This window comes from Mycobacterium avium subsp. avium (genome assembly GCF_009741445.1).
GTDB lineage: Bacteria > Actinomycetota > Actinomycetes > Mycobacteriales > Mycobacteriaceae > Mycobacterium > Mycobacterium avium.
This window is the reverse complement of sequence record NZ_CP046507.1, coordinates 4,678,503-4,736,173: the sequence shown is the minus strand read 5'-3', so window position 1 is coordinate 4,736,173 and position 57,671 is coordinate 4,678,503. Positions and strand designations below refer to the sequence as shown.

Here is a 57,671-nt window from a genome sequence, read left to right as displayed (position 1 = left end):
CGAGCGCGTCGTTGATGCGATCCAGCTCGTCGATCTCGGTGTCGGTGATGTGGTCGGTGGCCGCGGCGGCCAGCTCCTTGGCGATGGTCGCCTGCAGCCAGAAGATGTCCTCGATGTCTTGGCGGGTGAGCGGCAGCACCACGTGACCGCGGTGCGGTTCCAGCTGCACCATGCCCTCGCCGCGCAGCTTCAGCAGGGCCTCGCGCACCGGGGTGACGCTGACGCCGAGCTCGGCCGCGGTCTCGTCGAGCCGGATGAAGGTGCCCGGCCGCAGCGCGCCGGACATGATCGCGGCCCGCAGGTGCCCCGCGACCTCGTCGGACAACTGGGCCCGGCGCAGCGGCCGCCGGCTCCTCGGCTGCATGGACATCGGTGCGTTCACGGGGCTTGCCAGGGCTTTCAGTGGCTTGGCGGGACGGGGTTTACGTTTTGACCGGTGTCGACGGGGGCTTGTCAGTAGACCGTCAACGCCATAATGTGACCCACACAACACTAAGTTTTATCAAATATCAACCTGGCGCAAGCGGTGCGCGAGTGAAGGGAAGTGTTGAGTTTGACCGCCCAATTGGCACACCATCCGACTCAGGCGAACGAGCAGCCGTACCTGTCCCGCCGGCAGAACTGGGTGAACCAGCTGGAACGGCACGCGCTGATGCAGCCGAACGCGACGGCGCTGCGGTTCCTCGGCAAGGGCCTGACGTGGGGGGAGCTGCACGGCCGGGTGCGGGCGCTGGCCGACGCGCTGAGCCGGCGGGGGGTCGGCTTCGGCGACCGGGTGATGGTCCTGATGCTCAACCGCCCCGAGTTCATGGAGTCGGTGCTGGCGATCAACATGCTCGGGGCCATCGCGGTGCCGCTGAACTTCCGGCTCACCGCGGCCGAAATCGCCTTCCTGGTGCAGGATTGCCAGGCGCGGGTGGTCATCACCGAGGCCGTACTCGCCCCGGTGGCCACCGGGGTGCGCGACATCGAGTCGCTGCTCGACACCGTCGTGGTGGCCGGCGGCTCCTCCGACGACGCCGTGCTGGGCTATGACGACCTGATCGACGAGACCGGGGCGGCGCACCAACCCGTCGACATCCCGAACGACGCGGCGGCGCTGATCATGTACACCTCGGGCACCACCGGCCGGCCGAAGGGCGCCGTGCTCACCCACACCAATCTGACCGGCCAGACGATGACGGGGCTGTACACCAACGGCGCCGACATCAACAACGACGTGGGGTTCATCGGGGTGCCGTTCTTTCACATCGCAGGCATCGGCAACATGCTGACCGGGCTGCTGCTCGGCATCCCCACCGTGATCTATCCGCTCGGCGCGTTCGAGCCCGGGCAACTGCTCGACGTGCTGGCCGCGGAGAAGGTCACCGGGATCTTCCTGGTACCCGCGCAATGGCAGGCGGTGTGCGCCGAACAGAGGGCACGGCCGCGCGACCTGAAGCTGCGGGTGATCTCCTGGGGGGCCGCACCGGCGCCGGACGCCCTGCTGCGCGAGATGTCGGCCATGTTCCCCGGCACCCAGATTCTGGCCGCGTTCGGCCAGACCGAGATGTCGCCGGTCACCTGCATGCTGCTCGGCGAGGACGCCATCCGTAAGCGCGGCTCGGTCGGCAAGGTCATCCCCACCGTGGCGGCCCGGGTGGTCGACGAAAACATGAACGACGTGCCCGTCGGCGAGGTCGGCGAAATCGTCTATCGCGCACCGACTTTGATGAGCGGCTACTGGAACAACCCGGAGGCCACCGCGGAAGCGTTCGCGGGCGGCTGGTTTCACTCCGGCGACCTGGTGCGCATGGACGAGGACGGCTACGTCTGGGTGGTCGACCGCAAGAAGGACATGATCATCTCCGGCGGCGAGAACATCTACTGCGCCGAGGTGGAGAACGTGCTGGCCAGCCACCCCGACATCGTCGAGGTCGCCGTCATCGGCCGGGCGCACGAGAAGTGGGGCGAGGTGCCCATCGCGGTCGCCGCTGTCGCGAACGACAATTTGGCGCTCGAAGATCTCGACGAGTTCCTGACCGAACGGTTGGCGCGCTACAAGCACCCGAAGGCGCTCGAGATCGTCGACGCGCTGCCGCGCAACCCTGCCGGCAAGGTGCTCAAGACTGAGCTGCGGATCCGCTACGGAGGCGGATGAATCGGCTAAATCCATTCCGGGGCAAGAGGTTCTGGGACCAGAAAGGAAAGTTGACGGACGCTGTAACGTTTGCCCGTTGTTGACGAAGGGTTAATTGTGCGGATGCGGTTCACACGTGATTGGCCATCGGGTACATTCCTGTGGTCTCCGTTACTACTTGCCAGTAGGGAGCCGATGGTCACACACGTTGAGTCGGGGCGAGGTGGGGGCACCCCCAGCCGCGTAGCGGTGAGGGAGACAGGCGTGCTAGACGATGTGCCGCGCCACCAGGCGCGCGGAGACGGCCGGAGGGGGCAGCGGTGACTTCAACGTCGACAAGTCGACGGGGTCCCTACTTGGTGGGCTATCTGCGCGACCAGTTGGAGACCCCGCTGACCCTTGTCGGTGGCTTCTTCCGGATGTGCGTGCTCACCGGGAAAGCGTTGTTCCGCTGGCCGTTCCAGTGGCGCGAGTTCGTCCTGCAGTGCTGGTTCATCATGCGGGTGGCGTTCCTGCCCACCATCATGGTGTCGATCCCGTTGACCGTGCTGCTGATCTTCACCCTCAATGTGCTGCTCGCCCAGTTCGGGGCGGCCGACCTGTCGGGCGCCGGCGCGGCCATCGGCGCCGTCACCCAGCTCGGCCCGCTGACCACCGTGCTGGTGGTCGCCGGCGCCGGGTCGACGGCGATCTGCGCGGACCTGGGGGCGCGCACCATCCGCGAAGAGATCGACGCGATGGAGGTGCTCGGCATCGACCCGATCCACCGGCTGGTGGTGCCCCGGGTGATCGCCGCGACCCTGGTCGCCACCCTGCTCAACGGCCTGGTGATCACCGTCGGCCTGGTCGGGGGCTACTTGTTCGGGGTCTACCTGCAGAACGTGTCGGGTGGTGCGTACCTGGCCACCCTGACCACCATCACCGGCCTGCCCGAGGTGGTCATCGCGACGGTCAAGGCCGCCGTCTTCGGCCTGATCGCGGGGCTGGTCGGGTGCTTCCGCGGGCTGACCGTGCGCGGCGGCTCCAAGGGGCTCGGCACCGCCGTCAACGAGACCGTGGTGCTGTGCGTGGTCGCGCTGTACGCGGTCAACGTGGTGCTGACCACGATCGGTGTGCGATTCGGGACGGGGCACTGACATGTCAACCGCCGCCGTCTTTCGCTCGCGCTTCCCGCGGGCGGCCGAGAACCTCAACCGCTACGGCCTGGCCGCCGCCCGCGGCCTCGACGACGTCGGCCAGATGGCCTGGTTCGGTGGGGTGGCCCTCGCGCACATCCCGCACGCGCTGAGCCACTACCGCAAGGAGACCCTGCGGCTGATCGCCCAGATCGGCATGGGCACCGGTGCCATGGCCGTCATCGGCGGCACCGTCGCCATCGTCGGCTTCGTCACCCTCTCGGGTAGCTCGCTGGTCGCCATCCAGGGTTTCGCCTCGCTGGGCAACATCGGTGTCGAGGCGTTCACCGGCTTCTTCGCCGCGCTGATCAACGTGCGCATCGCCGCCCCCGTCGTCACCGGCATCGCGATGGCCGCCACGGTCGGCGCCGGCGCCACCGCGGAGCTGGGCGCCATGCGCATCAGCGAGGAGATCGACGCCCTGGAAGTGATGGGCATCAAGTCGATTTCGTTCCTGGCGACCACCCGGATCATGGCCGGGCTGGTGGTGATCATCCCGCTCTACGCGCTGGCGATGATCATGTCGTTCCTGTCCCCGCAGATCACCACGACCGTGCTCTACGGCCAATCCAACGGCACCTACGAGCACTACTTCCGCACGTTCCTGCGGCCCGACGACGTGTTCTGGTCGTTCCTGGAAGCCATCATCATCACCGCGGTGGTGATGATCACCCACTGCTTCTACGGCTACAACGCCGGCGGCGGGCCGGTCGGCGTCGGTGAGGCCGTCGGTCGATCGATGCGGTTCTCCCTGGTCTCGGTGCAGGTCGTCGTGCTGGCCGCCGCGTTGGCGCTCTACGGCGTCAACCCCAACTTCGCGCTCACGGTGTAACCGCCATGGCCCGACCCGTCCAGACCAACGCCCCGCGGACCCCGCCGTACAAGCTGGCCGGGCTGGCGATCCTGGTCGTCGGCGCCCTGGCCCTGGCGCTGATCTACGGCCAGTTCCGCGGCAACTTCACCCCCAAGACCAGCCTGACGATGCTGGCGTCGCGGGCCGGGCTGGTGATGGACCCGGGGTCGAAGGTGACCTACAACGGCGTCGAGATCGGGCGGGTGGGCACGATCTCGGAGACGGTGCGCGACGGCAAGCCGGCGGCGAAATTCACCCTCGAGGTGTATCCGCGGTATCTCAAGCTGATCCCGTCGAACGTGAACGCCGACATCAAGGCGACGACGGTGTTCGGCGGCAAGTACGTGTCGCTGACGACGCCGGCGCACCCGTCGCCGCAGAAGATCACCCCGCACACCATCATCGACGCCCGCTCGGTCACCACCGAGATCAACACCCTGTTCCAGACGATCACCTCGATCGCGGAGAAGGTGGATCCGGTCAAGCTGAATCTGACCTTGAGCGCGGCCGCGCAGTCGTTGTCGGGTCTGGGCGAGAAGTTCGGCCAGTCGGTGGTCAACGCGAATGCGTTGCTCGATGACGTGAACCCACGAATGCCGCAGGCGCGCAAGGACATTCAGGGGTTGGCGGCGCTTGGCGACACCTATGCGGACGCGTCGCCGGACCTGTTCGACTTCCTCAACAATGCGGTGATCACCTCGCGCACGATCAACGCCCAGCAGAAGGATCTGGACCAGGCGCTGTTGTCGGCGGCCGGATTCGGCAACACCGGGGCCGAGCTGTTCACCAAGGGCGGGCCGTATCTGGCGCGCGGCGCCCAAGACCTGATCCCCACCGCTCAACTGCTGGACACCTACAGCCCCGAGATCTACTGCCTGATGCGCAACGAACACGACGCGCTGCCCGCCACCGGCGCGGCCGAGGGTGGTTTCAACGGCTACTCACTCAACATGAACACCGAGGCGCTCTCCGGGCTGGGCCTCATCGCGAACCCGGTGTCCGCGGTGCCCGTCATCGCCTCAATGGTGGGCGGGATCGTCGGCGTGGTCGGCGGCGCGCCCAACCCCTACATCTATCCCGAGAACCTGCCCCGGGTGAACGCCCGCGGCGGGCCGGGCGGCGCGCCCGGATGCTGGCAGAAGATCACCCACGACCTGTGGCCGGCGCCCGAGCTGATCATGGACACCGGCAACAGCATCGCGCCCTACAACCACCTGGACACCGGATCGCCGTACGCGCTCGAGTACGTCTGGGGCCGCCAGGTAGGGGATAACACGATCAACCCATGAAAATCACCGGAACCCTTGTCAGACTCAGCATCTTCTCGGTGGTGCTGCTGATCTTCACCGTGATGATCATCGTGGTGTTCGGTCAGATGCGCTTCGACCGCACCAACGGGTACTCGGCGGAGTTCAGCAACATCAGCGGGCTGCGCGCCGGCCAGTTCGTCCGCGCCTCGGGGGTCGAGGTCGGCAAGGTCAGTTCGGTGCAGCTGGTCGACGGCGGCAAGCGGGCACGGGTGGAATTCAACGTCGACCGCTCGGTGCCGCTGTACCAGTCGACGACGGCGCAGATCCGCTACCTCGACCTGATCGGCAACCGCTACCTGGAGCTCAAGCGCGGTCAGGGCGAAGGCGCGGACAAGGTGCTGCCGCCCGGCGGGTTCATCCCGCTGTCGCGGACCCAGCCCGCGCTCGACCTCGACGCGTTGATCGGTGGTTTCAAGCCGCTGTTCCGGGCGCTGGACCCGCAGAAGGTCAACACCATCGCCACCGCGCTGGTCACCGTGTTCCAGGGCCAGGGCGGCACCATCAACGACATCCTCGACCAGACCGCGCAGCTGACCAGCCAGCTCGGCGAGCGCGACCAGGCGATCGGCGAGGTGATCAAGAACCTGAACACCGTGCTGGACACCACCGTCCGGCACCGCCAGCAGTTCGACCAGACGATCAACAACCTGGAGGTGTTGATCACCGGGCTCAAGGACCACGGCGACCAGCTGGCCGGCGGGACCGCGCACATCAGCAACGCCGCCGGCACCGTCGCCGACCTGCTCGCCGAGGACCGCTCACTGCTGCACAAGACGCTGAACTACCTCGACGCCGTGCAGCAGCCGCTGATCGACCAGCAGGACCAGCTGCAGGACTACCTCAAGAAGGTGCCGACCGCGCTGAACATGATCGGGCGCGCCATCGGGTCCTACGGGGACTTCGTGAACTTCTACGCCTGCGACATCACGCTCAAGATCAACGGCCTGCAGGCCGGTGGCCCGGTCCGCACGGTCCGGCTGTTCCAGCAGCCGACGGGTAGGTGCACACCGCAATGAGAACACTCGAACCCCCCAACCGGGTCCGCATCGGCCTGATGGGCATCGTGGTGACGGTGCTGGTGATCGGCGTCGGCCAGAGCTTCACCAGCGTCCCGATGCTGTTCGCCAAGCCCAGCTACTACGGCCAGTTCACCGACTCCGGCGGCATCAACACCGGCGACAAGGTGCGCATCGCCGGCATGGACGTCGGCAAGGTGGAGGGCCTCAAGATCGACGGCGACCACATCGTGGTGAAGTTCTCCATCGGCACCAACACCATCGGCACCGAGAGCCGGCTGGCGATCAAGACCGACACCATCCTCGGCAAGAAGATCCTCGACGTCGAGGCCCGCGGCAGCCAGCAGTTGCGACCCGGGTCGACGCTGCCGCTGGGCCAGAGCACCACGCCGTACCAGATTTACGACGCGTTCTTCGACGTCACCAAGGCCGCCCAGGGCTGGGACATCGAGACCGTCAAGCAGTCGCTGCACGTGCTGTCGCAGACCATCGACCAGACCTACCCGCACCTGAGCCCGGCGCTCGACGGGGTGGCCAAGTTCTCCGACACCATCGGCAAGCGCGACGAACAGGTCAAGCATCTGCTGGCCCAGGCCAACCAGGTGGCCAGCGTGCTGGGTGATCGCAGCGACCAGATCGACCGGTTGCTGGTCAACACCAAGACGCTGCTGGCCGCCTTCAACGAACGCGGGCAGGCCATCAACGCCCTGCTGGACAACATCGCCGCGTTCTCCGAACAGGTCAAGGGCCTGATCAACGACAACCCCAACCTCAACCACGTGCTGGAGCAGCTGCGCACGGTCAGCGACATCCTGGTGCAGCGCAAGGACGACCTGGCCAACGGGTTGACCGAGGTCGGCAAGTTCCTGCCGTCGCTGAACGAGGCCATCGCGTCGGGCCCGTTCTTCAAGGTGGTCCTGCACAACCTTGCCCTGTACCAGATCTCGCAGCCGTGGGTGGACGCCGCGTTCAAGAAGCGCGGCATCGACCCGGAGGACTTCTGGCGCAGCGCCGGGTTGCCGGCCTACCGGTTCCCCGACCCCAACGGCACCCGGTTCCCCAACGGCGCGCCGCCGCCGGCGCCGCCGGTGCTCGAGGGCACCCCGGACCACCCGGGCCCGGCCGTGCCGCCGGGGTCGCCCTGCTCGTACACGCCGGCGGCCGACGGGCTGCCCCGCCCCGACAACCCGCTGCCCTGCGCGGGTGCGGTGACGGGCCCGTTCGGCGGGCCGGGCTTCCCGGCGCCGGTCGACGTGATGACGTCGCCGCCCAACCCCGCCGGCCTGCCGCCCACGCCCGGCATCCCGATCGCGGGCCGGCCCGGCGACGCGCCGCCGGACGTTCCGGGCACGCGGGTGCCGCTGCCGACGCAGGCGCCGCCGGGCGCCCGGACCGAGAACCTCGCACCGGCCGGACCGGTGCCGCCGCCGTCGACGTTCGCGCCGGGGCTGCCGCCGGGTCCGCCGGCACCCCCCGGGCCGGGCAACCAGTTGCCGGCGCCGTTCATCAACCCCGGCGGGACCGGAGGCAGCGGCGCAGCGGGGGGAGGTAGCCAGAATTGAGCACCATCTTTGACATCCGCAACATCCGGCTGCCGAAGCTGTCCCGGACGTCGGTGATTCTCGGGGCGTTGGTGATCGTGCTGGCGCTGGTCGTCGGCTACGTCGGTTGGCGGCTGTACGAGAAGCTGACCAACAACACCGTGGTGGCCTACTTCCCGGCCGCCAACGCCCTCTACCCGGGTGACAAGGTCCAGATCATGGGCCTGCGGGTGGGCGCGATCGACAAGATCGAGCCGTCCGGCGACAAGATGAAGGTCACCTTCCACTACCAGAACAAGTACCGGGTGCCGGCCAACGCGTCGGCAGTGATCCTCAACCCGACCCTGGTGGCGTCGCGGGCCATTCAGCTGGAGCCGCCGTACAAGGGCGGACCCGTGCTGGCCGACAACGCGGTGATCCCCGAGGAGCGCACCCAGGTGCCGGTGGAGTGGGACCAGCTGCGCAACAGCATCACCAACATCATCTCGAAGCTGGGTCCCACGGCCGAGCAGCCCAAGGGCCCGTTCGGTGAGGTCATCGAGTCGTTCGCGGACGGGCTGGCCGGCAAGGGCAAGCAGTTCAACACGACGCTGACCAACCTGTCGCGGGCGTTGACTGCGCTGAACGAGGGGCGCGGCGACTTCTTCGCGGTGGTGCGCAGCCTGGCGCTGTTCGTCAACGCGCTGCACCAGGACGACCAGCAGTTCGTCGCGCTCAACCAGAACCTGGCGGACTTCACCACCCGGCTGGCGCATTCCGACGGCGACCTGGCCAACGCGATCGAGCAGTTCGACAGCCTGCTGACCACGGTGCGCCCGTGGCTGGACAAGAACCGCGGGGTGCTGACCTACGACGTCAAGAACCTGGAGACGGCGACCAACGCGCTGCTGCAACCGGACCCGCTGAACGGGCTGGAGACCGCGCTGCACGTGCTGCCGACGGCCGCGGCCAACATCAACCAGATCTATCACCCGTCGCACGGGTCGGTGGTCGCCATTCCGTCGATCACCAACTTCGCCAACCCGATGCAGTTCATCTGCAGCGCGATCCAGGCCGGCAGCCGGTTGGGCTACCAGGAGTCGGCGGAACTGTGCGCGCAGTACCTGGCGCCGATCCTCGACGCGATCAAGTTCAACTACCCGCCGTTCGGGTTGAACCTGTTCTCCACCGCCGAGACGCTGCCTAAGGAAGTCGCCTACTCCGAGCCGCGGCTGCAGCCGCCCAACGGTTACAAGGACACCACTGTGCCGGGTATCTGGGTGCCGGACACCCCGACGTCGCACCGCAACACCCAGCCGGGCTGGATCGTCGCCCCGGGCATGCAGGGCCAGCAGGTCGGGCCGATCACCGCGGGCCTGATGACGCCCGACTCGCTGGAAGAGCTCATGGGAGGACCCAACATCGCCCCCGTCCAGTCGAATCTGCAGACCCCGCCGGGTCCGCCGAACGCCTACGACGAGAACCCGATCCTGCCGCCCATGGGTCTGAACGCCCCGGTGCCGATCCCGCCGCCACCGCCCGGGCCGGGCGTGGCCCCGGGCCCGGTGGCGCCGACGCCGGCGCCGGTGTCGGCCCCCGCACCCAACGCGGGCGGTCCGGCGGCCCCGGCTGACTTCGGAGGTGGCCAGTGAGGCACGCGACGAGCGCCATGGGCGCGAGGAGCAAGCCGAACCGTCGGCCCCTGAGGGGCGCGACGAGCGCCATGGGCGCGCTTCGGGTGATCCGGCGCCGGTCCTGGCAGGGGCTGACGCTGCTGGTGGCCGCGATGGTGCTGACGTCCTGTGGCTGGAAAGGCATTTCGAACGTCTCCATCCCGGGCGGTCCCGGCAGCGGGCCCAACTCCTACAACATCTACGTGCAGGTGCCCGACACCCTGGCCATCAACGGCAACAGCAAGGTGATGGTCGCCGACGTGTTCGTCGGCTCGATCAAGGCCATCCAGCTGAAGAACTGGATCGCCACGCTGACGCTGGGCATCAACAAGAACGTCAAGCTGCCCAAGAACGCCACCGCCAAGATCGGCCAGACCTCGCTGCTGGGTTCGCAGCACGTCGAGCTCGCCGCGCCGCCCAACCCGTCGCCCGAGCTGCTCAAGGACGGCGACACCATTCCGCTGAAGAACTCGTCGTCCTACCCGACCACCGAGCAGACGCTGGCCAGCCTGTCGCTGATCCTGCGCGGCGGCGGCATCCCCAACCTGGAGGTGCTGCAGAACGAGGTCTACAACATCTTCAACGGGCGCGGCGAGGCGATCCGGGCGCTGCTGGGCAAGCTGGACACCTTCACCAACCAGCTCAACCAGCAGCGCGACGACATCACCCACGCCATCGACTCCACCAACCGGCTGCTCACCTACGTGGGTGGCCGCGCGGACGTGGTGGACCGGCTGCTCACCGACGTGCCGCCGCTGATCAAGCATTTCGCCGACACCAAGCAGCTGCTGATCAACGCCGTCGACTCGGTGGGACGGCTGAGCCAGGCCGCCGACCAGTACCTGTCGGAAGCGCGCGGGCCGCTGCACACCGACCTGCAGGCGCTGCAGTGCCCGCTCAAGGAGCTCGGCAAGGCCTCGCCGTACCTGATCGGCGCGCTGAAGCTGATCCTGACCCAGCCGTTCGACATCGACACCGTGCCGAAGATCTTCCGCGGCGACTACATCAACATCTCGCTGACGCTGGACCTGACCTACAGCGCCGTCGACAACGCGTTCCTCACCGGGACCGGGTTGTCGGGAGCCCTGCGGGCGCTGGAGCAGTCCTACGGCCGTGACCCCGAGACGATGATCCCGGACGTGCGCTACACGCCGAACCCGAACGACGCGCCGGGTGGCCCGCTGGTGGAAAGGGGGGACCGGAATTGCTGACTCCCTTCGTCCGACGCCAACTGGTCGCCTTCGGGATCCTGACCGTCATCTCGCTGCTCGTGCTCGGCATCTACTACCTGCAGATCCCTAGCCTGGTGGGGATCGGCCGGTACACGCTCAAGGCCGAGCTGCCGGCGTCGGGCGGCCTGTACCCGACGGCCAACGTCACCTATCGCGGCATCACCATCGGCAAGGTCACCGACGTCGAGCCCACCGAGCACGGCGCCGAGGCGACCATGAGCATCGACAGCCACTACAAGATCCCGATCGACGCGGTGGCCAACGTGCACTCGGTGTCGGCGGTCGGCGAGCAGTACCTGGATCTGGTGTCGAGCGGAAACCCGGGCAAGTACCTGTCGTCCGGGCAGACCATCACCAAGGGCACGGTGCCGGCCGAGATCGGGCCGGCCCTGGACACTGCGAACCGCGGGCTGGCGGTGCTGCCCAAGGAGAAGATCGGCCAGTTGCTCGACGAGACGGCGCAGTCCGTCGGCGGGTTGGGCCCCAACCTGCAGCGGCTGGTCGACGCCACCCAGGCCATCGTCGGCGACTTCAAGAACCAGATCACCGACGTCAACGACATCATCGAGCACTCCGGGCCGGTGATCGACAGCCAGGTCAAATCCGGTGACGCCATCGAGCGCTGGGCGCGCAACCTGAACCGGCTGGGCGCCCAGTCCGCGCAGGAGGACTCGCACCTGAAAAGCCTGCTGCGCCAGGCGGGGCCGACGGCCGACCAGGTCAACGACGTCTTCAACGACGTGCGGGAATCGCTGCCGCAGACGCTGGCCAACCTCGAGGTGGTCATCGACCTGCTCAAGCGCTACCACACCGGTGTCGAGCAGGTGCTGGTGTTCCTGCCGCAGGGCGCATCGATCGCCCAGACGGTGGCAGCACCGTTCCCCAACATGGCCGCGCTGGACCTGGCGTTGTCGATCAACCAGCCGCCGCCGTGCCTGACCGGGTTCATCCCGGCCTCGGAGTGGCGCTCCCCGGCGGACACCAGCCTCCAGCCGCTGCCCACGGGCACCTACTGCAAGATCCCGATGGACACCCCGGCCAACAGCGTGCGCGGGTCGCGCAACATCCCCTGCACCGACATCCCGGGCAAACGCGCTGCCACCCCGCGGGAATGCCGCGACCCCAAGCCCTACGTGCCAGCCGGCACCAACCCCTGGTACGGCGACCCCAACCAGATCCTGACCTGCCCCGCACCGGCCGCGCGCTGCGACCAGCCGGTCAAGCCCGGCATGGTGATCCCGGCGCCGTCGGTGGACAACGGGTTGAACCCGGCGCCCTCGGACCGGGTGGCCGGCACACCCCCGCCGGTCAGCGACCCGTTGTCGCGGCCGGGGTCGGGTACGGTGCAGTGCAACGGCCAGCAGCCCAACCCGTGTGTCTACAAGCCCAGCGGGCCGCCCACCGCGGTCTACAGTCCCCAAAGCGGTGAACTGGTGGGGCCGGACGGGGTGAAATACTCCGTCGAGAACTCGACCAGAACAGGAGACGACGGATGGAAGGAGATGCTGGCGCCAGCCGGCTGAACCCCATCGACACGGACGACGATTCGTTGAGCCCCCAGGACAAGGACGAGGATTCGACGGCACCCGCAAGCACCGACGAGCAGACCGGTTCGCAGGGTGCTCCCGGGGTGGCGGGGGAATCCGCACCCGATGACGCCGACGACGCCGTGCCCGTTGCGGCCGTTCCGCGCGGCCCCTCCCGGCTGGGGCGCGGGTGGCTGGCCGCCATCGCCGCGGTGCTGGTGCTGTGCGCCGCCGGCATCGGCGCGGGCGGCTACCTGGCGCTGCGCTACCACCACGAAAGCCAGGTGATCGCCCGCAACAACGCCGCCGCGCTGAAGGCGGCGGTGGACTGCGTCGAGGCCACCCAGGCGCCGGACACCAACGCCATGACCGCCAGCGAGCAGAAGATCATCGACTGCGGCACAGACGCTTACCGCTCGCAGGCGCTGCTGTACACCAGCATGCTGGTGCAGGCGTACCAGTCCGCGAACATTCACGTCCAGGTGTCCGACGTGCGGGCCGCGGTCGAGCGCAACAACCCCGACGGTTCGATCGACATCCTGGTCGCGCTGCGGGTCAAGGTGGCCAGCGACCAGTCGCAGAACGAATCCGGCTACCGGCTGCGGGTGAAAATGGCCCTCGCCGAAGGGCAGTACAAGATCTCCAAGCTCGACCAGGTGACGAAGTGACGGTGCTGGTCGAACAGGCCGCGACCATGGGCACGCCGGAACCAGTGCGAGAAGCCTTGGCGCCCTGGCACTCTCGCGTCGGCGCCTTCGCCATCGACGTGGCACCGGGCGCCGCCGTCATCGCCACCATGGCGCTGGTGTCCTTCACGGTGCCGGCCCGCGGCGTGTGGTGGTGGGTGGGCGTCTGCGTGCTGGGCGTCGTCACGCTGCTGGCACTGGTCAACCGGCTGCTGCTGCCGGTGATCACCGGGTGGAGCCTGGGCCGCGCACTGGCCGGCATCGCGGTGACCCGCCGCACGGGCGCGGCCCCGGGGCCGTGGCGGCTGCTGCTGCGCGACCTGGCGCACCTGCTCGACACCGCGTCGATCGTGGGATGGCTTTGGCCGCTGTGGGATTCACGCCGCCGCACGTTCGCCGACATGCTGGCTGGCACCGAAGTGCGGCGCTTGGCGCCGGAGCAGGTGCCGCCGCACATCACCCGCTGGGCCGCGGCCGCGGTGCTGGGCGCGGCGGCGGTGTGCCTGGGCGGTGCCGCGATGAGTTACGGCGTGGTGTACTCCGCGGATCGGGCCTCCGATCAGACCCGCGCGCAGATCGCCACCCAGGGGCCGAAAATCGTGGCCCAGATGCTGACGTACGACCCGAAGTCGCTGCACGACGACTTCGCCCGGGCCCAGTCGCTGGCCACCGACAAGTATCGGCGCCAGCTCCAGACCCAGCAGGACGTGGTGCAGAAGGGCAACCCGGTGATCAACGAATATTGGGTGACCAATAGCTCGATCGAGTCCGCGAGCCGCGACCGTGCGACCATGTTGCTGTTCATGCAAGGCCGCCGCGGCGCCGCACCCGAGGTGCGCTACATCAGCGCCACCGTGCGGGTGAGCTTCGCCAAGGTTGGCGAAAACACCTGGCGGGTCGACGATCTCACCGTCCTGACCAAGCCGAAACCGCCGGGCGGGGCGAAATGAGTCCGCGCCGCAAGTTCGCGCCCGGCGAGCGGCCACTGCTCGTCGCGCGCCCGGTCCGGCCGCCGCGAGGATGGCTGCTGCCGCTCGCCGGCACGGCCGCCGCGCTGCTCATGGTCACGGCGGTCACGCTCTGCGCGCTGATGCTGGTCTCGCACGAATCCCGGGAGCGGGCGGCCTCGAAGGATCGCGAGGTGCTCAGCTACGTCAGCGGCTTCATGACCCAATTCACCTCCATCGATCCCTTTCACGCCAACGATTACGTGAATCGGATCCTGGCCCAGGCGACCGGCGACTTCGCCAAGCAATACGAGAAGAACGCCAACGAGATCCTGCTCCAGGTCGCCCGGGCCGAGCCGGCCACCGGCACCGTCCTGGACGCCGGACTGGAACGGTGGAACGACGACGGCAGCGCCAATGTCATGGTGGCCACGGCAATCACCACCAAGTCGCCGGATGAGAAACAGGTGTTGGAGAACACCAACCGTTGGGCGGCAACCGCCACGCAGGAAGGGAACCAGTGGAAGATCAGCAGCCTGCAGCAGGTGATCTGACCGCCGAGGAGAACCCGGCCGCCGACCAGAATGAGGCGACGGTTGCGGCAGCGGGCGACGATCGGGAAAACGGTGACGCGGCAACGGAATCCGAGGCGGCCAAGACCTCGGACGCCGCACCGGCCGACGGCGCCGAGGACAGCCACTCCGCCGAGACCGTCGAGACCGCCGGTGCCGCGCCGGCCGCCGGTCGCCGCACCAAGCGGCTGGCGGGGAAGGCCTGGGCCGTCGCCGCCATGGTCGCCGCGCTGCTCTTCGTCGGCTCGGCCGGGTTCGCCGGCGCGATGGTGCAGCCCTACCTGGCCGACCGCGCCGTCGCCGCGACGAAACTGAAGGTGGCGCGGACCGCGGCCAACGCGATCACCACGCTGTGGACTTACACGCCGGAAAACATGGACACCCTGGCCGATCGCGCATCCGCCTACCTCAGCGGCGATTTCGAAGCGCAGTACCGCAAATTCGTCGACGCCATCGTGGCACCGAACAAACAGGCCAAGATCACCAACCACACCGACGTCACCGGCGCGGCCGTCGAATCGCTCGACGACACCAACGCGGTGGTCATCGTCTACACCAACACCACATCCACCAGTCCGCTGACCAAGAACGTGCCGTCGCTGAAATACCTGTCCTACCGGTTGTTCATGAAGCGCGCCAAGAGCCGCTGGCTGGTCACCAGGATGACGACCATCACCTCGCTGGACCTGACCCCGAAGGTCTGACCCGGCGCACCGAAACAGGCTGCAGCCCATGGCCGTTACCTCCCCGGTATCGAAACGGTGGACGGTGGCGGCGCTGCTGTTGCTGACCTTCGCGACCGGACTGGCCGACGCGATCAGCATCCTGGTGCTCGGTCACGTCTTCGTCGCCAACATGACCGGAAACGTGATCTTCCTGGGGTTCTGGCTGGCGCCGCGGACCAGCATTGACCTGACCGCGGTCGTGGTGGCGCTGCCCACGTTCGCCTGCACCACCATCCTCAGCGGCAGGCTGGCACGGCATTTCGGCGAGCGGGTCCGGGCGTGGATCAGCACGGTGCTGGCGACCGAGATCGTGTTACTGGTGGGACTGTCGGTGCTGGCGGGGTCGGGAATCCTGAGCTACCAACAGGATTCGAAGCTCCTGATGATCGGCATCCTCGCCGTGACGTTCGGTCTGCAGCACTCCAGTGCGCGGCAGTTCGGGATCCAGGAGTTCTCCACCACGGTGTTGACGTCGACGATCGTCAGCCTCGGCCTGGACAGTCGCCTGGCCGGCGGTTCCGGCGAACGGCAGCGGCTGCGGATCGGCGTCGTCGCCACGATGTGCGCCGGCGCGTTCCTGGGCGCGACGATGTCCCGGTATGTGGTCGCGCCGGTGTTCGTGGTCGCGGCGGCGGTGATCGCCGCCAGCCTGCTGATCTTCCGGTTCGGCCCGCCCGCGGCCAAACCCGCTGCGGCGGAAGCTAATTGAAGGCCAGCCAGCTGGGCAGCGCCCGCTCATGCGAGTCGCAGAGCACCTGGCGGGTGTCGCACGATCCCCGCGGCGAGCCGGCGCCGGCCCACATCCCGCCGGTGTCGCGGCGCAGCACGATCGCCGACGAGCCACCGCCGTCGAGCAGCACGGCGTTGTCGCTGCCCAGGCCGCGGAACAGGTCCTGCATGTTGTCCGGGGTGTAGCTGCCGCCCTCGAAGATGTACATCTCGTCCTTCTGCCGGGCGTAGCCGATCGCGGTGCGCGCCGCGCTCGGCCCGCCGTCGTGCAGCTGCCCGGTGTTGCCGGGTGCCAGCAGGCCGATGCCCGACACCGCGACGAACTTCTCGTTCTTGTTCAGCAGGTCGGCGACGACGGGAGTGGCGGCGTCGTAGTCGCTTTTGGTCTTGGGCCACACCACATATGGTGCCCCGCCGGACGGAAGGATCATCGTGGTCAGCGCGCTCCAGCTCTCCCCGCCGCCGGACAGGCCCTGCTTGCCGGGGTAGGCGACGGTGCCGGTGACCGCCTGGTTGGCCCGGCCGCGGCCGTTGGTGTTGTCCACGAAGGCGCCCAGCGGCGAGCTGCAGCCGGTCTGGCGCCAGGAGCCGCCCTTCTGCGGGCGCACGTCGAAGAAGTTGGCGTTGATCGCGATCGTCGGCTGGCCCATCCGCTGCCACGCCTGCAGCGGGGCGTAGAGCTCGGAGGCCTGCCACAGGCCCTCGGCGGTGCGGGCGCCGGGGTTGTTCTCGCAGCGGGCCTGGTCGCCCTGGTGGGTGTCGACCAGCAGGTGCGGCGAAAGCCGTCCCGCCGCGTTCTTGATGATCATCAGGTGCCCGCCGTTGTTCATCTCATACCAGCTGCCGCCGGCGTTGAGCATCGGCGCCGGATGGCCGGGGCCGAAGTTGTAGACCAGGTAGGAGCCGCGGGTGCTGCTGATCGCGTTGGCCAGCAGGTCACGGCCGTCAGCGGCCCGGGCCAGCGGCTGCCCGGAGGTGACGGCCAGGGTGAGGCAGGCGGACAGGGCGGTGCAGCACGCCGCCAGCCGGCGGAAGCTGGCGCGTCGGGTCAGCACGATAGCCCTTTCGGCCATGAAGTGAATGCAACGTACACATCATCCGCCCCACAAGTCTCACTGTCAATATAAGTAACGGGTCGGTGACGTTCCGGGCACGTCCGAATTACGTTTGCGCGCTTGGGCTTTCAGGTTCGTCGGGCTCTCCGGCTCGGCCGGGGTCTCCGGCTCGACGGGGCTGTCCGGCGGCTGAGTGGACTTGCCGCGCCGGGCCTGGTGTTGGGCCTGGTGGTCCTGGGCGATCGCGAATTCGACCGCGCCCGGAATCCGGTGAAAGCCCTTGCGGTCGTAGAGATGTGTGACGATGCCGCCCAGCAGTAGCCCGATGACCAGGCCGGCCGACGTCATGGTGAGCGCCTGGCTCAGGCCGGCGTCGCCGCGGCCGCCGAAGTACAGCAGCGAGCGGGTGCCCAGGAAAACCTGGTGCATGGGCTCGAATTCGGCCAGCCAGCGGAACAACGGCGGCGTCGCCTCCAGCGGCACCGTGGCGCCGGCGGACGGCAACCCGAAGATCACGAACACCAGCATGCTGACCAACATGCCGGCCGTCCCCAGCACCGACAGCAGCGAACTGGACGTGATACCCACTGCGGCGATGGCGAATACGCCGTAGGCCCACAGTTCCCAGCTCAGGTCGATGGGCATGCCGAGCCCGTTGGCGATCGCCAGATACACCGCCGACGTGAGCAGCCCGAGCAGCACCATCATCGCCCACTTCAACAGCAACGTCTGGAATCTGGAGATGCGGACCTGCTCGGCGAAGCGGTACACGGGGCCGAATTCGGCCGGCACGTAACCCAATAGGGCGTCGACCAGGGTGCTCACCACGATGCTGCCGGTGAAGCCGGCCAGCAACAGCAGCAGCGCGTAATAGAAGGCCGACAACCCGTTGCCGGTGCCGTTGGGCAGCGGGTTGTAAACGACCGACTGGATCTCGATCGGCGAGCTGAGGCCGGCCTGGGTCGCCCCGGGCAGCGGCGCGCCACCGGTCTGCGCCGTCACCTCGGCCATAACCCGTTGCGCGGCTATCCCGTTCGCCGTCCCCATCGCCGAGTTGAGGGTCTGGCCGGCGATGCTGGCGCCCAGCGTGCCGGCCCGCGGATTGGTGGAGACGGTGATCGACGGTTTGTCGGGGCGGGCGGGCGACACCGCGCTGGTGGCGAAGTCGCGCAGCTTCGAGGAGAAGCTGGGCGGTATCAGCAGCGAGCCGTACACCCGTCCGGTGTCCAGTTGATGTTTGGCCTCGTCGCGCGAGAGCACCCGGATGTCGAACTTGTTCCGGTCCAATCCGGTGGCCAGCCGGTCGACGATTTGCGCGCCGCCGGGGCCCGCGTCCTCGTTGACCACCGCGATGGGGAAATGACGCAGATTGGTCGTCGGGTTCAAGATGCCGCCCAGATACAGCGCGCACAACGCGGACATCAGCGCCAACGTGATAACCAGGGGAGCCGCCCAGAACCGAACGGTGCGGACCGCCTTGATGTTCCGGTTGGGGTTGGGCGCCGCGTGCTGCGGGTGCGATCTGGCCATGCCGACTCCTGTCTGTCGTGCCCACTCTATGGGCTCGCGTCGCCGGCCCTCTATGACCTCAGCCGCCCAGTCGGGCGTGCATCTCCCAGATCAGCAGTTCCGACGGCTCGAGTCCGGTGACGCGGCGGCCGTCGGTGTCGGTGAACCGCACCGCGTCGCCCGGGTGCAGTTCCCCGACATCCTCGATGTCGGCCCGGCCCCGGGCGAGGAAAACGTGCAGGCAGGGCGCCGCCGGAAGGTCAACGGCGGCGGCCGCCGGCAGCCGGGCGCCGTGCAGTGCGGCGTTGCGGTTGTGCAGGCTGATCGCCGCGTCGTGGCCCCGTATGCCCGAGGCGATCGTCACCAGGCCGCCGCCCAGCGCGGTGTCGTCGATCTCGTGCTGCTGGTAGCTCGGGTCGATCCCGGCTTCGTCGGGGATCACCCACATCTGCACGAAATGGACCGGGAGGCTGGGGGAGTCGTTGCGCTCCGAGTGCAGAATGCCGCGGCCCGCCGACATGCGTTGCGCCAGACCGGGATAGACCACCCCACGATTGCCGGTCGAGTCCTGATGCGCCAGCGCACCGGCCAGCACCCACGTCACGATCTCCATGTCCCGATGCGGGTGGGTGTCGAATCCCGTTCCCGGGGAGACGATGTCGTCGTTGTTGACCAGCAGCAGCCCGAAGTGGGTGTTGTCCGGGTCGTAGTGGTCGCCGAACGAGAACGAGTGCCGCGATGTCAGCCACGGTGTGGTGGTGACGGCCCGGGTCGCCGCCCGCCGAATCTCGAAGCCGGCTGACATGTCCCCAGACTAGTCGCCGCCCGGCTCAGCGAACCGGGGCGGTGAGCAGCCGCCGGGCCTGTTCCAGCGCGTCGTCGAGTTCGGGCAGGGTCAAACCGGCCGAGTGACCGAGGTGGATCTCGATCTGGTATTCCGGCTGGCCGTCGTGGCCGAAGATCGGAAGCACCACGAATTCCGTTGTGGGCAACTCTGTTTCGAGGACATCGGTGACGGAGCGCAGGGTCACCATGGTCATCAGCGTGGTGAGCCGCCGGGCGACCTGGGCCGTCGGCTCCAGCGATGCCAGCGCCTCGGCCAGCCGATTGTGCAGGGAGCGGTGCGTGTCGTCGAACCGCCACGCGCCGTAGCCGCGGGCCCGGATGTCGGCGAGCACCCGTTGGTGCTGGGCGATCTCGGTGCGCGTGAGCCGGGGCGTCACGCGACGCAGCCAGGCCTGGACGGCATCGTCGTCGCGCCAGGCCATCGCCACCAGACCGAAGGGCGGGTCGATGGGGAAGCGCTGTCCGACGGCGTGTTCGCCGTCGGTGCCGTGGCCGACGCTGTCGACGGTGGTCAGGTGCCGGGCGCCGATCTTCGACATGGAGCAGCCCGCGCCGAGCCGCTCGTGCAGCAAGCGCAGCGCGTCGCGCCCGCGATCCAGCAGCGGGAACTGCTCGCGCAGCCCGTGCACCAGCCCGAACAGGCCGCTGCCCAGCACGTAGCGGCGATCGTCGCGCCGCGTCACCCAGGCCCGCCGTTCCAGCTCGGCCAGCACCAGCGCGCAGGTCGAACTGCTGATCGCGCAGCCCTTGGCCAGCTCGGCCGACGTCAGGCCGCCGGGTGAATCGGCCACGGCCGCAAGCACATCCATTACCCGCGCGGTCGGCGGCGATTTCACGCCCGACCTGCGCGGGGTCTCACCGATTGACTTGGCCACCGTCGCCTTCCTACTATCCGTCCAAAATATCGCAGCAGACGTCCTAATAGTAGGAGAAGAGCGTGTACAAGGTGGGAGTGTGGGGCCCGGGTTCGATGGGCGTGATCGCCCTGCGCGGGGTGATCGACCACCCGCAGCTGGAGCTGGTCGACCTGGTGGTGCACAGCGACGCCAAGGCCGGCCGGGATGCCGGAGAGCTGTGCGGCGTCGCGCCGGTCGGCGTGGTGGCCACCCAGGACCCGGCGGCGATGCTCGCCGGCGACGCCGACGCCGTGGTATACGCCGCCGGCGCCAACCTGCGGCCGCTGGAGGCCGTCGAGGACATGGTGTCGATCCTGCGGGCCGGAAAGAACGTGGTGTCGTGCTCGGTGGTGCCGCTCGTCTTTCCCGACGCCGTCGACAGCGCCTTCACTGAGCCGCTGCGGGCGGCCGCGCTCGAGGGGCAGGTGTCCTTCTTCACCACCGGCATCGACTCCGGATTCGCCAATGACGTTCTGCCACTGGTACTTACCGGCGTGTCGAGGGTGATCGAATCGGTGCGGGTCACCGAGATGTTCAACTACGCGACCTATCCGGACGCCTCCGCCGTCTACGAGATCCTCGGGTTCGGGCAGCCGCCGGACCACCCGGCATTCGCGGCCCAGCCGGGCATCTTCACCTTCGGCTGGGGTCCCGTGCTGCACCAGCTGGCCGCCGGACTGGGCGTCGAGATCGACCACATCGAGGAGAGCAACGAGCGCATTCCGGCGCCCGAATCCTTCGACACGCCAACCGGTCACATCGCGGCGGGGACCATCGCCGCGATGCGCTCGACGCTGACCGGCTACGTCGGCGCGAAGCCGACGTTCGTGCTCGATCACGTGACCCGCATGCGCGACGACCTGGCGCCGGATTGGCCCCAGCCGCGGATTGCTATCGCGCCCAAGGACCTGGGCTACGGGCTGGCGTCGGGCCGCGGTCTGTACCGGGTGGAGATCGAGGGTTCGCCCAGCATGCGCTGCGAATTCGAGATGGCCGAGGATCACGACCACGATCTGGGAGCCCGGATTGCCGGGTCGTCGCGGATGGTCAACGCCATCCCGGCGGTGTGCGCGGCGCCGCCCGGCCTGCTGTCGGCGCTGGACCTGCCGCTGATCACCGGGGCCGGGCTGGTGCGCCCGGTGCCGGGGCCACCGCCGGACAGCCGGCTGTTCTAACCCGGAAACGTCGCGGCGGCGAGCCGCAGTATCTCGGCGCGGTCGGCGGGCAGGATGAACCCGGCGCCGATCGCCGCGTCCAGCGCGACGGTGAAGCGCTCCAGATATTCGGTCCGCCCACCGGGATACATCCGCTCGAGGGTGGCGGCGTCGAACGGTTCGCCGGAGCCGAAGATCGCCGACATGACGCTCTCCTGACCGCCCAGCCCCGAGGTTCGGGCGATCGGGACGTCCACCCACGGGGTGCGGAGGCCTCCGCGGGCCAGCCCGTTGCCGTCCAGAACTGGTTGCGGCGCAGGGCCTTCCCGCACCTGCAACGGCTCGGCTCCCGGCGCCGGCTGGCCGGCGGTGACCCAGGTGTTCAGGGCCGCCAGCGCTGCCTGCACCACGTAGTGGTGCTGCGGGCCGAAGTTGATGTAGTGCGGCAACTGCTGGCCCATCAGCATGTTGGTCGGCGCGTAGCCGGAAACGATGTCCTCGAGTGGCGCCGAGCCGCTGTCGATGAAAGCCACCTGAATCGTGTAGTTGTCGGCGTGCGCGGCCCCGGCGATCTCCCAGACCCGCAGCCTGGGGTTGTCGGGCTGGCGGGCGAAGTAGTAGCCCTCGCGCGGACCGCCGAACACATCGGTCTCGGTGATCAACGTCAGCACCGGGACGCGCAGCTCCGGCCGGAATGTCACCGCTTGCGGCTCAGTCGATTCGGTGAAGATCGAGGTCCCGTCGAGCGGGGCGGCAGGCCCGAACCGGGAATGAACCAGGAAGCCGTCGAAGACGCCGGCCAGCGGGTCGACGGCGTTGATGTAGGTGGTGAGGAACATCGCCGACTGGGACTCGCCCAGCGCGATCACGTGTCGGGCCGGCAGGCCGCGCAGCATCGCCGTGTGCCCGCCGGTTTTCAGCAGCCCGCCGATCTGGGAGAAGATGTCGTAGCTGAACGCGTCGCCCGGGTGGTGCAGCGCCGCATATCGTTGCGGGTCCTGGCTTTTCAGCGACATGTCCGCGCCGAGCAGGCTCTCGCCGCCCTCGACGCCCACCCGCTGGGCCGACACCGCGACGTACGCGTAACCGGCGCGGAGGATCTCGCGGTGTGCCATCATCCAGACCGCGGCGGCATCGATGCCGCCGCTCACGTTGAGCCACTCCACCAGCACGGTCCCGTTGAACCGGGCCGGCTCGGCGGGCGTCAGCACCACGACCCGGGTGGTGAAATCGGCGGCGCCGCAACGGGTTACCTCCCAGCACCCGTCGGCGCCCAGCTCGCCCGTCGGGCCGTAACGGGACGCCGTCGCGGACACGAAGAACTCCTCGGCGACGTATCCGACCGTCGCAAGGTCATAGGCGCTCAGCAACAGCCGCGGGTTGCCGGGTACCGGCGTGACCCCGACGGTGGAACTCGTCATGCGCGCACACCTTCCTGCCGGGGACCCAGCGCGGCGGGCAGCCCGAACTTGGCGAACAGGCTGTCGTCGAGGAAGGCCACCACATGCGAAACCCTGTCCCCGCGCACATCCAGCACGTGCAGCTGGAAGGGCAGATGGACGTCGCCGGCCCGCATGTACATGGCCGCCGCCGGTTGGCCGTTGGCGATCAGCGGCAGCAGGCGCATGTCGCCGGCGCCCTCGGCCGGGCATTGCTGATGGATCAGGGTGACGATGGTCCGCGCGCCCTGATACCACCCGGTGTACGGCGGCATTTCCCAGATCGCCTCCGCGGTGAACAACTCGACCAGGCGGTCGATGTCGTAGCTTTCGAACGCGGCGATGTAGCGCGCCAACAAGTCTTGGGTCTCGGCCGAATCGGGCTGCGCCGGTTGGTCATCGGCGCTGGGCCCGACGGCGTCCAGCTGGGCGCGGGCGCGTTGCAGCAGGCTGTTGACGGCGGCCGTGGTGGTGCCGATCGCCTCGGCGACCTCGGCGGCGCGCCAGCCCAGCACGTCGCGCAGCAGCAACACCGCCCGTTGCCGCGGCGAAAGGTATTGCAGCGCGGCAACGAACGCCAACCGCACCGATTCGCGCGAGCCGACGATCACCGACGGGTCGGCCGGGTCGTCGGACAGCGCCGGCAGCGGTTCCAGCCAGGGCACCTCGCGACGCTCGACCAGCTCGGCGGTGGGGTCCGCGCTGGGGGCGCCCAGTCCCACCGGCAGTGGCCGGCGCTGCCGGCCTTCCAACGCGCTCAGGCAGGTGTTGGTGGCGATGCGATGCAGCCAGGTCCGCACCGAGGACTTGCCCTCGAAGCGGTCGTAGGCCTTCCAGGCCCGCAGCAGCGTCTCCTGCACCAGATCCTCGGCGTCGTGCAGGGATCCCGTCATCCGATAGCAGTGGGCCAGCAGTTCACGCCGGTACGGTTCGGCGTGCGCGGTGAAATCGGCGCCCACCACCGAGTCACCTTCAGGGGTTTGCGCGAGCAGGCTCACCCGCATGAGCGTACGCAGTGTCTGCAAGCGCGGCGCGGACCCGCAGCCATTACGCTGCCGGTAATGATGAGGGACCCGCAGTGAACCGGACCGAACGTAGTTTCGACGGCGTCGGCGGTGTGCGCATCGTCTATGACGTCTGGACGCCGGAGGTCGCGCCGCGTGCGGTGCTGGTGCTGGCCCACGGCTTCGGCGAGCATGCCCGCCGCTACGACCACGTCGCCCGGCGCTTCGGTGCGGCCGGCCTGGTCACCTACGCGCTGGACCATCGCGGGCACGGCCGTTCCGGCGGCAAGCGGGTGTTGGTGCGCGACATCCACGAATACACCACCGACTTCGACACCCTGGTCGGCATCGCTACCCGGGAGCATCACGGCCTCAAGTGCATCGTGGTCGGGCACAGCATGGGCGGCGGGATCGTGTTCGCCTACGGTGTCGAGCGCCCCGACAACTACGACCTGATGGTGCTGTCCGGTCCCGCGGTGGCGGCCCAGGACCAGGTGTCGCCGCTGCTGGCGCTGGCCGCCAAGGTGCTCGGCGTGATCGTGCCCGGGCTGCCCGCGCAGGAACTCGACGCCGACGCCGTCTCCCGGGACCCCGAGGTGGTGGCCGCCTACCGCAACGATCCCCTGGTGTACCACGGCAAGGTCCCGGCCGGCGTGGGCCGCGCGTTGTTGCAGGTGGGTGAGACGATGCCGCAGCGGGCCCCGGCGCTGACGGCGCCGCTGCTGGTCGTGCACGGCTCGGACGACCGGTTGATCCCGGTCGCCGGCAGCCGGCGCCTGGTCGAATGCGTGGGCTCGGCCGACGTCGAGTTGAAGGTCTACCCGGGGCTCTACCACGAGGTGTTCAACGAGCCCGAGCGCGAGCAGGTGCTCGACGATGTGGTCGGCTGGATCACCGCTCGGCTGTGAGGCCGCCCGTGTCGGACCCCTCCCGTAAGTTGGCGCGTATGACTTCCGCTGGCGATGAGGAGGAGCGGCGCGGGTGATTTCCGCCGGCGACGATGCAGAGCGCAGCGATGAGGAGGAGCGGCGCAAGTGAGTGACGACAAGATGCTGGCGCGCATCGCCGCGCTGCTGCGGCAGGCCGAAGGCACCGACAACAGCCACGAGGCCGACGCATTCATGTCGGCCGCGCAGCGGCTCGCGACGGCCGCATCCATCGACCTCGCGGTGGCCCGCTCGCATTCGGCCCAACGTTCGGCGGCCCAGGCCCCGACCCAGCGCACCATCACCATCGGCGCGGCGGGCAGCAAGGGGTTGCGCACCTACGTGCAGCTGTTCGTGCTGATCGCGGCGGCCAACGACGTGCGCTGCGATGTGGCCTCCAATTCGACGTTCGTCTACGCCTACGGGTTCGCCGAGGACATCGACGCCAGTCACGCCCTGTATGCCAGCCTGGTCGTGCAGATGGTCCGCGCCTCCGACGCCTACCTCGCCTCGGGAGCGCACCGCCCGACCCCGACCATCACCGCCCGGCTCAACTTCCAGCTGGCCTTCGGGGCGCGTGTCGGCCAGCGGCTGGCCGAGGCCCGCGATCAGGCGCGCCAGGAAGCCACCAAGGACCGTCGTCGCGCGCCGGGCACCGCTATTGCCTTGCGGGACAAGGAAATCGAGCTGGTGGACTTCTACCGCAGCGCGTCGAAGGCGCGCGGAACCTGGCAGGCCAGTCGCGCGTCGGCCGGATATTCCTCGGCGGCGCGGCGGGCGGGCGATCGGGCCGGAAGGCGGGCGCGGCTGGGCAGCAGCCCCGAGCTGCCCGGGGCGCGGAGCGCGCTGAGCGGGTGAGCCCCGGGGACTCCCCGCCGCGGGATTCTCAGCGCTCCAGGGTCTATGCGGCCGAGGAGTTCGTCCGGACGCTGTTCGACCGCGCCGCCGAGCACGGGTCACCCGCGGTGGAGTTCTTCGGCACCCGGCTGACGCTGCCGCCGGAGGGCCGATTCGGCTCGGTGCCCTCCGTGCAACGCTATGTGGACCAGGTGCTGGCCCTGCCCGCGGTGCGGCAACGGTGGCCTGATGTGCCGCCGCTGCGGGTGCGGCCGCGGCGGGCCGCCACCGCCGCGCACTACGAAAACCGCTACGGCGCAGGCGTTATCGCGGTGCCCGACCGCGACACCGCCGAGTGGGCCCTGCGCGAGCTGGTGGTGCTGCACGAAGTGGCGCATCATTTGTGCCGGGCCGGGCCGCCGCACGGCCCGGAGTTCGTCGCGACGATCTGCGAGTTGACGGAGCTGGTGATGGGACCCGAAGTCGGGCATGTGCTGCGCGTCGTCTACGCCAAAGAGGGTGTGCGATGAAAGATCCGGACGAGCGGGCGCGCACGGTCGAGGCCCAGATGACCGACGACGAGCGGTTCTCGCTGCTGGTCGCGGTGATGGGCGCCGGCGACATGTGGCCGGTGCGCGACGAGCGCATCCCGGCGGACGTGCCGATGAGCGCGGGTTACGTGCCGGGGGTGCCGCGCCTCGGCGTGCCGCCGCTGCTGATGAGCGACGCCGGACTGGGTGTCACCAACCCCGGCTACCGTCCGGGTGACACCGCCACCGCGCTTCCGGCCGGCCTGGCGCTGGCCGCCACCTTCGATCCGGCGCTGGCCCGCGCCGCGGGCGAACTGATCGGCCGGGAGGCCCGCAGCCGCGGATTCAACGTCCAGCTGGCCGGGGCGATGAACCTGGCCCGCGACCCGCGCAACGGCCGCAACTTCGAATACCTTTCCGAGGACCCGCTTTTGACCGCCTCCATGGTCGCGGAGTCGGTCGCGGGCATCCAGCAACAGGGCGTCATCTCGACCGTCAAGCACTACTCGCTGAACTGCAACGAAACGAATCGCCACTTTCTGGACGCGGTCATCGACCCCGACGCGCACCGCGAATCCGACCTGCTGGCCTTCGAGTTGGCCATCGAACGGGCCCAGCCCGGGGCCGTGATGACCGCATACAACAAGGTCAACGGCGTCTACGCCGCGGCGAACAGTGTGTTGCTCAACGATGTCCTCAAGGACGCCTGGGCGTATCGCGGCTGGGTGATGTCGGACTGGGGCGCCACTCCGGGCTGGGAATGCGCCCTGGGCGGTCTGGATCAGGAATGCGGCGCCCAGATCGACGCGCTGCTGTGGCAGGCCGAATCCTTCGGTGCGCCGCTGCGCGACGCCTACGCCGACGGCCGGTTGCCCAAGGATCGGCTCTCGGACATGGTCCGGCGCATCCTGCGCTCCATCTTCGCCGTCGGCGTCGACCGGTCGGACCGGGCGCCGGCACCAGATCTAAACGCCCACAACGACATTGCCTTGCGCATCGCGCGGCAGGGCATCGTGCTGCTGACCAACCGCGGGTTGTTGCCGTTGCGCCCCGACTCGCCGGCGCGCATCGCCGTCATCGGCGGGTACGCGCAACTGGGCGTGCCGGCCGGTTTCGGTTCCAGCACCGTCGTTCCGGCGGGCGGGTATGCCGCCGTGGTGCCGATCGGCGGCACAGCGCTGGAGGCCGGGCTGCGCAACTTGTACCTGCTGCCGTCGAGTCCGCTGCAGGAACTGCGAAAGCTTCTGCCCGAGAACACGATTGACTTCGATCCCGGAATCAGCCCGGCCGAGGCGGTGGCGGCGGCACAACGCGCCGACATCGCGATCGTGTTCGCGGTACGCGCCGAAGGGGAGGGCTTCGACCTCGCCGATCTGTCGCTGCCGTCGGGCCAGGACGAGCTGATCGGCGCGGTGGCGGCCGCCAACCCCAACACGGTGGTGGTGCTGCAGACCGGCAACCCGGTCACCATGCCGTGGCTGGGAGCGGTGAATGCCGTTGTGCAGGCGTGGTATCCGGGTCAGGCCGGCGCCACGGCCATCGCCGAGGTGCTCACCGGCCGGGTGAATCCCGGCGGCCGGCTGCCGATCACCTTCCCTGTCGGCCTGCACCAGACGCCGCGTCCGCAGCTGCCCGGCGCCGGGCTACCGTGGGGAACGCCGAGCGCCATCGACTACGTCGAGGGCGCCGACGTCGGCTACCGCTGGTTCGCGGCCAAGGGCCACGTCCCGATGTTCGCCTTCGGACATGGATTGTCCTACACCAGATTTGAACACCGCGACCTGGTCGTGCGGGGCGGCGACACCATCACCGCCGGCTTCACCGTGGTCAACACCGGCGATCGCGCCGGGGCGGATGTACCGCAGCTGTACCTGACGGCGATGCCCGGGAAGCCGTGCCTACGGCTGCTGGGATTCGAGCGGGTCGAGCTGGGCCCGGGCGAGAGCCGGCACGTGACCATCGACGCCGATCCGCGACTGCTGGCCCACTACGACGGCAGCATCCGAAGCTGGCGGATCGCCGCGGGCAGTCATACGGTGGCGCTGGGGATTTCGGCCACTACCTTGCGCTCGACGGCCACGGTCGAGCTGACCGCTCGTACGTTCGGGCGGTGAGGCGCCCGAACGTACGAGCGGGTCAACGGACTACTTGACCGGGGTCAGCGCGTCGCCACAGGTGCAGCGGTACTCCTCACCGGCACCCGAGCAGTGGCAGGGAACCTCGATGCGGACGCGACAGCCGCAGCCCTCGTGGCCGCAGGTCAGCAGGGTTCCGGACTCGTAAGTTGCCATGTGACTCACCCATTTCTTCCTGTTGTGACTCGTGCGGCGCGGGTCGACCGCACCCCTACTATATACCCCCCACGGGTATGTAGTAAATGGGCGGATCGACCGGTCCGGCGAACCGTCGCGGGTGCGGCTAGTGTTGGACGCATGACCGAGAAACCAACGCCCAAAGACGTCGACGCCTTCTTGGACAGCACGGTGGTCGGCGGCGACCCGTCGGTGATCGACGCGCTCGAGGCCAGCAGCGCCGCCGGACTACCGCCGATCGCGGTGTCGGTGCAGCAGGGGAAGTTCCTCAGCCTGCTGGCCACCGCCATGGGTGCGCGACGCATCCTCGAGCTCGGCACGCTGGGCGGGTTCAGCACCATCTGGCTGGCCCGCGGTGCCGGCCCGCAGGGGCGGGTGGTGACGCTGGAATACGAGCTCAAGCACGCCGAGGTCGCCCGCGCCAACCTGCAGCGGGCCGGCCTGGCCGATCGGGTGGAGGTGATCGTCGGCGCCGCGCTGGACACCCTGCCGTCGGTGACCGGTCCGTTCGATCTGGTGTTCATCGACGCCGACAAGGAGAACTATCCCGCGTACCTGGACTGGGCGGTGCGGCTGGCCCGCCCGGGCGCGGTCATCGTGGCGGACAACGTGATTCGTCAGGGCCAGATCCTCGAGCCGGAGGCCGACGCCCAAGCGCGGGCGGTGCGCCAAACGCTGCAGGCGATGGGCGAGCACCCGCGGCTGGACACCGCGGTGATCCAGACGGTCGGCGCCAAGCACTGGGACGGCTTCGCGTTTGCGGTGGTGCGCTAGGCCTCAGCGCGGGGTGAGGTCGGCGACGGCCTGGCGCGCGGAGGTGAGTTCGCCGATGCGCGAGGCGGTTTCGCCGGCGTAGAGCGCGGCGCTGTCCAGCAGCGAGTCCGGCACGCCGGCCACCGGTGCCAGCGGGGTGAACAGCGGGCGGCGCGGCGATTGCAGGCGCAGCATTGCGCCCGCGTCGAAATAGCCTAGCGCCGACAGCGGGCGGCTCGCCGCGTTGAGCGCGGCGGGCAGCGCCCTGGCCTTGCCGTCGGCGCCGCACCACCGGCGGGTGGCGGCGTTGGGCACCACCCGATGGCGCAGCGGCCAGCTCAGCCCGAACAGGTTGGTTTCGATCGTGTTGTCCGCCTGCAGGACTCGCTGCTGATACCCGCGGCTCGCATCGGCCTCGTGCGTCAGCAGGAATCGGGTGCCGGCGATGACGCCGTCGGCGCCGGCGCCCAGGGCGGCGCGGCTGTCGGCGGCGGTGGCGATGCCGCCGGCCAGGAACACCGGGCGGCCGGCGGCCGCGGCGAGCGCGTGCGGCAGGAAGTCCAGGGCCGCCGTGGTCCCCACCAGATGGCCGCCGGCCTCGCGGCCCTGGGCGATCAAACCGTCGGCGCCCCAGGCGATTGCGGCGCGGGCCTGCGCCACGGTGCCGACCATCACGAACACGAAGGCGCCGGCCTGCCGTAGGTGCGCGACGAGCCCGCGGTTTTCGCCGAACGCCAGCACGACGACGTCCACCCGGGCCTCGACGCAGACCGCGACGTGGCGGCGACGGGTAAAGGGCAGCAACAGGTTTACCGCGACCGCGCGCCCGGGCGCCTGCTCACGCACCCGCTGGATCGAGGCTTTGATCCGGCCGGGGGTGGTGATGCCCAGCGTGCCCAGGCCACCCGCCGCGGCGACTGCGGCCGCCAGCGGCGCACCGGCCAGCCCGCCGCCCATCCCGGCCTGCTCGACCGGAACATCGAGCCGCAACCGGTCGGCGATGTCCATGCCCCGCCACGTTACGCCGCAGGCGCCGAACCGGTTTCGCGAGCGTGGGGGATATGCACGAATTCGACCCCAATCCCGTGCATATCCCCCACGCTCGGCGCCGCTGAGGCCCCACGCTCGGCGCCGCATATCCCCCACGCTCGGCGCCGCTGAGGCCCCACGCTCGGCGCCGCTGAGGCCCCACGCTCGGCGCGGGTTGGGGCGCTGGGCCGGCGCCGGTTTTCGTTGCTGGCGGCCGTCGAGCGGGCGTAATCTTGATCACAGATGGATGGGTGCGGTCCGCTCAAAAGGCTTGCCGCATAACAGAAAGGTCACAAAATGAGTACAGTCCATTCATCAATCGATCACCACCCCGATTTGTTGGCTCTGCGGGCCCGCTACGAACGCGTCGCCGAGTCGATGAGTGCGCACTTCACCTTCGGTCTTGCGCTGCTGGCCGGCCTGTATGTGGCGGCCTCACCGTGGATCGTCGGGTTCAGCGCGACGGCATCGCTGGCCACGTCCGACCTGATCGCCGGGATCGCGGCGGCGTTCCTGGCCTACGGGTTCGCGACGACGCTGGACCGTGCGCACGGCATGACCTGGACGCTGCCGGTGCTGGGCGCATGGGTCATCGTGTCGACCTGGATCCTGCCGGGCGTCGTGCTGACCGCCGGCATGACCTGGTCGAATGTGGTAGCGGGTGCGTTGTTGACGTTCCTGGGTCTCAACGCCACCTACTTCGGCATGCGCACCCGCGCATCGGCCGGCTGATCCACTTTCGGTCGCGAGCGTGCGTGGTCGCCCACGGCACGCTCGCGCCGAAGGCCGAAAGCGCAAGGCGGCCAGGCTAGCCGCAGACGGCGCCGATCGCCGCGGAACCGACCAGCTTGACGTACTTGGCCAGCACCCCGGTCTTGTAGCGGGGCGGTGGCGGGGTGAAACCTGTTCGCCGAGAGTCGAATTCGGCCGGATCGACGAGTACGTCCAGAACCCGGTTGGCGACGTCCAGGCGGATGCGGTCGCCGTCGCGCAGAAAGGCGATCGGCCCGGCGTCCACCGCCTCGGGCGCGATGTGGCCGACACACAGTCCCGTCGTCCCGCCGGAGAAGCGGCCGTCGGTGAGTAGCAACACGTCCTTACCCAGCCCGGCGCCCTTGATGGCGCCGGTGATGGCGAGCATCTCGCGCATCCCGGGCCCGCCCTTGGGGCCCTCGTACCGGATCACCACCGCGTCGCCCTTGGTGATGGTGCCGTCCTCCAGCGCGTCCAGCGCGGCCCGCTCGCCGTCGAAAACCCTTGCGGTGCCTTCGAACACGTCGGAATCGAAGCCGGCGGACTTGACCACCGCGCCCTCGGGCGCCAGCGACCCGCGCAGGATGGTGATGCCGCCGGTCGGGTGCAGCGGATCGCTGAGTGCCCGCAGCACCTTGCCGTCCGGGTCGGGCGGGGCGATCGCGGCCAGGTTCTGCGCCACCGTCGCACCGGTCACCGTCAGGCAGTCGCCGTTCAGCAGCCCGGCGTCCAGCAGCGCCTTCATCATCACCGGCACGCCGCCGATGTGGTCGACGTCGGTCATCACGTGCCGGCCGAACGGCTTGACGTCGGCCAGGTGCGGCACCTTCGACCCGATCCGGCTGAAGTCGTCGAGCGACAGCGCCACGTCGGCCTCGTGGGCGATGGCCAGCAGGTGCAGCACCGCGTTGGTGGAGCCGCCGAACGCCATCACCACCGCGATCGCGTTCTCGAACGCCTCCTTGGTGAGGATGTCGCGGGCGGTGATGCCGCGGCGCAGCAGCTCGACGACGGCCTGGCCGCTGCGCCGGGCGAAGCCGTCGCGGCGGCGGTCGGTGGCCGGCGGGGCCGCGCTGCCCGGCAGCGACATGCCCAGCGCCTCGGCGGCGCTGGCCATGGTGTTGGCCGTGTACATGCCGCCGCAGGCGCCCTCGCCGGGACAGATGGCCCGCTCGATGGCGTCGACGTCCTCGCGCGGCATCAGCCCGCGCGCGCACGCGCCGACGGCCTCGAACGCGTCGATGATCGTCACCTCGCGCTCGCTGCCGTCGGACAGCTTGGCCACCCCGGGCAGGATCGAGCCGGCGTAGAGGAACACCGAGGCCAGGTCCAGGCGGGCCGCGGCCATCAGCATGCCGGGCAGCGACTTGTCGCAGCCGGCCAGCAGCACCGAGCCGTCCAGGCGCTCGGCCTGCATCACCGTCTCGACGCTGTCGGCGATCACCTCGCGGCTCACCAGCGAGAAGTGCATACCCTCGTGGCCCATCGAGATGCCGTCGGACACCGAGATGGTGCCGAACTCCAGCGGGTAGCCGCCCGCGGCGAAGACGCCTTCCTTGACCGCCTTGGCCAGCCGGTCCAGCGACAGGTTGCACGGCGTGATCTCGTTCCAGGACGACGCCACCCCGATCTGCGGCTTGGCGAAGTCCTCGTCGCCCATGCCTACCGCCCGCAGCATCCCCCGGGCGGCGGCCTTCTCCAGGCCGTCGGTGACGTCACGACTGCGCGGCTTGATGTCGGGCTGCTTGATGTCGGCGGCGCGCGCCGAATCGGTGGTGGGCATCGTTCAAGTATGCGCTGGCCAGTCGCGATACCAGCTCCCGGGGTTATACCGGGGCGGGGTATAAGCTGGGGCCGGGTGATGCCGTCGCGGGGCAGCCAGATCGGCAGGGGTGAAACGACGATGACCAACGAACACGGGTACTCGCAGCAGAAGGACAACTACGCCAAGCGGCTGCGGCGCATCGAGGGCCAGGTGCGCGGCATCGCCCGGATGATCGAGGAGGACAAGTACTGCATTGACGTCCTCACTCAGATCAGCGCCGTCAACAGCGCGCTGCGCTCGGTCGCCCTGAATTTGCTCGACGAGCACCTGGGCCACTGCGTCACCCGTGCGGTGGCCGGCGGCGGCGACGACGCGGACGAGAAGCTCGCCGAGGCGTCCGCCGCCATCGCGCGCCTGGTTCGCTCCTGATCGCCCGGGCGTGTTGCCCGGCCAAGATGGATGAACCGGCGACCGGTATGCGTACGGTAGGGGAGCGCGATCTGGTTTGCGGCATTGCTTAGCCGACTGCGCACACCCAAGCGATGACTGTGATGACTGCCGAAACCGCCAACGCAGCCGCGCGGACGTGGACCCCACGGATCGCGGCTCAGCTCGCCATTCTCGCCGCCGCGGCCTTCACCTATGTCACCGCCGAGATCCTGCCGGTCGGCGCGCTGCCCGCGATCGCCCGCAATCTGCAGGTCAGCCTGGTCCTGGTGGGCACCCTGCTGTCCTGGTATGCGCTGGTGGCGGCCCTGACCACGATCCCGCTGGTGCGCTGGACCGCGCACCTGCCGCGCCGCCGGGTGCTGGTGGCGAGCCTGACCTGCCTGACCGCCTCTCAGCTGATCTCGGCGCTGGCGCCCAACTTCGCGGTGCTGGCCGCCGGGCGGGTGCTGTGCGCGATCACCCACGGCCTGTTGTGGTCGGTGATCGCGCCGATCGCCACCCGGCTGGTGCCGCCCAGCCACGCCGGGCGCGCCACCATGTCGATCTACGTCGGCACCAGCCTGGCGCTGGTGGTGGGCAGCCCGCTGACCGCGGCGCTGAGCCTGATGTGGGGCTGGCGGCTGGCCGTCGTGTGCGTCACCGTCGCGGCCGCCGTCGTCACCGTCGCGGCCCGGCTGATGCTGCCGGAGATGGTGCTCACCGAGCATCAGCTGGCGCACGTCGGGCCACGCTCGCGGCACCACCGCAACGGCCGGCTGATCACCGTGAGCCTGCTGGCCATGGTGGCGGTGACCGGCCATTTCGTGTCCTACACCTTCATCGTCGAGATCATCCGCAACGTGGTTGGGGTGCGCGGGCCGACCCTGGCCTGGGTGCTGGCCGCCTACGGGCTGGCCGGGCTGCTGTCGGTGCCGCTGGTCGCGCGGCCGCTGGACCACCGGCCCAAGAGTGCGGTGATCCTGTGCATGACGGGTCTGACGGCCGCCTTCGCGGTGCTGACCGCGCTGGCGTTCGGCGGCCCGACCGGGGCGACTACCGCGCTGATCGGGACCGCCGCCATCGTGCTGTGGGGAGCGATGGCCACCGCGGTGTCGCCGATGATGCAGTCGGCCGCGATGCGCAACGGGGCCGACGACCCGGACGGCGCCTCGGGGCTGTACGTGACGGCCTTCCAGGTGGGCATCATGGCCGGGTCGCTGCTGGGCGGGCTGCTCTATGAGCGCAGCGTCATCCTGATGCTGAGCGCTTCCGGGGTGCTGATGGCGGTGGCGCTGGTCGGCATCGCCGCCAACCGGCGGATGCTGGACGTTGCCCCGACAAGCTCACGCGATTCATAACCGCCCTGCTCGACGCGGTAATCACGGCCCTTTCCGGGGCGGGCGCGGCCGTCGGCGACGGTAGCTGGCAAGCCTGCTATGCGACACTGTGGTCGAGAACATGAGTGGAGGTATGCCTATGTCGGGCTGGACGAGGGGAACGCTCTTCGCCGCTCTGAACGCCGCCGTGGTGTCGGTCGTCGGCTTGGCGCTGGTGCTCAGCGCCGGTCCCGCGCTGGCCGACCCGGACCCGGCTCCCGCCGATCCGGGCGCGGTGGCAGCCCCGCCCGGCCCGCCGGCTCCGCCGGATCCGCTGGCGCCGCCGCCCCCGCCGGACCCGCTGGCACCACCGCCGCCGGCCGCCCCGCCGGCGCCGTGGCTGCCCCCCGCCGCGCAACCGGCCGCCGCCCCGGCCGCCGGACAGGACCCCACCCCGTTCACCGGCACGCCGCCGTTCGGCCCGCCCACGTTCGTGCCCAAGACCGGCTCGACGGTGGGCGTGGCGCAGCCGATCATCATCAACTTCCCGGGCCGGGTCGACGACGCCGGCGCCGCGATCAGCGCCGTGCACGTCTCGTCGGTGCCGCCGGTGCCGGGCAAGTTCTACTGGATGACCCCGACCCAGCTGCGCTGGCGCCCGCTGAGCTTCTGGCCCGCCCACACCGCGGTCACCGTGGACGCCGGCGGGACGGTGACCAACTTCCAGACCGGGGACACGCTGGTGGCCACCGCCGACGACGCCACCCATCAGCTGACCGTCACCCGCAACGGGACCGTGGAGAAGACGTTCCCGATGTCGATGGGCATGACGGCCGGCAACCACCAGACCCCCAACGGCACCTACTACGTGCAGGACAAGAAGGCGTCGGTGGTGATGGACTCGTCGACCTACGGCGTCCCGGTGAACTCGACCTACGGGTACAAGGTGACCGTGGAGGACGCGGTCCGGTTCGACAACGTCGGCGACTACGTGCACAGCGCGCCGTGGTCGGTGGACGACCAGGGCAAGCGCGACGTCAGCCACGGCTGCATCAACATCAGCCCCGCCAACGCCAAGTGGTTCTTCGACAACTTCGGTCCGGGTGACCCGATCATCGTGAAGAACTCCAGCGGCGGCGACTACAAGAAGAACGACGGCTCCGCCGACTGGATGAACTAGCTCTGGACCGCCCGGCGGGCTAGCTCCGGATTGCCCCAGCAGGCGCTGGGGCTTTCGCGGCGCCCGCGATTATGTATAGCATCATACATATCCGGCCCGAGGAGCGACGATGCGCAGTCCGCGCGAAAAGATGGTGGTCTCGGCCGCGCTGCTGATCAGGGAGCGCGGGGCGCACGCCACCGCGATCTCCGACGTGCTCGAGCACAGCGGCGCGCCGCGCGGATCGGCCTACCACTACTTTCCTGGTGGCCGCACCCAATTGCTTTGTGAGGCAGTCGATTTCGCTGGCGAGTACGTCGCCGCCGTGATCGCCGGGGCCGAGAGCGGCGCCCGGCTGCTGGACACCTTGATCGACACCTATCGGGAACAGCTGCGCGACAGCGACTTTCGCGCCGGCTGCCCGGTGGTAGCGGTCGCCGTGGAAGCGGGTGAACAATCCGACGCCGAGCGGCCGGTGATCGAGCGTGCCGCCGCGGCCTTCGACCGCTGGACCGACCTGATCGCGCAGCGCTTCATCGCCGACGGCATACGACGGCGCCGCGCCGCCGAGCTGGCGGTGCTGGCCACCAGCGCGCTGGAGGGCGCGATCGTGCTGGCCCGGGCGCGCCGCGACCCGGCACCCCTGGACGTCGTGCACCGCCAACTGCGCGACCTGCTGGCCGCAGAACTTGCCGGCGAAACCGCCGCAGGAAGGAAATCCCGACATGACCGGTGAATGGCAACCCAGCGCCTGCATCCTCTGTGAATGCAACTGCGGCATCGTCGTCCAAGTGGAAGACCGCCGGCTGGCCCGCATCCGCGGCGACAAGGCGCACCCCGCCTCGCAGGGCTACACCTGCAACAAGGCGCTGCGGCTGGACCACTACCAGAACAGCCGCGCCCGGTTGACCTCGCCGCTGCGCCGCCGCCCCGACGGCAGCTACGAGGAGATCGACTGGGACACCGCGATCGTCGAGATCGCCGAGGGGTTCAAGCGCATTCGCGACAGCTACGGCGGCGACAAGATCTTCTACTACGGCGGCGGCGGGCAGGGCAACCATCTGGGCGGGGCCTACAGCGGCGCCTTCCTGAAGGCGCTGGGCTCGCGCTACCGGTCGAATGCGTTGGCGCAGGAGAAAACCGGGGAGTCCTGGATCGACGGCCAGCTGTACGGCGGTCACACCCGCGGCGAGTTCGAGCACGCCGAGGTCGCGGTGTTCGTCGGGAAGAATCCGTGGATGTCGCAGAGCTTTCCGCGCGCCCGGGTGGTGCTCAACGAGATCGCGAAGGATCCGGCGCGGTCGATGATCGTCATCGATCCCGTCGTCACCGACACCGCCAAGATGGCCGACTTCCACCTGCGGGTGCGTCCCGGCACCGACGCGTGGTGCCTGGCCGCGCTGGCCGCGGTCCTCGTCCAGGAAAACCTTTGCGACGAAGCCTTTCTCGCCGAGCACGTGCGCGGCGCCGACGCCGTCCGCCATGCGTTGCGTGACGTGGCGGTGTCCGAGTACGCGGCGCACTGCGGGGTGGACGAGGAGCTGCTGCGCACCGCAGCGCGGCGCATCGGCACCGCGGACAGCGTGGCGGTGTTCGAGGATCTCGGCGTGCAGCAGGCGCCCAACAGCACGCTGTGCTCCTACCTGAACAAGCTGCTGTGGATCCTGACCGGGAACTTCGCGAAACGCGGTGGCCAGCATCTGCATTCGTCGTTCGCGCCGCTATTCGGCCAGTTCTCCGGGCGCACCCCGGTGACCGGCGCGCCCATCATCTCCGGCCTGGTGCCGTCGAACGTGGTGCCCGAGGAGATCCTGACCGACCACCCGGACCGGTTCCGGGCCATGATCGTGGAGAGCAGCAATCCCGCACACTCGCTGGCCAATTCGGCGGCGTGCCGGGAGGCCTTCGCGTCGCTGGAACTGATGGTGGTCATCGACGTGGCGATGACCGAGACGGCCCGGCTGGCGCACTATGTGCTGCCGGCCGCCTCCCAGTTCGAGAAGCCCGAGGCCACCTTCTTCAACCTGGAGTTCCCGCGCAACACCTTTCAGCTGCGCCGCCCGCTGCTGACGCCGCTGCCGGGCACGCTGCCCGAACCCGAGATCTGGGCCCGGCTGGTGCGGGCGCTCGGGGTGGTGACGGAGGCGGATCTGCGGCCGCTGCACGACGCCGCGCGGCGCGGCCGGCACGCCTACACCGAAGCGTTCCTGACCGCTGTGTCCACCAATCCGACTGTGGCGCAGCTACTTCCGTTTGTGCTGTACGAAACGCTGGGGCCCACCCTGCCGGACGGACTGCGTGGCGCCGCCGCGCTGTGGGGCCTGGCCCAAAAGACCGCGCTGACCTATCCGGAGGCGGTGCGCCGCGCCGGTCACGCCGACGGCAACGCGCTGTTCGACGCCATCCTGGACAACCCGTCGGGGGTGACGTTCACCGTGCACGACTACGCGGACGACTTCACCCTGATCGGCCATCCCGACCACAAGATCGCGCTCGAAATCCCGGCGATGCTGCAAGAATTGGCGAAGCTGTCGAGCGGCCCGCCGCGGCTGACCACCGAAGAGTTCCCGATCGTGCTGTCGGTGGGGGAGCGGCGCGCCTATACCGCCAACGACATCTTCCGCGACCCGTCCTGGCGCAAACGCGATGCCGAGGGCGCGCTGCGGGTCAGCGTCGAAGACGCCCAGGCCCTCGGGCTGGCCGACGGGTGCCGCGCCCGGATCAGCACCGCGGCGGGCAGCGCCGAGGCCACCGTCGAGATCAGCGAGACCATGCTGGCCGGTCATGCCGCATTGCCCAACGGTTTTGGGCTGGACTACGTCGGCGACGACGGGCGCACCGTCGTTCCCGGGGTGGCGCCGAACGCGCTGACCTCCACGCAGTGGCGCGACCCCTACGCCGGCACACCGTGGCACAAGCACGTCCCGGCGCGGATCGAGGCTTTGGCAGACGCTAGGCGGTGACCGCCCCGACACCGCCGGAGTCGACCTCCTCGGAGTCGAATTCCAGCACCGCCCGGACGAACTGATCCGGGTCGTAGTCGATCGCCTGGTGCCCCTGTCCGTGCAGGGCGACGATCGTGGCGCCCGGGATCATCGCGGCGAGGACCGCGGTGGCCGCCCGCAAATACGCGGGGCTCTCGGTGCCGAGCAACATGCGGACCGGTGTGGTGATGTTCGCATGCCGCTCCGTTAAGCGGAAGGCGCGGGTCTGCGCGAGTTCCCGGCCGGCGGTATGCCGGATCGACCCCGCGAGGTACGGAAACTCGCGGTTGGCAAGGTCTTTGATGGCCGACTCGGGTAGCTGCAGGGTTTCGCGGTAGAACGCTTCGAGGATGTCGCGTGGGTCGGACAGCGCCGTGATCCGTGCCCAGCCCCCAGGCGAGCCGACGTCGAGGCCGAGCGAGGGTATGGGCGGCTCGTAGAGCACGATCCGCCGGAAGGCGCGTGTGATCGGGGCGGCGTCCAGGACCGCCAACGCCCCGTAGGAATGCCCGACGACGTAGACGTCGCCGCCGACGGCCTCGGCAACGGCCGCGACGTCCTCGGCCTCCCGGCCCAAGCTGTAGGGTTCGGCCTCGGCCGTGCTGAGTCCCCGGCCGCGGCGGTCCATCGCGTGCACCGTGTAGCGCCGCGCCAGCACCGGCGTCACCGGGCGCCAGCGGGCCCGCGTGCCCGTGCTGCCGTGCACCAGCAGCAAAGGCGGTCCGGCGCCGACGGATTCATAGCCGATGACGGTGCCGTCGGGGGAGACCACGGTTGCCGTGGTCATTCCGCGGAGCACACGCTTCGCAAGGTTCGGCGTCATCGACTGCGCGCAGCTCGGTGTGGGGTGGCGACGGGCGGATAGTCTACGGATTTACTCAACTCCGCCCACCGGTTCGCCTCGGCAATCTGCTGATGTGACTTGGCCAGCGCGGCACTGAGCGCATCGGAGCCGAGTAGCAGCCGCAGTGGCGGATCGTCGGCCATAACCACCTCGATGATCGCGTGCGCGGCGCGGGCGGGATCGCCCGGAGCGTTGCGGTTGAAACCAGCGCGGCGGCGGTTCATCGCACCGACGGTGCTTTCGTAGTCCGGCGAGACGGTCGCGACGGCCATCGACGAGCCGGCCCATTCCGTGCGCAAGGCCCCCGGTTCGGCGATCGTCACCTTGATACCGAGCGGAGCTACCTCCGCGGCGAGTGCCTCCGAGAACCCTGCGACGGCGAACTTGGACGCCTGGTACGCGGCGATGCCCGGGGATCCACCAACGCGGCCGCCAACCGAGGAGATCTGCACGATGTGGCCGGCCCGTTGCCGGTGCAGCACGGAGAGCGCGGCTTTCGTGACGTTCACGACACCGAAGAAGTTAGTTTCCACCTGCGCGCGGAAATCGTCGTCGGAAACCTCCTCCACGGGTGCGGAATTGGCGTAACCGGCGTTGTTCACCACGACGTCGATCCGGCCGAACGCCGTGACGGCGGCCGCGATGGCACGCCGCGCGGCAGCTCGATCGGTGACGTCGAGCTCACAAGCCCGGATCCGGGGACCGTACCGGTCGACGAGTTCATCGAGCTGTGCGGGGCGACGGGCGGTCGCGACGACCTGGTCACCACGGTCAAGCACCGCGGTCGTCAGGGCGCGGCCGAGCCCGCGCGAGCTGCCGGTGATGAACCACGTCTTCGGCATTCCCCGTCCCCCTCACCCGTCGGCCGGCCGCCGAGCCTGTGCGGACAGTGTCGCGCGAGGGCCGGAACTTCGGGCCTGGCCGATCCGACAGATTTCCCATAAAAAGCGACACAATGAGATTCGTGGCCGACAGCAGTGCAACCCCGCGCGTCGTGGTGATCGTCGTCTTCGACGATGTGACGATGCTCGACGTCGCGGGAGCGGGTGAGGTCTTCGCCGAGGCCAACCGATTCGGCGCCGACTACCTGCTCAAGATCGCGTCGGTGGACGGCCGCGACGTCACCACCTCGATCGGAACCCGGCTGGGCGTCACGGACGCGGTGTCGTCGATCAAGTCGGCCGACACCGTTCTGGTCGCCGGCAGCGACAACCTGCCCCGGCGGCCGATTGATCCCGAGCTCGTCGAGGCGGTCAAGTCGGTGGCGGACCGCACCAGGCGACTCGCCTCGATTTGCACGGGCTCGTTCATCCTGGGGCAGGCCGGCCTGCTGGACGGCAGGCGTGCCACCACGCACTGGCATGACGTGCGGTTGTTCGCCCGAGCCTTCCCGGAAATCACCGTCGAACCGGACGCGCTGTTCGTCTGTGACGGCGATGTGTTCACCTCGGCCGGGATATCGTCAGGCATCGACCTGGCGTTGGCGTTGGTCGAAATGGATTACGGCACTGAGTTGGTTCGCGCCGTTGCCCGATGGTTGGTGGTATACCTCAAGCGCGCGGGCGGGCAGTCGCAATTTTCGGCGTTGGTCGAGGCCGAACCCCCGCCGCAGTCTCCGTTGCGTAAGGTCACGGCGGCGATCTCGGCCGACCCGGCAGCCGACCACAGCGTGAAAAGCCTTTCGGCGCGTGCGTCTTTGAGTACACGTCAGCTGACGAGGTTGTTTCAGTCCGAATTGGGGACCACCCCGGCGCGCTACGTCGAGATGGTTCGAATCGACGCCGCCCGCGCCGCCCTCGACGCTGGCCGCAGCGTCGCCGAGAGCGCCCGACTGGCCGGCTTCGGAAGCGCCGAGACGCTGCGCCGGGTGTTCGCCGAACACCTCGGTCTCTCACCGAAGGCCTACCGGGACCGGTTCCGGACTGCGGCACGCGGATGACGCTGCAGCAGCTGTGGTCGCACCAGCTCCGCACCGCCGCGTGGGGCCGAGCCCGGCACCGAAATGCGGTGCGGCCGTTGCGCCGATCCGTGTGATGCGCTTACCGCATAGCCCCATATCACAGAAGCACTTATGGCCGCTGCCGGATGCACGTTAGTGTCGTACGCATGTGGCGGGGGGCGGCGTCCCCGTGATCAGCCCGCCGCCCCAACTTTTCCGATGATCAGAGGCTTCCACCAACGGCTGCTACGGGAGCGGCGTCATATCTACTCCTCGAGGGGAATGCATTGTCACAGCGCGAGTTACATGACGTCGTCGTTGTCGGCGCGGGCACCGCCGGGTCCGTGGTCGCTGCCCGGCTGACAGAAGACAGCACGTTGCGTGTGCTTTTACTGGAGACTGGCAGCGCCCGTCCTCCCCGTGCGAGCATCACGCCACCGGCCTGGCCGACTCTGCTGCAGGGCGAGGCTAGCTGGGGAGACGTGACCACAGTGCAAACGGCAATCGGCCGAGCCGTTCCCTTTGCGCGAGGTCGCGGCATCGGAGGATCGTCGACCATCAATGCGATGGTGTTCGCCCGGGGACATCGCGACAGCTACTCACGCTGGCGTGACAACGGCGCGGCGGGGTGGAGTTTCGACGAATTGCTCCCCTACTTCAAGCGCAGTGAATCGATGTGCGGCAAGGACCCGTCCCTGCGCGGACAGGACGGTCCGATGGCGGTGGCTCCGGCAGCCCACCCCAACCCGGTACTGGTCGCATGTCTTTGCGCCGCAATACAGCAGGGCTACCCGCGAGCCGCAGACATCAGCGGCGGCCTTGAGGTGGGCTTCGGCTTCACCGATCTCAACATCGTCGATGGGAAGCGGCAGAGCGCGGCAGACGCCTACCTGCTGCCGGCGCTTGATCGGCCCAACCTTGAATTTCACTCTGGCGCAACGGTTCACCGGCTTCGCATCCGCGGGAGTCGCTGCACCGGCGTCGAGTACACCACCGCCGAGGGCCGGCAGGTGACGGCGGCGGCCCGGGAGATCATCTTGTGCGCGGGCGCAATCGGGTCGCCGCATCTGCTGCTGGCTTCCGGAATCGGGCCGCCGAACCATCTCCGGTCCTTCCGGGTCGACGTCGCCCTGGAGTTGCCTGGGGTCGGTGCGAACCTGCAGGATCATCCGATCGTTCCGCTGGTCTATCGCGCCGCGCGTCCCGTGCCGGCCGGCCGGTACAACCACGGGGAGCTGCTCGGGCTCATCCGGCGCCACGCAACCGGCGGACCACCGGAGATCCAGATCTTCGGCGTCGACTCCGCGGACGTTCCGGGCCTCGGCGGAGCCGATGGATACGTGCTGGGAGTCTCCGTCATGCAGCCAGTCAGCCGCGGGCGCGTCGGACTTTCGGGCCCCACCATCCAGGAGCCGCCCGCCATCGACCCGAACTACCTCAGCGACGATCGCGACATGGGCCTCATGATCGAGGGCCTGCGGATCGGCCGCAAAATCGGGATGTCGCAGGCGCTCGATCCATGGAGGGCCGAGGAACTCGCACCCGGCGACGACGCCGTCGACGACGCGGCGCTGCGCTCGTACATTCAGCGGTCCGTCGCGTCCTACTTTCACCCGGTTGGCACGTGCGCGATGGGTACTGGGCCGGAGTCGGTCGTGGACAATCAATTACGTCTGCACGGCATCGATAACCTTCGCGTAATAGACGCTTCGGTGATGCCCTCGCTCCCATCGAACAACACCGCCGCAACGGTCTACGCAATCGCCGAACGAGGCGCCGATCTCGTTCGTCTCGGATGACCGGTCCTGCTCGGGCGTGCACGGTTCATCCCCTGGCTCCTCTCGTCGACAAGAGGTAATCGCATGTGATCGCGTGATCCCTTGTCGGGCAACCCTGCTCGGAAGGCCTCTTTGACCGCATGCGAAGCGCGCTATGCTGCTGGCCGTATCGGCGGTCGGCGGTCCGGAATCGAGGTGTGTCATGGCGACGCTGCTGCAGCTGAAAGCCTTCCTTGCGGTTGTCGACCAGGGCGGCTTCACCGCCGCGAGCCGTTCGCTGGGCATGTCGCAACCAGCGGTCAGCCGCGCCGTCGCCGGCCTCGAAAGGGAATTGGGATCACCGCTGCTGATTCGGCATCGGGATCGCATCCTGCTCAACGCGCCCGGGAAGCGCGCACTGGCGCACGCCCGTTCAGCGGTGCGGCACTTGGACCAAATGCGCGCAGAGGTGTCGGCTGCCGCGAAGCTCAGAGGCACGCTGCGCATTGCGAGCCTGCCCTACACGACTGAGTTGCTCATCGCTCCGCAGCTGCAGAAGTTTTCCGAACGGCATCCATCTGTGGAAATCCGGGTGTTGGAAGGGGGTGAGCCGGAAATCCGCGACTGGCTCGACCTGGGCGCCGCGGACGCAGGCGTAATCTCCCTTCCGGCAACCGGATTGAGTGCGGCATTCTTGGCCGCGCAGGACATGGTTGCGGTACTGCCCTCCGAACATCGCTTGGCCGCGTTCAGCGAGGTTCACTACGCCGATCTGGCCAAGGAGCCATTCATTCGCTCCACCGGAGGATGCGCACACGTTTTTATGGCGGTGGCCGATCAAGTGGGTGTCGAATTCGATGTCGCTTTCGAGGCCCATGGGTTGATGGCGGTGCTTGAGATCGTGACCGCAGGCCTGGGCGTCAGTATTGTGCCGGTCGCCGCGGTAGCGAGACCCCGAGCCGGGATAGCCGTCAAGCGGCTTGTCCCGAAGACCACCCGCAACCTCGCTGTCGCCGTCAGCGCGAGCGCCGGCTCAGCGGCCCGAGCCTTCCTCGAACAGATCGCGGCTCTCGATGGCAGCGAGCGGGCGGGAGCATGAGCACTAGCGAGCACGCGGTGTCTCTATCTGTGGGAAACATGACCCTTTCGCCCTCTATGCCCGGGTCTTTCCTGACGTTGAATACCGCAGAGGACACGGTGTTTACGCAACTCTGCCGGAATTGCAGTTCAAGTTAGGAGATCAACCGTGGCAGCTACGACACCTCTCGCGAATGGGCGGGCGGCCCGACGAGCCGAAGCAGAGGTCGGCGTCTTCACGGCGTCCCCGCAGTTTGCCGCCAACCTGCAACAAGTGCTGGTTGATCTCATCGAGCTGCACCTGCAGGCTAAACAAGCCCACTGGAACATCGTGGGAATCAACTTCCGCGACCTGCACTTGCAGCTGGATGAACTCGTCGACGCGGCGCGCGAGGCCGGCGACAACATTGCCGAGCGGCTGCGCGCCTTGGCAGCCACTCCGGATGGCCGGTCCGACACCGTCGCAGCGACGACCAGCCTGCCGCAGTTCCCCGCCGGCGAGCAGGACACCAGGGCTGTCGTGGATCTGATCACCACGCGTGTTTACGCGACGGTCGACACGATCCGATCGGTGCACGACGCCGTGGACGCAGAAGATCCCACTACATCGGACCTGCTTCATCAGATCATCGACTCGCTGGAGAAGCTCGCGTGGATGATCAAATCGGAGAACCGAACGATTTAACTCGTTGGCGTCACCAGGCGCGGCCGCTGCCCGTCAGTTCCAGATCTTGACCCGCCGGTCGGGTTCCAGGAACAGCGCGCCCTCGTCGGCGCCGTCGAAGGCGTCGTAGAAGGCGTCCATGTTGCGGATCACGCCGTTGCAGCGGAACTCCGGCGGTGAGTGCGGGTCCACCGCGAGTCGCCGGATCGCTTCGGCCTCACGGGATTTGGTTCGCCACACCTGCGCCCAACCGTAGAACACGCGCTGCACCCCGGACAGGCCGTCGATCACCGGGGCGGGCTGCCCGTTCAGCGACAACTGGTAGGCCAGCAGCGCGATCGACAGGCCGCCCAGATCGCCGATGTTCTCCCCGACGGTGAACGCCCCGTTCACGTGGTAGCCGCTGGGCAGACCGCGCGGCGTGTAGGCGTCGTACTGTTCGATGAGAGCCTTTGTGCGGGAGGCGAATTCGGTCCGGTCGGCGTCGGTCCACCAGTCGACCAGGTTGCCGTCGCCGTCGTATTTCGCGCCCTGGTCGTCGAAGCCGTGGCCGATCTCGTGGCCGATCACCGCGCCGATGCCGCCGTAGTTGGCGGCGTCGTCGGCCTCGGCGTCGAAGAACGGCGGCTGCAAAATGGCCGCCGGGAACACGATCTCGTTCATGCCCGGGTTGTAGTACGCGTTGACCGTCTGCGGCGTCATGAACCATTCGTCGCGGTCCACCGGCCCGCCGAGCTTGGCCAGCTCCCGGTCGTGGTTGACGGCGTAGCCCCGCTGGTAGTTGCCGTACAGGTCGCCCCGGTCGATCACCAGCGCGGAGTAGTCGCGCCACTTGGCCGGGTAGCCGACCTTGGCGGTGAACTTGTCCAGCTTGGCCAGCGCCCGCTGCCGGGTCTGCGGTGTCATCCAGTCCAGGTCGCTGATGCTGATCCGGTAGGCCGCCCGCAGGTTGCTCACCAGCTCGTCGATGCGGGCCTTGGCTCCGGGCGGGAAATGCCGTGCCACATAGAGCTTTCCGACGGCGTCCCCCATCAGGCTCTCGACCAGGGAGACCGCCCGCTTCCACCGGTCGCGGATCTGCTCGGCACCGGTCAGCAGGCGACCGTAGAAGTCGAAGTCGGCTGCCACCAGCTCGTCGGTCAGCCAGCCGGCGCGGGCCCGGATGACTCGCCACCGCGCCCACCATTTCCACTCGTCGAGGTCCAGGCTTTCCCACAGCGCCGCGAAGGCGGTCAGGTAATCGGGTTGACGCACAACGAGTTCGGCCACCGCGTCGGGTGTGGCGCCCAGCGCCTGCAGCCAGCCGTCCCAGTCGAAGCCGCTGCCCTCGGTGCGCAGGTCGGCGAAGGTGCGCAGGTTGTAGGTGAGGTCGGCGTCGCGACGCTTGACCACATCCCAGTGCGCGGCAGCCAGTTTGGCCTCCAGGGCCACGATGCGGGCCGCGGTCTCGGCGTGGTCGTCGGCCGAATCGCCGAATACCAGGCGCAGCATCCGGGCGATGTGTCCGGGGTAGGCGGCCAGCACCTCGGCATGCTGCTCGTCGCGGAAGTACGACTCGTCGGGCAGGCCGATGCCGGACTGCGTGACGTGCACCAGGTAACGGGCCGAGTTCTTGGCGTCGGTGTCCACATACAGCGCGACGCCGCCGCCGACGCCGGTGCGCTGCAGCGCACCCATCACCGCCGCCAGGGCGGCGGCGTCGGCGGCCTCGTCGATGAGCGCCAGCTCGTCGAGCAGGGGCTGCAGGCCGCGGCGCTGCACGGTGTCCTCGTCCAGGAAGCTGGCGTACAGGTCGCCGATGCGTTGGGCGTCGTCACCGCCGGCGGCCGCACCCTGCTCGCTGGCCTCGACGATCAGGTCGCGCACCTGCTCCTCGGCGCGGTCGTAGAGCTGCCGGAAGGCGCCGTCGGTGGCCCGGTCGGCGGGTATCTCGTATTCGGCCAGCCAGCGGCCGTTGACGTGACCGAACAGGTCGTCTTGCGGGCGGATGCTGTCGTCGACATGGCTCAGGTCGATCCCCGAGCGGATGGCCGTATTCGTCACCCCGCCATCCTTCCATCTCTGCCGGGTGCGACGATCGGGCCATGTCCGACGGCGAGCGAACCGAGCCACCTGCCGAACAAGATTCCGATGCCGACGAACCGCCCGAAGCCGCGGACGGCCGAATCTTCTCCCATTACGGCGTCGCCTCAACGGTTCTCGGCGTGCTGTCCGTGGCCGCGGTGGTGCTCGCCGCCCTGATCTGGTCCGACCACCGCGACCAGGTCGCCGAGCGCAGCTATTTGAGCCGGGTCATGCGGACCGCCGCGGACTGGGCGAACGTGCTGATCAACATGAACAGCGGCAACGTCGACGCCAGCCTGCAGCGGCTGCACGACGGCACGGTCGGCGAGCTCAACACCGACTTCGACGCCGCGGTGCAGCCCTACCGGGCGGTGGTGGAGAAGCTGCAGTCCAAGAGCAGCGGGCGGGTGGACGCGGTGGCGATCGAAACCGTGCACCACGACCTGGACGCCCAGCCGGGCGCCGCGCGGCCGCCGGTCACCACCAAGCTGCCGCCGTTCGCCACCCGCACCGACTCGGTGCTGCTGGTCGCCACCTCGGTGAGCGAAAACGTCGGCGCCAAGCCGCAGACCGTGCACTGGAGCCTGCGCCTGGACGTCTCCGACGTGGACGGCAAGCTGATGATCTCCGGGCTGTCCTCGATCAGGTGAGAGATGCGATGAGAAACATCTGGCGGTTGTTCGCCTTCGACATCGCGGCCCCGGTGGCCGCGATTGCGGCCCTGCTGGCCATCGGCGTGGTGCTCGGCTGGCCGCTGTGGTGGGTGTCGGCCTGCTCGGTGCTGGTGTTGTTGATCGTCGAGGGCGTGCTGATCAATTTCTGGCTGCTGCGCCGCGATTCGGTCAGCCTCGGCACCGACGACGACGCGCCGGGGCTGCGGTTGGCGGTGGTGCTGCTGTGCACGGCCGCGCTGGCGGCGGCCGTCGCGACCGGCTACACGCACTGGACCAGGGCCGACCGTGACTTCACCGACGACTCCCACAAGGTCGTCGCGATCGCCACCGGCATGGCCGAGTCGATGGCCTCGTTCAGCCCGACCGCACCGACCGGCGCCATCGACCGGGCCGCGGCGATGGTGGTGCCCGAACACGCCGCGGCGTTCAAGGAGCAGTACACCAAGTCCAGCGCCGAGCTGGCCCAGCACAACGTCACCGCGCAGGCGGCCACGGTGTCGGCCGGCGTCGAGGCCCTCGGCCCCGCGGCGGCCAGCGTGGCGGTGATCCTGCGGGTGACCCAGAACGCGCCCGGGCAGCCGCCCAGCCAGGCCGCGCCGGCGCTGCGGGTGACGCTGACCAAGCGGGGCGGCGACTGGCTGGTCGCCGACGTGCTGCCGATCAGATGACCGATCGGATGAGGCTCAGTTGGATTCGGCGGAGCGGGCGGACTTCACCTTGACGAACCGGTCGGACAGCCGGCGGATCCGGATCATCAGCGCGGCCGTCGGGCTGGTGCTGCCGTCCAGGTAGCTGCCCAGCTCCTCGGCGCTGACCCCGATGCGGGACGCGAACTCCTGCTGGCCCAGGCCGGACCGATCGATGAGCAGCCGCACGTGGCGAGCCACCTCGGCGCGCTCGTTGGCCTCCAGGTGGGCGCGGGCACGCTCGAGTACCTCCCACAGCGCCTTGGCGATGCCGTAGGGCCGGGTGCCGTCGAGCACCTCTTCGACCTGGCGCGCGGTGCGGCCGTAGGGGTCGCGCTTCAACGCGCCGGCGATGCGCTTCCAGGTGGCGATGTCACCGCTCTGCAGAGCCGAACGGATGGCGGCGGTCGGCCAGAATTCCACCGGCTGGTCGAGGTCCGGCAGCGGGGCGGACGGCCCGCCGCCGCGGTTGCGCTGGTCCCCCGGGGCCGGCCGGTGCGGCGGCGAAGCCGGGCGTCGGTCGGGTGCCAACGTCACCTCGCCTCCTCCAGCATCGCGACGGCCACGGCCAGGCAGCGCTGCCTGATCTGCTCCCAGTCCGCGGGTGCGTCGGCGTCCGGCCCCTGGTCATCCGGGTAATCGCACGGATCGGGATCGGCGAGCCGGCGGACCAACTGGGTGGCGATCCATTGCCGCCTGGATGATTCACAACAGTAATACCTGTCCATTCCGGCCAGCACCACCGCGGCGGTCTCGGGTTCCAACGCATCCACCATGTCTGCAAAGTCGGCGTAATCGCGGCGACTGTTACGGCACATGAGCAAATAGCCCTTCAGCCGCAGCGCCTCGGCGCCCGTCGGGACCAGCAACCGGTCGCCGGTGGGCAGCTGCACATTGGTGGTCTCCACCGGGCTGCGCCGCCGAAACCGCGGCCGGTCGGCCCCGCTGTCCGGGTCCGTCTGCAGCGCGTCCAGCGCCACCGACAGCCGTCCCCGCCACAGCGTCACCGGGTGCACGGGCCGGTCGGCCCCGGCGATGGCCTTGGCGATGCCGTTGCGCCCATTGCGCGCGGCCGGCTTCTTGGCCCCCGCCGAACCGTTGGTGTGACCGTTGCTGCCGGTCTTTTCGCCCGGGCCCGCCGCGACGCCGACCTTCTCCTCGCGCAGCGCCACCTGGTGCGGGATCTGCCCGGGCCCCAGGCCCCGGGCCGGGTCCGCGCCGGCCGCCGTGGTGCGGCCGCAGCCGGTGAACGCCAGCGGATCGGTGACGCAGATGGCGTCCGGCGCCAGGTGCTTGAGCTTGGCGGCGGACTTGAGCACCATCCGCAGGTCGGCGCTGGGCGCGGTGAGCGCCGAGATGTCGTCGGGGATCACCACGACGTCGCCCAGGTCGACCTCCGGCAGCGGCCGGTCGAAGTCCACCGACGGCAGGACCCGCGACAGCCACGGCGGCAGCCACCAGTTCCACTGGGCGAACATCGCCATCAACGCCGGCACCATCACCAGGCGCACCACGGTGGCGTCCACCGCGATGGCCACCGCGCAGGCCACCCCGATCTCGGCCACCAGCGGCATGCCCGCGAACGCGAAGCCGACGAACACCGCGATCATGATCAGCGCCGCGCTGGTGATGGTGCGGGCGCTGGTGCTGACGCCGTAGGCCACCGCGTCGCGGGTGTTGCCGGAATGCAGGAAGCGCTCCCGGATGCGGGTCAGCAGGAAGATCTCGTAGTCCATCGACAGCCCGAAGGTCATCGCGAGCACCAGCGGGGGAACGGTGCTGTCGATCGAGCTGATCTGGGCGAACCCGAGATCGCGCAGCCACCCCCACTGGAACACCATCACCAGGCTGCCGTAAGCGGCGGCGACCGACAGCAACGTCATCAGCACGCCCTTGAGCGCCAGGAACACCGAGTGGATGGAGACCAGCAGCATCACGAACGCGATCAGCGCGACGAAGCCGAGCACCAGCGGTTCGGTCGCCGAGACCCGGTCGTCGAAGTCCTTGATCAGCGCGGTCGGGCCGCCGACGTCGACCCGCGCGGTGCCCGCCTCGGACACCTTGGGCAGCTCGGCGCGCATCCAGCCCACGGTTTCGCGCGCCTTCATGTCCTCGGGGTCCACCGACAGCACGGCCGACAGCAACGCGCTGCCGTTGTCCTCGGCGAACTGCGGCGGCGACACCGAGACGATGTTGGGCGCCTGGGCCATCCGCTGGCGGACCGCCCCGACGGTGTGGCTGTGTTCCGGGGACGCGGCCCCGCCGTCGGGGAAGTTGATCAGCACCCGGATCGGGCCCAGCGCACCGGGGCCCAGCGCCTGGGCCGCCGCGCCCACCCCGGCCCGGATCTCGTGCGACGAGTCGAACTGGCGCAGCAGGCTGTTGCCCAGCACCATCGACGCGGCCGGCGCGGCCATCACCAGCAGCACCAGCGACGCCGCCAGCGCCGACATCCACGGCCGCCGCATCACCCAGCCGATCCACCGGTTCCAGAACTTCGGCTGGGTGCTTTCCGGGCGCCGCGACCAGTGCAGCAGGGCCGACCGCTTGGCGGCGGCCCGCCCGAACGTGGCCAGCGCGGCCGGGGTCAACGTGGTCGACGTCAGCATCGCGACCGCGACGGCCAGGATCGCGCCGGTGGCCATCGACTTCAGCGCCGGGGTGTTGATCACGTAGATCCCGGTCAGCGAGGCGATGACGGTCATCCCGGACAACACCACGGCCAGCCCGGAGGTGGCCATCGCGGCGTCGACGGCCTCGCGGGGCTGACGGCCGCTGCGCAGTTCCTCGCGGAAGCGCATCAGGATGAACAGCGAGTAGTCGACGGCCAGCGCGATCCCGAACATCGACACCGTCGAGGTGACGAACACCGACATGGTGGTGTACGCGGACAGCAGATAGACCAGCCCCATGGTCACCACCACCGTGCAGATGCCCAGGGCCAGCGGGATGGCCGCCGCGGCCAGCGACCCGAACACGGCGAGCAGCACGATGAGGATGACCGGCAGGTTCCACTTTTCGGCGGCGGCGATGTCGTGCTTGGTGTTGGCCGCCGCGGCCGCGCTCAGCGCGCCCTGCCCGATGACGTAGAGCCGCACCCGCCCGTTGGCGGTCTGGCCGGGCTGGTCGCCCTTGATGCCCACCTTGGTGCGCAGCTGCTTGGCCACGTCGCTGGTGTTGCGGGAATCCAGCCGCACCGACAGCACGTACGGCCGGTCCGGCTGCGGGGGCCGCTGGGTGGGGTTGGGGATCTCGGTGGTGCCCGGGACTTCGGCGGCGATCCGGCGCAGCTGCGCGACGGCGTCGTTCATGTCCTGGTAGCTGGCGTCGGCGCGGGGGGCGGCGACCAGCGCCAGGGACGACCCGCCCTGGTCGTGGTAGAGATCCTCGAGCTGGTCGTGCACCGCCAGCGACTGCGAACCGGCGACGTCGAAACCGCCGCCGGTGAGGTTGCCGGACTGGGTCAGGGCCAAATAGACCGCGGGAACCAACGCCAACAACCAGCCTGCGAAGACCAACCAGCGGTACTTACGCAGGCTGCGGCTCAGGCGCATCATTAACTGCTGGATTTCGTCGCTCCCCGGTTCTCGCGTAACGTGCTCGCGACGATACCGCAGCACGCTGTGGATTATCTTGGCTTATCTGGTTCCTGAGCTGCGGCGACAGCCTTGTTGCCAAGACGCTGCGAAGACGTTGTGAACCGGTGATCGGGCGGGATTTCGGTCACATCCGCAGTTCCGGCTGGCAGCGGTGATCTCGGCGATGGCACGATGTCGGTTGGCCCGGCGAGCCCCGGGGAATGCGGGGAAGCCGGCGATCAGATCCGGCGATCAGCGGGGCCGTTCATCGCAGCCGTTTGCGGGGCGCCGATCTTCGGCGGCCGCCGCAAACCGTAAGGAGTTAGCCATGACGTCAGCCTCCGCTGGACGGCGCCGCAGAATTTTCGCCGGGCTGATCGCCGCCGCCCTGCCCGGCGCCGCCGTCGCGGTGCTGGCCGGGCCGCCCGCGACCGGCGCCAACGACCCGTGCGCGGCCAGCGAGGTGGCCCGCACGATCGGCTCGGTGTCCAAGTCGATGGGCGACTACCTGGACGCGCATCCCGAGACCAACCAGGCCATGACCAGCATGCTGCAGCAGCAGGCCGGGCCGCAGTCGGTGAACGGGCTGAAGTCCTACTTCGATGCCAACCCCAAGGTCGCCGGCGACATGACGTCGATCGCGCAGCCGCTGACCAGCCTGTCGCTGCAGTGCAAGCTGCCGATCTCGATCCCGCAGGCGCTGGGCATGGTGCAGCAGGCGCAGGGCGCCGCCGGCGGGCTGCCGGCGCTGCCGGGCAACCCGGCGGGCGCCTCCCCGCTGGGCGGCGCGGCAGGTCCGGCGGGCACCCCGCCCGCCGTCCCGCAGCCGGCCGGCCCGCTGTCGGGGCCGCCGCGCGGCAACACCGTCGGGTGACGGCCGTCGACCGTGGGCCTTACGTCGGGCTTCCGGTCGTTTTTGCTGCATAGGCCACACGCTCGGCGAGCGGCCACGCGCGGCGCTAGACGTCTTTGTCCGGATTCGGATCGGCCGGACTCCGGTCCGGCGGCAGCGGCCCCTGCAGGGCGGTGTCGGTCGGGTCCGGCGGGCCGCCCGGTGTAGGCAGCACGGGCAGCGGGCCGGTGATCGGCTCGTCGTCGGAGTCGGCGATGTTCTCGGTGCGGAATACGAAGAAGAACACCACCCAGCCGACCGCGGCGATGAGCAGCCAGCTGATCAGCCGGTAGATCAGCATGGCCGAGATCGCGCTGGGCAGCGACATCCCGCTGGACACCAGCCCCGGCACCAGCACCGCCTCGACCACCAGCAGCCCGCCCGGCATCAACGGTATGGTGCCGACCGCGCGGGCGGCCGCGTAGGCCACGGTCAGCCCGGCCACCGAGGCGTGGTCCCCGGCGGCGTAGACGGCGAAGCCCAGGCAGGCCACGTCGGCGATCCAGTTGAACATCGACCAGCCGAACGCCACCGAGAGATCGCGCCGGCCCAGGCTCACCGATTCCAGCTGCATCAGCGTCTCGCGCCACTTGTCCAAACCGGTCTCGGCCGGCCGGCCGCGCACCGAGTTGACCCACGCCAGCACCCGGCTGCCGATGCCCTCGATCAGCTCCGGCCGGGACGCGACGGCCTGCGCCAGCAGCAGCAGCGCGACGAAGCCGCCCAGGGTGAACAGCAGCGAGAACGGGTTGTTCTTGGCGCCCAGCAGGAAGGCGCCGCCCAGGCCCAGCAAAGCCAACCCGACCGCCTGCAGCACACCGGACATCACCAGCTGCCAGGACGCCACCACGGTCGAGGCGCCCCACAGCCGTTGCTGACGGAACAGGAAGGTGGCCGACAACACCGGCCCCCCGGGCAGCGTGGTGCTCAGCGAGTTGGCGGCGTAGAAGGCGGCCTCCGAGCGCAGCTGCTTGACGTGCACCCCCGCCGATTTGAGCAGCGTGCGCTGGATCTGAGCAAAGCTGTGCATCGACGCGGCCGCGGCCACCACCGAGGCCAGCAACCACCACCAGTTCGCCTCGTACATGCTCATCCACGCCTTGGCCAGCTGGTCCCAGCCCAGCGAGACCTCGACGGCAAGCACGATGGCCACCACGCCGAGGATCACCCAGCGAACCCACCAGTACCTGCCGCGCGAGGTCTGCTCGCGCGGCAGGTCGAGATTGTGGGCGGGTGCGTCGTGCGGCACGTGACTTAGGGTAACGGTGCAGGTGGCGCGGGGATCGCTGCACGTCGCCGAGTGTGTCAGGGACGTTTTGGGGTCGTGACCGGATCGTGCCGGCGGCGACGGCCCCGAGCGACGCGCAGACGCCCGCGGTCAGGTTTGACGCGGCGTCGCTGCGGATAGGCTGGCGAAATGTCAGCAAACGTCGACGACGCGTCGGTTGAACCCATAGTCCGCAAGACCGCCGCCTGGGCGTGGCGTTTGCTCGTCATCCTGGCCGCCGCGCTGGCGGTGTTCTGGGTGCTGGCCAAGCTGGAGGTGATCGTCGTCCCGGTGCTGGTCGCGCTGCTGTTGAGCGCGCTGCTGGTGCCGGTGGTGGACTGGCTGGACCGGCACGGCCTGCCCCGTGGTGGCGCGGTGGCACTGGTGTTGTTGGGCGGCTTCGCGATCCTCGGCGGCATCCTGGCCTTCGTCGTGCTGCAGTTCATCGACGGGCTGCCCGGCCTGACCGAGCAGGTGACCCAGAGCATCGAGTCGACGCGCCGCTGGCTGATCAACGGGCCGGCGCATCTGCGCAGCGAGCAGATCGACAGCGCGGGCAACGCCGCCATCGAGGCGCTGCACAACAACCAGGCCAAGCTGACCAGCGGCGCACTGTCCACCGCGGCCACCGTCACCGAGCTGGTCACCGCGGCGGTGCTGGTGCTGTTCACGCTGATCTTCTTCCTCTACGGCGGGCGCAATATCTGGCGGTACGTGGTGCAGATCGTTCCGGCGCACGCCCGCGAGCGGGTGCACGAGGCCGGCAGCGCCGGCTACGGGTCGCTGATCGGCTACGTGCGGGCCACCTTTCTGGTGGCGCTGACCGACGCGGCGGGGGTCGGCGCCGGACTGGCGATCATGGGTATCCCGCTGGCGCTGCCGCTGGCGTCGCTGGTTTTCCTGGGTGCCTTCATCCCGCTGGTCGGTGCGGTCGTCGCCGGCTTCCTGGCCGTGGTGGTGGCGCTACTGGCCAAGGGCATCGTGTACGCGCTCATCACGTTGGGCCTGCTGGTGGCGGTGAACCAGATCGAGGCGCATCTGCTGCAGCCGCTGGTGATGGGCCGCGCGGTGTCGATTCACCCGCTCGCGGTGGTGCTGGCCATCTCCACCGGCGGCGTGCTCGCCGGGATCGTCGGCGCCCTGCTGGCCGTCCCGACGGTCGCGTTCCTCAACAACGCCTTCCAGGTGCTGCTGGCGCCCAACCCGTCCGCGGAGGCCGTCAAGCAGGAAGAAGAGTCCGACGAGCAGAACACCATCCTGCAGGCAGAGCCGGACAAACCCGAAAACGGTTCCGGCTGAGGGTTTTTCAGGCCTTCACAGCCGGCCCTCGCGGCGCAGCAGGTCCTGGGCCGACAGCCCGCCGCCGGCGCGGCGGCGTTGCCGCGCCGGGTCGCCGTTCTCGCCCTGACCGCGCGCGTTCGCCTGGTCGCCGGCCGCATCGGACTCGCTGCCGCCCGAACCTTCCGCGCGCATCTTCGGCAGGGCGGTGGTGGGTTCGGCGGCGTCCGCGTCGCTGTCGCCGTCGTCGGGCCGGTTGCCGGGCACCGGGATGGCGCGGGTCTGATCCCCGGACGGCGGCGCCGCCTGGGTGGGCGGGCGCTGCGGGGGGGCCGGGCGCGGTTCGGCCGGCCGCTGGCGGCCGGGCGCTCCCGGTGCGGCGAAGCGGGTCGTCTGGGCCTCGGTCGGCTGGTTGGGCCGGGCCGGGATGCGGGTGGTGCTCGCGGCCGGTTCCTGCGCGGGCCGCGGCTCCGCGGGAGCGGGGCGCGCCGGCCGCGACGGCTCCGGCGCCGCGGGGTGGGTGGGGTCGTGCGGCGGGCGCGGCGCCGTGGCGACCAGGCTGGCCGCCACCGGCGGACGGGCGGGCCGGCCGTTGAGGGTGGGCCGCTTGCGCTCGTCGGGCAGGTCGATCTCGCCCAGCCCGATCTTGTTCTGCAGCCGGCGGGCCCAGCGCGGGGCCCACCAGCAGTCGTCGCCGAGCAGCTTCATCACCGAGGGCACCAGGAACATCCGCACCACGGTCGCGTCCAGCAGCAGCGCCGCCATCAGACCGAAGGCCAGGTACTTCATCAGCACCAGATCGGAGAACACGAACGAACTGGCGACCACGGCCAGCACCATGGCGGCGGCCGTGATCAGCCGCCCGGTGGTCGCGGTGCCGATCCGGATGGCCTCGGCCGTCGACATGCCGCGCTCGCGCGCCTCGACCATCCGCGAGACCAGGAACACCTCGTAGTCGGTGGCCAGGCCGAAACCGACGGCGACGACCAGCGCGATCACCACCACCATCAGCGGCGTCGGGGTGAAATTCAGCACCCCCGACAGGTGACCGTCGACGAAGATCCACGTCAGGATGCCCATGGTCGATCCCAGCGTGAGCGCGCTCATCAACACCGCCTTGATCGGCAGCACCACCGACCCGAACGCCAGGAACATCAGCAGCAGCGTGGCGCCCAGCAGCAGCACCAGCATCAACGGAGCCTTGTCGAACAGGCTGTGAATGCTGTCCTGCTCGAGTGCCGGCGTGCCGCCGACATACAGGTTCAGGCCTTTCGGCGGGTTCACCGCCCGCAGTTCGGCGATCTTCTTGGCGGCATCATTGCGGTTGGCCAGGCCGTTCTGGATCACCCGCACCGAGCCGTCCTTGGGCACCGTGGTGCCGTTCGGGCCGGGGATGCAGGGGTTCCCGGCGATGGTCGGGCAGGGCCGCTCCTGCCAGGTCTTGTCGGTGAAGCCGCCGATCCCCGAGATCCGGTTGCGGATGTCGGCCACCTGCTGGTCGGTGACCTTGCTGTGGTTGTCGCTCTGGATCACCACGGTCAGCTGCTCGGTGCGGTAGCCGGGGAACTGCTTGTCGAAGTGTTCCTGGGCCAGGCGCACCGGATTGTTGGGGGGCAGGTACTTCTCGCTCATGCCGCCGAACGAGAGGTTGCCCAGCGGGATGACCAGCAGGATCATCCCCACGGCGATCGGGATGGCGAACGCCAGCGGCTTGCGCATCACCCAGTTGACCAGCTTGCCCCAGAAGCCGGCCTCGACCTCTTCGCGGGTTTTGGTCTTCTGCAGCCGGTCGGCCAGCCAGTTGAGGTAGGCCCGCGAATACTTCCAGTTCCGCAGGAACGGCACCCGGAACGCGGTCCGCACCCCCAGCGCGTCGACGTGGCGGCCCAGGATGCCCAGGCAGGCCGGCAGGAACGTGATCGACAGCAGCGCGGCCAGGCCCACCGCGGCGAAGATGGCGTAGGTCAGTGAGTGCACGAAGCCCTGCGGCAACACCAGCAGGCTGGCGCTCGACGCGATGATCAGCACGGCCGAGAACGTCACCGTGCGCCCGGCCGTCATCACGGTTCTTCGCACCGCGGCCTCGGTGTCGTAGCCCTCGGCGATCTCCTCCCGGAACCGGCTCACCACGAAAAGCCCGTAGTCGATCGCGATGCCCAGGCCGATCAGCGA

The 57,671-nt window shown here is 69.2% G+C and carries 50 protein-coding genes and 1 pseudogene (2 of these 51 cut by a window edge); 34 read left to right on the top strand and 17 right to left on the bottom strand.

Annotated elements, in window-relative coordinates; all coding sequences use genetic code 11:
- Window positions 1-370 carry the 5' portion of a GntR family transcriptional regulator gene (locus tag MAA44156_RS22145; protein WP_011726390.1) on the bottom strand. It extends 320 nt beyond the left edge of the window, so only the first 370 of its 690 coding nucleotides appear in the window; it begins with the start codon at window positions 368-370; the stop codon falls past the left edge of the window.
- A 183-nt stretch (window positions 371-553) separates the two neighbouring features.
- On the opposite strand from MAA44156_RS22145, the gene fadD5 reads away from it, so the two are divergent.
- The 14 genes from fadD5 (at window position 554) to MAA44156_RS22075 (ending at window position 16,063) form a co-directional block, all read left to right on the top strand.
- Window positions 554-2,140 carry a fatty-acid--CoA ligase FadD5 gene (gene fadD5 / locus MAA44156_RS22140; protein ID WP_009978620.1) on the top strand — a complete coding sequence of 529 codons (1,587 nt, stop codon included), beginning with the start codon at window positions 554-556 and terminating at the stop codon, window positions 2,138-2,140.
- A 299-nt stretch (window positions 2,141-2,439) separates the two neighbouring features.
- Window positions 2,440-3,255, top strand: a complete 816-nt coding sequence (locus MAA44156_RS22135) for an MlaE family ABC transporter permease (RefSeq protein ID WP_003874164.1) — start codon at window positions 2,440-2,442, stop codon at window positions 3,253-3,255.
- Between the two features lies 1 nt (window position 3,256).
- Window positions 3,257-4,126 carry an MlaE family ABC transporter permease gene (locus MAA44156_RS22130; RefSeq protein ID WP_003874163.1) on the top strand — a complete coding sequence of 290 codons (870 nt, stop codon included), beginning with the start codon at window positions 3,257-3,259 and terminating at the stop codon, window positions 4,124-4,126.
- Between the two features lie 5 nt (window positions 4,127-4,131).
- Window positions 4,132-5,436: an MCE family protein gene (locus tag MAA44156_RS22125; protein WP_156649255.1), complete on the top strand. Its 1,305-nt coding sequence runs from the start codon at window positions 4,132-4,134 to the stop codon at window positions 5,434-5,436.
- A complete protein-coding gene (locus MAA44156_RS22120; protein WP_003874130.1) occupies window positions 5,433-6,473 on the top strand; it encodes a virulence factor Mce family protein in 1,041 nt (346 codons plus the stop codon). The genes MAA44156_RS22125 and MAA44156_RS22120 overlap by 4 nt, the downstream gene beginning before the upstream one ends.
- A complete protein-coding gene (locus MAA44156_RS22115) occupies window positions 6,470-8,035 on the top strand; it encodes a virulence factor Mce family protein (protein WP_156649254.1) in 1,566 nt (521 codons plus the stop codon). The genes MAA44156_RS22120 and MAA44156_RS22115 overlap by 4 nt, the downstream gene beginning before the upstream one ends.
- Window positions 8,032-9,645 carry a virulence factor Mce family protein gene (locus tag MAA44156_RS22110; RefSeq protein ID WP_011726386.1) on the top strand — a complete coding sequence of 538 codons (1,614 nt, stop codon included), beginning with the start codon at window positions 8,032-8,034 and terminating at the stop codon, window positions 9,643-9,645. The genes MAA44156_RS22115 and MAA44156_RS22110 overlap by 4 nt, the downstream gene beginning before the upstream one ends.
- 71 nt (window positions 9,646-9,716) lie before the next feature.
- Window positions 9,717-10,877 carry a virulence factor Mce family protein gene (locus MAA44156_RS22105; protein ID WP_003879093.1) on the top strand — a complete coding sequence of 387 codons (1,161 nt, stop codon included), beginning with the start codon at window positions 9,717-9,719 and terminating at the stop codon, window positions 10,875-10,877.
- The gene (locus MAA44156_RS22100; RefSeq protein WP_009979735.1) at window positions 10,871-12,421 is read left to right on the top strand and encodes a virulence factor Mce family protein; all 1,551 of its coding nucleotides are present in this window, start codon (window positions 10,871-10,873) and stop codon (window positions 12,419-12,421) included. The genes MAA44156_RS22105 and MAA44156_RS22100 overlap by 7 nt, the downstream gene beginning before the upstream one ends.
- Complete coding sequence (locus MAA44156_RS22095) at window positions 12,391-13,092, top strand: Rv1363c family protein (RefSeq protein ID WP_009979734.1); 702 nt, start codon at window positions 12,391-12,393, stop codon at window positions 13,090-13,092. Before MAA44156_RS22100 ends, MAA44156_RS22095 begins: the two co-directional genes overlap by 31 nt.
- Entirely contained in the window at window positions 13,089-14,060 is a 972-nt protein-coding gene (locus MAA44156_RS22090) for an RDD family protein (RefSeq protein WP_009979733.1), read from the top strand. Before MAA44156_RS22095 ends, MAA44156_RS22090 begins: the two co-directional genes overlap by 4 nt.
- On the top strand, window positions 14,057-14,611 hold the full coding sequence (locus MAA44156_RS22085; RefSeq protein WP_003874123.1) for an Rv1363c family protein: 555 nt from the start codon (window positions 14,057-14,059) through the stop codon (window positions 14,609-14,611). Before MAA44156_RS22090 ends, MAA44156_RS22085 begins: the two co-directional genes overlap by 4 nt.
- Window positions 14,578-15,333: a hypothetical protein gene (locus MAA44156_RS22080; protein ID WP_009979731.1), complete on the top strand. Its 756-nt coding sequence runs from the start codon at window positions 14,578-14,580 to the stop codon at window positions 15,331-15,333. Before MAA44156_RS22085 ends, MAA44156_RS22080 begins: the two co-directional genes overlap by 34 nt.
- Window positions 15,334-15,397: 64 nt before the next feature.
- Window positions 15,398-16,063, top strand: a complete 666-nt coding sequence (locus MAA44156_RS22075; RefSeq protein ID WP_009979729.1) for a YoaK family protein — start codon at window positions 15,398-15,400, stop codon at window positions 16,061-16,063.
- Here the strand turns inward: MAA44156_RS22075 and MAA44156_RS22070 are convergent.
- Genes MAA44156_RS22070 through MAA44156_RS22055 form a run of 4 tightly spaced genes read right to left on the bottom strand, consistent with a single transcriptional unit; the run spans window position 16,056 to window position 20,368 of the window.
- Window positions 16,056-17,165 carry a phosphodiester glycosidase family protein gene (locus MAA44156_RS22070; RefSeq protein ID WP_085978618.1) on the bottom strand — a complete coding sequence of 370 codons (1,110 nt, stop codon included), beginning with the start codon at window positions 17,163-17,165 and terminating at the stop codon, window positions 16,056-16,058. The two genes, MAA44156_RS22075 and MAA44156_RS22070, sit on opposite strands and share 8 nt — an antisense overlap.
- Before the next feature lie 36 nt (window positions 17,166-17,201).
- Window positions 17,202-18,668 (bottom strand): YhgE/Pip domain-containing protein, encoded by a 1,467-nt coding sequence (locus tag MAA44156_RS22065; RefSeq protein WP_009979727.1) that lies wholly within the window; start codon window positions 18,666-18,668, stop codon window positions 17,202-17,204.
- 58 nt (window positions 18,669-18,726) lie between these two features.
- Window positions 18,727-19,452 carry a pirin family protein gene (locus MAA44156_RS22060; protein ID WP_009979725.1) on the bottom strand — a complete coding sequence of 242 codons (726 nt, stop codon included), beginning with the start codon at window positions 19,450-19,452 and terminating at the stop codon, window positions 18,727-18,729.
- A 25-nt stretch (window positions 19,453-19,477) separates the two neighbouring features.
- Entirely contained in the window at window positions 19,478-20,368 is an 891-nt protein-coding gene (locus MAA44156_RS22055; protein WP_011726377.1) for a MarR family transcriptional regulator, read from the bottom strand.
- Window positions 20,369-20,430: 62 nt separating this feature from the next.
- Here MAA44156_RS22055 and MAA44156_RS22050 point away from each other — a divergent pair, with 62 nt between their 5' ends.
- A complete protein-coding gene (locus MAA44156_RS22050) occupies window positions 20,431-21,564 on the top strand; it encodes an NAD(P)H-dependent amine dehydrogenase family protein (RefSeq protein WP_009979723.1) in 1,134 nt (377 codons plus the stop codon).
- Here MAA44156_RS22050 and MAA44156_RS22045 read toward each other — a convergent pair.
- Window positions 21,561-22,964, bottom strand: coding sequence for an alpha/beta hydrolase domain-containing protein (locus MAA44156_RS22045; RefSeq protein ID WP_009979722.1), 1,404 nt, complete (start codon window positions 22,962-22,964; stop codon window positions 21,561-21,563). The two genes, MAA44156_RS22050 and MAA44156_RS22045, sit on opposite strands and share 4 nt — an antisense overlap.
- A pseudogene (locus MAA44156_RS22040) lies at window positions 22,961-24,107 on the bottom strand (sigma-70 family RNA polymerase sigma factor). The gene MAA44156_RS22045 and the pseudogene MAA44156_RS22040 overlap by 4 nt, the downstream one beginning before the upstream one ends.
- Here MAA44156_RS22040 and MAA44156_RS22035 point away from each other — a divergent pair.
- The 4 genes from MAA44156_RS22035 (at window position 24,100) to MAA44156_RS22020 (ending at window position 28,393) form a co-directional block, all read left to right on the top strand.
- A complete protein-coding gene (locus MAA44156_RS22035) occupies window positions 24,100-24,894 on the top strand; it encodes an alpha/beta hydrolase (RefSeq protein WP_372454847.1) in 795 nt (264 codons plus the stop codon). The pseudogene MAA44156_RS22040 and the gene MAA44156_RS22035 overlap by 8 nt on opposite strands.
- 126 nt (window positions 24,895-25,020) lie before the next feature.
- On the top strand, window positions 25,021-25,770 hold the full coding sequence (locus tag MAA44156_RS22030; RefSeq protein WP_003874112.1) for a DUF2786 domain-containing protein: 750 nt from the start codon (window positions 25,021-25,023) through the stop codon (window positions 25,768-25,770).
- Window positions 25,767-26,279, top strand: coding sequence for a TIGR04338 family metallohydrolase (locus MAA44156_RS22025; RefSeq protein ID WP_009979718.1), 513 nt, complete (start codon window positions 25,767-25,769; stop codon window positions 26,277-26,279). The genes MAA44156_RS22030 and MAA44156_RS22025 overlap by 4 nt, the downstream gene beginning before the upstream one ends.
- Window positions 26,276-28,393 (top strand): beta-glucosidase, encoded by a 2,118-nt coding sequence (locus tag MAA44156_RS22020; RefSeq protein WP_023879438.1) that lies wholly within the window; start codon window positions 26,276-26,278, stop codon window positions 28,391-28,393. The genes MAA44156_RS22025 and MAA44156_RS22020 overlap by 4 nt, the downstream gene beginning before the upstream one ends.
- 30 nt (window positions 28,394-28,423) lie before the next feature.
- Here MAA44156_RS22020 and mymT read toward each other — a convergent pair whose 3' ends face one another.
- Window positions 28,424-28,570 (bottom strand): copper-binding metallothionein MymT, encoded by a 147-nt coding sequence (gene mymT, locus MAA44156_RS22015; RefSeq protein ID WP_042791826.1) that lies wholly within the window; start codon window positions 28,568-28,570, stop codon window positions 28,424-28,426.
- Window positions 28,571-28,711: 141 nt separating this feature from the next.
- On the opposite strand from mymT, the gene MAA44156_RS22010 reads away from it, so the two are divergent.
- A complete protein-coding gene (locus MAA44156_RS22010) occupies window positions 28,712-29,365 on the top strand; it encodes an O-methyltransferase (RefSeq protein ID WP_009979714.1) in 654 nt (217 codons plus the stop codon).
- Window positions 29,366-29,368: 3 nt separating this feature from the next.
- On the opposite strand, the gene MAA44156_RS22005 is transcribed toward MAA44156_RS22010, so the two are convergent.
- Entirely contained in the window at window positions 29,369-30,352 is a 984-nt protein-coding gene (locus MAA44156_RS22005) for a nitronate monooxygenase (RefSeq protein WP_009979713.1), read from the bottom strand.
- Between the two features lie 318 nt (window positions 30,353-30,670).
- Between MAA44156_RS22005 and MAA44156_RS22000 the strand changes: the two genes are divergently transcribed.
- Complete coding sequence (locus tag MAA44156_RS22000) at window positions 30,671-31,105, top strand: SPW repeat protein (protein WP_003874106.1); 435 nt, start codon at window positions 30,671-30,673, stop codon at window positions 31,103-31,105.
- Between the two features lie 76 nt (window positions 31,106-31,181).
- Here MAA44156_RS22000 and ilvD read toward each other — a convergent pair whose 3' ends face one another.
- The gene (gene ilvD, locus MAA44156_RS21995; RefSeq protein ID WP_003874105.1) at window positions 31,182-32,909 is read right to left on the bottom strand and encodes a dihydroxy-acid dehydratase; all 1,728 of its coding nucleotides are present in this window, start codon (window positions 32,907-32,909) and stop codon (window positions 31,182-31,184) included.
- Window positions 32,910-33,029: 120 nt separating this feature from the next.
- Here ilvD and ricR point away from each other — a divergent pair, with 120 nt between their 5' ends.
- The 5 genes from ricR (at window position 33,030) to MAA44156_RS21970 (ending at window position 38,758) form a co-directional block, all read left to right on the top strand.
- Window positions 33,030-33,320: a copper-sensing transcriptional repressor RicR gene (gene ricR / locus MAA44156_RS21990; protein WP_003874104.1), complete on the top strand. Its 291-nt coding sequence runs from the start codon at window positions 33,030-33,032 to the stop codon at window positions 33,318-33,320.
- A 122-nt stretch (window positions 33,321-33,442) separates the two neighbouring features.
- Window positions 33,443-34,678: an MFS transporter gene (locus MAA44156_RS21985; protein ID WP_003879103.1), complete on the top strand. Its 1,236-nt coding sequence runs from the start codon at window positions 33,443-33,445 to the stop codon at window positions 34,676-34,678.
- 118 nt (window positions 34,679-34,796) lie between these two features.
- Window positions 34,797-35,816 (top strand): L,D-transpeptidase, encoded by a 1,020-nt coding sequence (locus MAA44156_RS21980; RefSeq protein WP_003874102.1) that lies wholly within the window; start codon window positions 34,797-34,799, stop codon window positions 35,814-35,816.
- 109 nt (window positions 35,817-35,925) lie between these two features.
- Window positions 35,926-36,531 (top strand): TetR/AcrR family transcriptional regulator, encoded by a 606-nt coding sequence (locus tag MAA44156_RS21975; RefSeq protein ID WP_009979706.1) that lies wholly within the window; start codon window positions 35,926-35,928, stop codon window positions 36,529-36,531.
- A complete protein-coding gene (locus MAA44156_RS21970; protein ID WP_009979704.1) occupies window positions 36,521-38,758 on the top strand; it encodes a molybdopterin oxidoreductase family protein in 2,238 nt (745 codons plus the stop codon). The genes MAA44156_RS21975 and MAA44156_RS21970 overlap by 11 nt, the downstream gene beginning before the upstream one ends.
- Here the strand turns inward: MAA44156_RS21970 and MAA44156_RS21965 are convergent.
- Both MAA44156_RS21965 and MAA44156_RS21960 read right to left on the bottom strand, forming a co-directional pair.
- Window positions 38,748-39,566 (bottom strand): alpha/beta fold hydrolase, encoded by an 819-nt coding sequence (locus MAA44156_RS21965; protein ID WP_009979703.1) that lies wholly within the window; start codon window positions 39,564-39,566, stop codon window positions 38,748-38,750. The genes MAA44156_RS21970 and MAA44156_RS21965 overlap by 11 nt on opposite strands.
- A 32-nt stretch (window positions 39,567-39,598) precedes the next feature.
- Window positions 39,599-40,465 carry an oxidoreductase gene (locus MAA44156_RS21960; RefSeq protein WP_009979702.1) on the bottom strand — a complete coding sequence of 289 codons (867 nt, stop codon included), beginning with the start codon at window positions 40,463-40,465 and terminating at the stop codon, window positions 39,599-39,601.
- A gap of 113 nt (window positions 40,466-40,578) precedes the next feature.
- On the opposite strand from MAA44156_RS21960, the gene MAA44156_RS21955 reads away from it, so the two are divergent.
- The 4 genes from MAA44156_RS21955 to MAA44156_RS21940 all read left to right on the top strand — a co-directional run bounded on the left by MAA44156_RS21955 (window position 40,579) and on the right by MAA44156_RS21940 (window position 45,081).
- The gene (locus MAA44156_RS21955) at window positions 40,579-41,562 is read left to right on the top strand and encodes a GlxA family transcriptional regulator (protein ID WP_009979701.1); all 984 of its coding nucleotides are present in this window, start codon (window positions 40,579-40,581) and stop codon (window positions 41,560-41,562) included.
- Window positions 41,563-41,849: 287 nt separating this feature from the next.
- The gene (locus tag MAA44156_RS21950) at window positions 41,850-43,361 is read left to right on the top strand and encodes a GMC family oxidoreductase (RefSeq protein ID WP_029248648.1); all 1,512 of its coding nucleotides are present in this window, start codon (window positions 41,850-41,852) and stop codon (window positions 43,359-43,361) included.
- 181 nt (window positions 43,362-43,542) lie between these two features.
- Window positions 43,543-44,418 carry a LysR family transcriptional regulator gene (locus tag MAA44156_RS21945; RefSeq protein WP_024637103.1) on the top strand — a complete coding sequence of 292 codons (876 nt, stop codon included), beginning with the start codon at window positions 43,543-43,545 and terminating at the stop codon, window positions 44,416-44,418.
- 147 nt (window positions 44,419-44,565) lie between these two features.
- Window positions 44,566-45,081 (top strand): Dps family protein, encoded by a 516-nt coding sequence (locus MAA44156_RS21940; protein WP_023879434.1) that lies wholly within the window; start codon window positions 44,566-44,568, stop codon window positions 45,079-45,081.
- Window positions 45,082-45,114: 33 nt separating this feature from the next.
- Here the strand turns inward: MAA44156_RS21940 and MAA44156_RS21935 are convergent, their stop codons facing one another.
- Window positions 45,115-47,103: a M13 family metallopeptidase gene (locus MAA44156_RS21935; RefSeq protein ID WP_009979697.1), complete on the bottom strand. Its 1,989-nt coding sequence runs from the start codon at window positions 47,101-47,103 to the stop codon at window positions 45,115-45,117.
- A 41-nt stretch (window positions 47,104-47,144) separates the two neighbouring features.
- On the opposite strand from MAA44156_RS21935, the gene MAA44156_RS21930 reads away from it, so the two are divergent.
- Together MAA44156_RS21930 and MAA44156_RS21925 are read left to right on the top strand one after the other, a co-directional pair.
- A complete protein-coding gene (locus tag MAA44156_RS21930; protein ID WP_009979696.1) occupies window positions 47,145-47,774 on the top strand; it encodes a hypothetical protein in 630 nt (209 codons plus the stop codon).
- Window positions 47,775-47,782: 8 nt separating this feature from the next.
- Entirely contained in the window at window positions 47,783-48,466 is a 684-nt protein-coding gene (locus MAA44156_RS21925) for a hypothetical protein (RefSeq protein ID WP_009979694.1), read from the top strand.
- Window positions 48,467-48,481: 15 nt separating this feature from the next.
- Here the strand turns inward: MAA44156_RS21925 and MAA44156_RS21920 are convergent, their stop codons facing one another.
- Together MAA44156_RS21920 and MAA44156_RS21915 are read right to left on the bottom strand one after the other, a co-directional pair.
- The gene (locus MAA44156_RS21920) at window positions 48,482-49,021 is read right to left on the bottom strand and encodes a helix-turn-helix domain-containing protein (protein WP_009979691.1); all 540 of its coding nucleotides are present in this window, start codon (window positions 49,019-49,021) and stop codon (window positions 48,482-48,484) included.
- Window positions 49,018-52,041, bottom strand: coding sequence for an MMPL family transporter (locus MAA44156_RS21915; protein ID WP_009979690.1), 3,024 nt, complete (start codon window positions 52,039-52,041; stop codon window positions 49,018-49,020). Before MAA44156_RS21915 ends, MAA44156_RS21920 begins: the two co-directional genes overlap by 4 nt.
- A gap of 349 nt (window positions 52,042-52,390) precedes the next feature.
- Between MAA44156_RS21915 and MAA44156_RS21910 the strand changes: the two genes are divergently transcribed.
- A complete protein-coding gene (locus MAA44156_RS21910) occupies window positions 52,391-52,936 on the top strand; it encodes a hemophore (RefSeq protein WP_003874098.1) in 546 nt (181 codons plus the stop codon).
- An 85-nt stretch (window positions 52,937-53,021) separates the two neighbouring features.
- Here the strand turns inward: MAA44156_RS21910 and MAA44156_RS21905 are convergent, their stop codons facing one another.
- The gene (locus MAA44156_RS21905; protein WP_009979686.1) at window positions 53,022-54,203 is read right to left on the bottom strand and encodes a lysylphosphatidylglycerol synthase transmembrane domain-containing protein; all 1,182 of its coding nucleotides are present in this window, start codon (window positions 54,201-54,203) and stop codon (window positions 53,022-53,024) included.
- A gap of 168 nt (window positions 54,204-54,371) precedes the next feature.
- Here MAA44156_RS21905 and MAA44156_RS21900 point away from each other — a divergent pair, with 168 nt between their 5' ends.
- On the top strand, window positions 54,372-55,520 hold the full coding sequence (locus tag MAA44156_RS21900; protein WP_009979685.1) for an AI-2E family transporter: 1,149 nt from the start codon (window positions 54,372-54,374) through the stop codon (window positions 55,518-55,520).
- 15 nt (window positions 55,521-55,535) lie between these two features.
- Here MAA44156_RS21900 and mmpL3 read toward each other — a convergent pair whose 3' ends face one another.
- On the bottom strand, window positions 55,536-57,671 hold the 3' portion of the coding sequence (mmpL3, locus tag MAA44156_RS21895; RefSeq protein WP_033717441.1) for a trehalose monomycolate exporter MmpL3. 738 nt of this gene lie beyond the right edge of the window; 2,136 of the gene's 2,874 nt are visible here — the last part of the coding sequence; its start codon lies off the right edge, out of view — the gene reads right to left on this strand; the stop codon is at window positions 55,536-55,538.

Coding starts and splice junctions, on each gene's coding strand:
- MAA44156_RS22130 (WP_003874163.1), top strand. CDS start 3,257: ATGTCAACCGCCGCCGTCTTTCGCTCGCGCTTCCCGCGGGCGGCCGAG.
- MAA44156_RS22125 (WP_156649255.1), top strand. CDS start 4,132: ATGGCCCGACCCGTCCAGACCAACGCCCCGCGGACCCCGCCGTACAAG.
- MAA44156_RS22120 (WP_003874130.1), top strand. CDS start 5,433: ATGAAAATCACCGGAACCCTTGTCAGACTCAGCATCTTCTCGGTGGTG.
- MAA44156_RS22115 (WP_156649254.1), top strand. CDS start 6,470: ATGAGAACACTCGAACCCCCCAACCGGGTCCGCATCGGCCTGATGGGC.
- MAA44156_RS22105 (WP_003879093.1), top strand. CDS start 9,717: ATGGGCGCGCTTCGGGTGATCCGGCGCCGGTCCTGGCAGGGGCTGACG.
- MAA44156_RS22095 (WP_009979734.1), top strand. CDS start 12,391: ATGGAAGGAGATGCTGGCGCCAGCCGGCTGAACCCCATCGACACGGAC.
- MAA44156_RS22085 (WP_003874123.1), top strand. CDS start 14,057: ATGAGTCCGCGCCGCAAGTTCGCGCCCGGCGAGCGGCCACTGCTCGTC.
- MAA44156_RS22065 (WP_009979727.1), bottom strand. CDS start 18,668: ATGGCCAGATCGCACCCGCAGCACGCGGCGCCCAACCCCAACCGGAAC.
- MAA44156_RS22060 (WP_009979725.1), bottom strand. CDS start 19,452: ATGTCAGCCGGCTTCGAGATTCGGCGGGCGGCGACCCGGGCCGTCACC.
- MAA44156_RS22045 (WP_009979722.1), bottom strand. CDS start 22,964: ATGACGAGTTCCACCGTCGGGGTCACGCCGGTACCCGGCAACCCGCGG.
- MAA44156_RS22020 (WP_023879438.1), top strand. CDS start 26,276: ATGAAAGATCCGGACGAGCGGGCGCGCACGGTCGAGGCCCAGATGACC.
- mymT (WP_042791826.1), bottom strand. CDS start 28,570: ATGGCAACTTACGAGTCCGGAACCCTGCTGACCTGCGGCCACGAGGGC.
- MAA44156_RS22010 (WP_009979714.1), top strand. CDS start 28,712: ATGACCGAGAAACCAACGCCCAAAGACGTCGACGCCTTCTTGGACAGC.
- MAA44156_RS22005 (WP_009979713.1), bottom strand. CDS start 30,352: ATGGACATCGCCGACCGGTTGCGGCTCGATGTTCCGGTCGAGCAGGCC.
- MAA44156_RS22000 (WP_003874106.1), top strand. CDS start 30,671: ATGAGTACAGTCCATTCATCAATCGATCACCACCCCGATTTGTTGGCT.
- ilvD (WP_003874105.1), bottom strand. CDS start 32,909: ATGCCCACCACCGATTCGGCGCGCGCCGCCGACATCAAGCAGCCCGAC.
- ricR (WP_003874104.1), top strand. CDS start 33,030: ATGACCAACGAACACGGGTACTCGCAGCAGAAGGACAACTACGCCAAG.
- MAA44156_RS21985 (WP_003879103.1), top strand. CDS start 33,443: ATGACTGCCGAAACCGCCAACGCAGCCGCGCGGACGTGGACCCCACGG.
- MAA44156_RS21980 (WP_003874102.1), top strand. CDS start 34,797: ATGTCGGGCTGGACGAGGGGAACGCTCTTCGCCGCTCTGAACGCCGCC.
- MAA44156_RS21975 (WP_009979706.1), top strand. CDS start 35,926: ATGCGCAGTCCGCGCGAAAAGATGGTGGTCTCGGCCGCGCTGCTGATC.
- MAA44156_RS21970 (WP_009979704.1), top strand. CDS start 36,521: ATGACCGGTGAATGGCAACCCAGCGCCTGCATCCTCTGTGAATGCAAC.
- MAA44156_RS21965 (WP_009979703.1), bottom strand. CDS start 39,566: ATGACCACGGCAACCGTGGTCTCCCCCGACGGCACCGTCATCGGCTAT.
- MAA44156_RS21960 (WP_009979702.1), bottom strand. CDS start 40,465: ATGCCGAAGACGTGGTTCATCACCGGCAGCTCGCGCGGGCTCGGCCGC.
- MAA44156_RS21955 (WP_009979701.1), top strand. CDS start 40,579: ATGAGATTCGTGGCCGACAGCAGTGCAACCCCGCGCGTCGTGGTGATC.
- MAA44156_RS21945 (WP_024637103.1), top strand. CDS start 43,543: ATGGCGACGCTGCTGCAGCTGAAAGCCTTCCTTGCGGTTGTCGACCAG.
- MAA44156_RS21930 (WP_009979696.1), top strand. CDS start 47,145: ATGTCCGACGGCGAGCGAACCGAGCCACCTGCCGAACAAGATTCCGAT.
- MAA44156_RS21925 (WP_009979694.1), top strand. CDS start 47,783: ATGAGAAACATCTGGCGGTTGTTCGCCTTCGACATCGCGGCCCCGGTG.
- MAA44156_RS21915 (WP_009979690.1), bottom strand. CDS start 52,041: ATGATGCGCCTGAGCCGCAGCCTGCGTAAGTACCGCTGGTTGGTCTTC.
- MAA44156_RS21910 (WP_003874098.1), top strand. CDS start 52,391: ATGACGTCAGCCTCCGCTGGACGGCGCCGCAGAATTTTCGCCGGGCTG.
- MAA44156_RS21900 (WP_009979685.1), top strand. CDS start 54,372: ATGTCAGCAAACGTCGACGACGCGTCGGTTGAACCCATAGTCCGCAAG.